This window comes from Streptomyces sp. NPDC127097, from assembly GCF_042724075.1.
Taxonomy (GTDB): Bacteria; Actinomycetota; Actinomycetes; order Streptomycetales; family Streptomycetaceae; genus Streptomyces.
The window spans coordinates 1-56,844 of the sequence record NZ_JBHXFI010000051.1; the positions used below are offsets into that span (position 1 = coordinate 1).

A 56,844-nucleotide genomic window follows, 5' to 3' on the forward strand; every position below is an offset into this window, starting at 1 on the left:
GTGCGCGGGCCGCGCGCGGGGGCGGGGCCTCGCTCCCCCGGCCCGCGACACTGTCCGCTCCGGGGCTGCGCCGGGGCTCAGCCCTGCTGGAAGAGCTCCGCCGGCAGGGGCTTGAGCAGCGCGTAGAGGTCGTCGGTGATCGGCCGGTCCCAGCTGGCGATGGTGACCAGCACACCGTCGCTGCGGTCGAACTGGGCGCAGGAGATCCGGCTCTCGGAGCACTTGATGCGCTTGACGATCAGCAGGTTGTCGTCGTGCATCACGGGGGTGTCCTCGCTCTCGACGACCGTCACCGGTTCGTCGTTGCCGAGCGCCGCGAGCAGCTGGGCCACCTCGAAGGGCACCTGGTCGTCCTCCAGCTCACGGGCCGGGGAGCCTTCCGGCAGATTGCCGATGATCATCGCGGGGCCGCGGCCGCCGAACAGGTCGTAGCGGAGGAAGACGCCCTGGCAGCTCCCGTCGGGCGCGGGCAGCAGCCCGGCTCCGAGATTGCCCGGCCAGTCCCCGGGGTCCATGGCGAGGACGTCGAAGTCAGGCCCGGCGGGCGTGGCTGCGCTGCGGCGGCGGAGGAAGGACATGCCGCCATCGTACGTGGCCCGGCCGGGCGCGCCGCGCGGACGTCGGGGTCGGCGACACCCCGTGCGCGGCGCCGCCGCCCGCTCCGTGGCCGGTGGTCTCAGGCCCGGTCGGCCAGCGCGCGCAGCCGGCGCAGCGCCTCGTCGGCCGCGGCATACGGCACGAAGAGGTGATCGTGGTGGAAGCCCGCGACGACATTGCAGCTGAGGCCGGCCTGGGCGAGGGCGGTGGCGACGGCGGCGGTCAGGCCGACGGCGTCCAGTGCGGAGTGCACCCGCAGGGTGATCCAGGCGGCGACATAGTCGTACGCCAGGCCGGCGCGGTCGGCCTCTTCCTGGTGGACGACGAGGGTGCGGCCCTCGGGTTCGGAGACGGTGACCACCGGGGTCAGCCCCTCGGGGACCGCGCCCGGGACGCTGACGAAGACGTAACGGCCCTCGTTCCGCTCGGGACGCATCCCGCTCAGCAGGGCCCGGAGATCGCGCTCACCTGTCATGCGCCCACCCTAGGTGACCTGTCCGCCCTCCCTGCACCGAGGCCCGTCCGGCACCGAGGCCGGGCAACGCCCCGGCAGGACATATGTCATCCCCAGGTCATGACGCACGGCTCTGCCGGGCCGGCTGCCGCTCTTCGTAGGCTCGACGTCATGTTCACCTCTCACAAAGCCGGACGAGACGACTCCTGGGAAGGCGTCGTCGTCCATAAGTCGCGGGGCATGCTCGATGGCTCGAACATGTACCACTTCGTTGAGGTCCGCCTGGCCGACGGCGCATCCGTGAAGGTCCGGATCAGCCGCCGGCTCTGGAAGTCGGTCGAGGTCGACGATCGGATCGTCAAGCGACCGGGCGCCGACCCTGCCAGGGAGTAACCCTCGGCCATGATGTTCCGTCAGAATGCCGCGCTCATCGGGGAGTTCGCTCTCCGTACGGCGCAGGCCATGCTCAGTTGCGGGTGACCGCGCCCGAGGAGGCGGCCTGGACAGCGGCTGGGCGTCCTCGGCGGGGAACTGCCGCGGATGGCCCTGTGCTGCCTGCGGGACGCGTCCGGCCGACGTCGGTCCACCCGGCAAAAAGGGGCCCTTCCCCGTATGAGGAAGGGCCCCTTGGCAGAGCGCCCGGCAGGTCTTGCACCTGCATTTCCCACCGGCTGGTGGACGTCTTTCCTTGGACCACAGACGCGTGGCTCCGGCCCGCGGACCGAAGCTGCGTCATGATCATACTGCATCGGCGCGCCGGCGGGAATCCGCCGGCCAGGCCCTACGGGGCGCCGTCCCGGCCTTCCCGGCGCCGCTCGTGGTGGCGGGCGACCCGGGCGCGGTTGCCGCAGGAGGGGGCGCACCACTCCTGGCGGGCGTGGCTCTTGACGAAGTAGCGCACACAGCGTGGGGCGGGGCAGGCCCGCAGCCGGTCGCGGTCCGGTCCGTCGAGGAAGGTGAGGGCGGCACGGGCCAGCGCGGCGACGATCCGGTCGGCGGCCGACGGGGAGCCGGCCGGCCGCAGCCGCAGCGCGGGCCGGGCGTCCGGCTCCCAGCTGAGCCGGGGCACCGTGGGGACCAGGGCCGCCGCGGTGTTCAGCCGGCGGATCGCCTCCACCTCCGGGAGGAGCCGGTGGGCGTCGGCGGAACTGGGCGGTCCCGGCCGGACGGCGCGGGCGAACAACGACCGCACCGCGGCCCGCAGCTCCCGTACGGCGGTGTGCAGCGGCTCGTCCACGGTGACCGGCTGCCCGTCGCAGTCCAGCAGCGCGGCCCGTTCGCGCACCCAGACCGCGAGCCCTTCCGGGTCGGCCAGGTCATCGGCGACACCGCCGTGCCCGTCGTGGCGGATGGTGACGGCGAGGTCGAGGGCGAGCTGTGTTGCGGCCATGTGGCTAATGGTAACGTCACCGGCAACCATTAGCTGGCTGAGGGGGGCGGTGTGGCCGACGTGCGTCAACTGCTGGGCGACTTACGGAGCTTGGCGGGTGCGCTGCCCGTATGCGGCCCACCGACGGCACCCGGCGGACGGGCGGGACTGTGCACCGCACGACTCCCCGGCGCCGGGCGGGCGCAGGCTCCCGAGCCGTACGCCAAGACAAAGGAGCTGCTGCTGTGGCCATGACGACGGAGCACACGATGCCGGCCGAGGCGATACGGGCCGCGATCGAGGCGGGTCAGGAGCGGCTGCGCGCCTTGCTGCCCGCCCTGACCGACGATGAGGTGCGGGAGCCCAGCGAGTTGCCCGACTGGTCCCGTGCGCATGTCCTCTCCCACATCGAAGGCGTCGGGCTGGCGCTGGCCCGGCAGGCCCGTTATGCGCTGCGCGGGGAGCTGATCGAGCCGTATGACGGTGGCCGCCCGGCGCGCGCCGCCGCGATCGAGGCCGGCGCGCTGCGGGACGCGGCGGCGCTGCGGGAGGCCGTACGGGCCGCGCTGGCCGAGGCGTCGGCGGCCTGGGCGGCGGTCGGCCCGGCCGACTGGTCGCGGCCGGTGCGGCATCGCGACGGCGATCTGCGCTCCGCGTTGCTGGCCTGGTGGCGGGAGTTGGAGATCCATACGGCGGACGCCCGGATCGGTTACGGCCCGCGGGACTGGCCACGGGAACTGTGCCTGCACCTGCTGGACCATATGGCGCCCCGCGTCCCCGGGGACCTGCATCTCGTGCTGACGGCCACGGACGGCACGCTGTCACGGCGGTACGGTCCCGGGGACGCGCCGACGGTGACCGTGAGCGGCCCGCTCGGTGATCTCGCGGCCTGGATGACCGGCCGCAGGCCGCACCACCCGCTCGACTGCCGCCGGTCGGGGGAAGCGGCCCCGCTGCCCGAACTGCTCGGCTGGCCGTAGCGGTCCGCCTCCCGGAAGGAGCCTCATGTCACTGCCCGAGTCCGGCAGCCCTCCCGTGCTGAACCTCTGGAAGGCGGGCCTGAGCGCCGTACCGCCCGAGGTCTGGCGGCGCGCGGACCGGGAGGTGCTGATCCTGGCCGACAACGCGCTGACCGAGATCCCGGCGGCGCTCGGCCGGCTGCGTGCGCTGCACACCCTCGACCTCGGTCACAACTCCCTGACCGCGGTCCCCGACGAGATCGGCGAGCTGGCCGGGCTGACCCGTTTCCTCTATCTGCACGACAACCGGCTCACCACGCTGCCGGACACCCTCGGCGGACTGGACCGGCTCGGCTATCTCAACGTCGGCGAGAATCCGCTCGGCCGGCTGCCGGCCGCGCTCGGCGGGATGGCCGGGCTGGTCGAACTCCGTGCGCAGCAGGCGGAGTTGACCGACCTCCCGGAGTCACTGGGGCGGCTCGGCCGGCTCCGGGAGCTGTGGCTGGGCGGCAATGCGCTGACGGCGCTGCCCGGGAGCCTCGCGGCGCTGCGCGAACTGCGGGTGCTGGAACTACGGGACAACGCGCTCCCCCACGTCCCCGAGGCGCTGCGTACTCTGCCGCTGCTGCGCCGGATCGATCTGCGCGGCAACCGGATCGCGGAGCTGCCGCCCTGGATCGCCCGGCTGCCGTCGCTGGAGAAGCTGGATCTGCGCTGGAACACCGTGGCGGACGGGGCGAAGCCGGTCCGGGCGCTCCGGGAGCGCGGGTGCGTGGTGCTCACCTGACCGCTGCCGCTGCTCGTGTGCCCGTGCCACCGGCGTGTCCCGTGCCACGGCGTGTCGTGCGCTCGGGCGACACGCCCTACGTGAGGTCGAATTCGCCCTCGCGCGCGTCGAGGACGAAGGCGCGCCACTCGGCGGGGGTGAAGATCACCGCCGGGATCTCGGGGCTGCGGCGGTTGCGCATCGCGATATAGCCCTCGACGAAGGCGATCTGGACGCCGCCCACGCCCTGGGGGCTCGACTGCCACTCGGCCTGCGTCAGGTCGAGATCGGGCCTGGGCCCGCCCACGAGCCGCTGCTCCGTGATGCTGTCGGTCACGTGTCCCGCACCTCCCGGTTCGTCGTCCGCGGTCAGCCTAACCACTGTGTCCCGGGACGGACAGGGGACGTGGCGAGGCGGTGGAGTGGTGATCCGCGGGTGGGCGCGCCGGCCGGGCGAGCCCGCCCCCGTGGGCTGTCAGCCGCCCGGCGTGTCGGCGCCCACCAGCCACATCGCGAAGAACTGGGAGCCACCGCCGTAGGCGTGTCCCAACGCCGTTCGGGCGCCGTCGACTTGGTGGTCGCCGGCCGTGCCCCGTACCTGGAGGGCGGCCTCCGCGAAGCGGATCATGCCGGAGGCGCCGATCGGGTTGGTGGACAGCACCCCGCCCGAGGGGTTGACGGGCAGCGCGCCGTCGAGTTCGGTGACGCCGGACTCGGTGAGTTTCCAGCCCTCACCCTCCTCGGCGAAGCCCAGGTTCTCCAGCCACATCGGCTCGTACCAGCTGAAGGGGACGTACATCTCCACCGCGTCGATCTGCCGGCGGGGGTCGGTGATGCCGGCCTGCCGGTAGACATCGGCGGCGCAGTCCTTGCCGGCCTGCGGCGAGACGAAGTCCTTGCCGGCGAAGAGGGTGGGTTCGCTGCGCATCGCCCCGCCGTGCACCCAGGCCGCCGGGTGCGGGGCGCGGGCGGCCCCGGTGCGGTCGGTGAGGATCATGGCGCAGGCCCCGTCGGAGGACGGACAGGTCTCGGAGTAGCGGATCGGGTCCCAGAGCATCGGGGATGCCTGGACCTTTTCGAGGGTGAGGTCCTTCTCGTGGAGATGGGCATAGGGGTTCTTGAGCGCGTTGCGGCGGTCCTTGTAGGCGACGAGGGAGCCGATGGTGTCGGGGGCGCCGGTGCGCCGCATGTACGCGCGGACGTGCGGGGCGAAGAAGCCGCCGGCACCGGCGAGCAGCGGCTGCTGGAAGGGGATCGGCAGGGACAGGCCCCACATGGCGTTGGACTCGGACTGCTTCTCGAAGGCGAGGGTGAGGACGGTGCGGTGGACCCGGGCGGCGACGAGGTTGGTGGCGACCAGGGCGGTGGAGCCGCCGACCGAGCCGGCGGTGTGCACCCGCAGCATCGGTTTGCCGACGGCGCCCAGGGCGTCGGCGAGGTACAGCTCGGGCATCATCACGCCCTCGAAGAAGTCGGGGGCCTTGCCGATCACCACGGCGTCGATGTCCGCCCAGGTCAACTGGGCGTCGTCCAGGGCGCGCCGGGCGGCCTCGCGGACGAGTCCGGCGAGGGAGACGTCCCGGCGGGCGGCGACGTGCCGGGTCTGGCCGATGCCGACGACGGCCACGGGCTCCTTGCTCGCCTCACTCATCGGGTCTCCCCTTCCAGGACGGCGACCAGGTTCTGCTGGAGGCACGGTCCAGAGGTCGCATGGGCGAGTGCGCGGTCGGACTCGCCCCGGTGGATGCGGGCGGCGGCCTCGCCCAGGCGGATCAGCCCGGCGGCCATGACCGGGTTGGCGGCGAGCGCGCCGCCGGACGGGTTGATCCGGACCGTGCTGTCCGGCGTGTCGAGCTTCAGGGCGCGGCGCAGCACGACTTCCTGGGAGGTGAAGGGGGCGTGCAACTCGGCGGTGTCGACCGGCCTTTCGAAAGCGCCGGCGCGCTCGGCGGCGAGCCGGGTGGACGGTGAGTCGGTGAGGTCGCGGACGCCCAGGGCGTGTGCCTCGATGCGGTGGTCGAGGCCGCGTATCCAGGCGGGGCGGTCGGTCAGCCGGCGGGCGGTGTCACCGGCGGCGAGGACGACGGCGGCCGCACCGTCGTTGATGGGCGGGCAGTCGCCGGTACGCAGTGGGGCGACGAGGTGCTCGCCGGCGGGCACGGCGCCGCGCGGCTGGGCGTGCGGAGGGGACTCGGCGGCCGTGCGGCTGCGGGCCGCGATACCGGCCAGCGCCCGCTCGTCGGTCAGTCCCGCGTCGATCAGGGCCTGGGCCTGGAGGGCGGCGAGGGCGACCGAGTCGGGCCACAGCGGGGCCACGTAGTAGGGGTCGAGCTGGCGGGTGAGGACCTCGCGGACGTCACCGGGCGAGGACTTGCCGTACGCGTAGACCAGCGCGGTCTCCGCCTCGCCGGTGAGGAGCTTCACCCAGGCTTCGTACAGTGCCCAGGCGCCGTCCATCTCGACATGGGATTCGGAGATCGGCGGCCAGGCGCCGACGCCGTCCAGGGCCATGGTGAAGGAGAAGGCGCGGCCGGCGAGGTAGTCGGAGGAGCCGGAGCAGGTGAAGTCGATGTCCCGGGCCGCCAGGCCGGTCCGTGCCAGGACGTCGTGCAGCACCGGCATCAGCATCTCGACCTCGGAGGTCTCCGCGCTGTCGCGGACATGATCGCTCTGCCCGAAGGCGACGATGGCGACCTCGCGCATCAGATCAGCTCCTTGTAGCTGTCGTAGTCGGCATCGGGTTCGCCGGTGGGGCGGTAGTGGTCGGGGAAGCGGCCGTCCTCGGTCCATACGGGTTCCACCCGCAGCCCCATGCGGACCCGGTCGTACGGGATGCCGCCGATCCGGGCGTGCAGGGCCAGGTCGGCGCCGTCCAGGGCGATATGGGCGTAGACGTAGGGGACCTCGATGTCGAGGTTCTTGGCCTTGATGTTGACGATGCAGAAGGTGGTGACGGTGCCGCGGGGGCCGACCTCGACCTGGGTGTCGGTGGCGACGCCGCAGGTGGGGCAGGCGCCGCGGGGCGGGACATAGACCTTGCGGCAGGAGGGGCAGCGTTCGCCGATGGTCTTGTGGTCGGCGAGGGCCCGGAGGTAGCGGGACTGGGCGCGGCCGGGGGCGTAGGTGTAGTCGAGCCGGGCGGGGGCGATGATGACGGTGACGGGGTCGGCGAACTCCCCGTCGTGCGGGGCGGGTTCGGCGTCGCCTGCGGGGCCGTCGTCCGGCTCGAAGCAGGCGATGTCGGTGATCGCGCCGGTGCGCTGCGCGGCCCAGCGGATCCGGACCCGCATTCCGGTGCGCACCGCGTCGGGGCCGGGTGCGTCCAGTGCGTGCAGCAGCGCGGTGTCGGCGCCGTCGAGCCGGACCAGGACCCAGGCGAAGGGGGTGGCGAGCGGCTGGCAGCGGCGGGGGGACGGGTTCCAGGCCCAGGTGGTGACGGTGCCGGCGCCGCCCACCTCGACCAGCTCGCGGATCTCCTCGGCGGTGACCGGGTCGTACTCGGTGGGCGGTACGACCACCCGGCCGTCGCTCGCCGTGACACCGAGGACGGTGCGCTCGCGCAGCCCGGTGAGAAAGGCGCTCTGGACGGGGCCGAGCGAGCGGGTGAAGGGGAACTCCACGACGAGGGGCGCCGTGAGGACCTCGGACATTCGGGACTCCTTGCCTTAGGCCCGCCGGTAGACGGGCGGGCGCTTCTCCGCGAAGGCCCGGGAGCCCTCTTTGGCGTCGGCGGTGTCGAAGACCGGCCGGCCGCGGGCGAGTTCGGCCGCCAGCCCGTCGGTCTCGGTCATCCCGGCGGTCTCGTAGACGGATGCCTTGACGGCCTCGACGGCCAGCGGGCCACAGGCGTTGATGAGTTCGGCGATCTCCAGGGCCTTGTCCCGGGCGGTCCCGTCGGGCACGACATGGCCGATCAGACCGATGCGCTCGGCCTCGGCCGCGGGGTAGGGCCGGCCGGTGAGCAGCATCTCCAGGGCGTGGGTGCGGGGGATCTGGCGGGCGAGACGGACGGTGGAGCCGCCGATGGGAAACAGTCCGCGCCGGACCTCGAAGAGCCCGAAGGTGGCGCCCTCACCGGCGACCCGGATGTCGGTGCCCTGGAGGATCTCCGTCCCGCCCGCGACGCAGTACCCCTCGACGGCGGCGATCACCGGCTTGCGGGGACGGTGGTGCCGCAGCATCGCCTTCCAGTGCAGGTCCGGGTCGGCGCGCAGCCGGTCACGGTACTGCTCGCCGGCCATCCCGTCGCCCGCGAGGGCCTTGAGGTCCATACCGGCGCAGAAGGTGCCGCCGGCGCCGGTGAGGACGATGGAGCGGATCTCGTCGTCCTCGTCTGCGGCGAGCCAGCCGTCGTACAGGCCCACCAGCATCGGCAGCGAGAGCGCGTTCTTCGCCTCCGGCCGGTTGAGGGTGAGCACCAGCGTCGCGCCGACGCGCTCCACCGACAGATGTTCCGTACCACCCATGTTCCGTCCTCCCGTCTCACGACGAGAACAGGTTGCAGTAGCCGCACAGCGACTTCAAGGCTTTTCTGACAGACAGTCAGATTTCTTGGCCGCGGCCCTTCCCAGCTCCTCGCGGCGGCGCTCTAATGACGGCCTACGGGGCGCCTCTTCGATCTCCGTGGAGCGAAGAGACACCCCCTAGCCGACGCCCGCCCGGTCTGGAGGAGACGTGGAGTACAACCTTGCCGACCTCTTCGAGTCGATCGTCGACACGGTCCCCGACCGCGAGGCGCTGGTGTACGTCGACCACCCCGGGACCGGCGCGGAGCGGCGGCTGACGTACGCGGAGCTGGACCGCGCGGCCAACCGTCTGGCCCACCACCTCGCCGACCACGGCATAGGCCCGGGCCGGCACGTCGGGCTGCACCTCTACAACGGCATCGAATATCTCCAGGCCGCCTACGCCTGCCTGAAGATCCGCGCCGTCCCGGTCAACGTCAACTACCGGTACGTGGAAGAGGAGTTGGCCTACCTCTACCGGGACGCCGACCTGGCGGCGCTGGTCTTCGACGCGGAGTTCACCGCGCGGGTGGCCGCCGCCCTCCCCCAGGCCCCCGGGTTACGGCATCTCGTCCGGGTCGGCACCCCGCCGCCCGGCGCCCCTGAACCACGGATCGCGCCCGTCGCCCTCACGGACGCCGAGGCCGCCGCCTCCCCCGCCCGCGGCTTCGGCCCGCGCTCCGCCGACGACCGGATCATCATCTACACCGGCGGGACCACCGGCCTGCCCAAGGGCGTGATGTGGCGCCACGAGGACATCTTCTTCTCCGGGATGGGCGGCGGGGCACCGACCGGTGAACCGGTCAAACGGCCGCAGGAGCTGGCCGAACGGGTCGCGGCCGGGGGCGACGGCCTGACCTTCTTCCCCACGCCCCCGCTGATGCACGGTACCTCCACCCTCACCGCGTTCATCGCCTTCCACTTCGGCCAGAAGGTCGTCATCCACCGCAAGTACGTGCCCGAGGAGGTGCTGCGGACCATCGAGCGGGAGCGGGTCACCAGCGTCTCCCTGGTCGGTGACGCCATGCTGCGCCCGCTGGTCGATGCGCTCAGCGGGCCGCTCCAGGGCACCGACTGCTCCTCGCTGTTCAGCGTCAGCAGCTCCGGGGCGATCCTCTCCGAGACGGTCCGCGCCCAGTTCAGCGCCCTGGTCCCGGGCGCCCTGCTGCTCAACAACTTCGGCTCCTCCGAATCCGGCTTCAACGGCACCGCCACCACCGACTCCGGCCCCGACAAGGGCTTCCGGCTTCAGGTCAACTCCCGTACGGCGGTGGTGGATCCGGCGACCAACGAGCCGGTCACGGTCGGCGAGGTGGGCCGGCTCGCCCAGCGCGGGCACGTACCGCTGGGCTACTACAACGACCCGAAGAAGACCGCCGAGACCTTCTTCGAGGCGCACGGGGAGCGCTGGGTGCTGCTCGGCGACATGGCCACCGTCGACGAGGCGGGCATCGTCACCGTCCTCGGCCGGGGCTCGCAGTGCATCAACTCGGGCGGGGAGAAGATCTATCCGGAGGAGGTCGAGCAGGCCCTGAAGGCCCACCCGGACGTCTATGACGCGCTGGTGGCGGGCGTGCCGGACGAGCGGTGGGGCAATCGGGTCGCGGCCGTGGTCCAACTGCGGCCGGGAGCCGCGCCGTTGGACCTCGCGGGCATCCAGCTGCACTGCCGGACACGGCTGGCGGGCTACAAGATTCCGCGCACCGTCGTCTTCACCGACCACATCCGGCGCTCCCCCAGCGGCAAGGCGGACTACCGCTGGGCGAAGGCGGTGGCGGCGGGCGAACGGACCGTCTGAGCCGAGCGGTCCGTCCGAGCCGAGCGGTCCGTCCGCCCGCCACCGGGCGCGCGGGCTGCCGCGGGGCTCAGGCCCCGGCGCAGACCGACCGCAGCGAACGGGCCAGCGCCACGGTGTGCAGCCCGTCCAGCTGCCGCTCCGCGCGGACCCGTGCGGCGGCGATGGACAGCAGCGGGGTGCAGGAGGGCGCCGAGCGGGCGTGCGGGGAGGCGGCGATGGCCCGCACCAGCTCGCCGTTGACGCGGTTGATCTCCTTGCGCACCTCTTGGAGGTCGGGCCGCTCGGTCGGCGCCTTCGCCGGGTTCGCGTCCCACTGGCGGTACAGCCCGCGCTGTACGACCTTGTTGGCCTCGATCTGGTCCCGGAAGATCCGCGTCGTCGCCGCGGGATCGGCGCCCAGCTGCCGGGCCTGCTCCGCCACGCTCTTCAGCACCTCCTGCTCACGGGCCGGGTCATCGATCGGACTGCCGGTACCCCATTTCGCCGCGGCCACCAGATCGGCGGTGGCCAGCCGCTCCGCCGAGAACGTGGCGAGCGGCCGGAGCCGGCTGTACGGGGAGTGCGCGGCGGCAGCGGGCGCGGCGGCCCGGGCCTGCGGGGCGGCCGCCGGGGCCTTCGGGACGGCCGGGGCCGCGGCGGCCGCTCCGGCTCCGGCGAACAGGACGGTCACGGCGGCGCCGGCTGCCAGGGCGCTCCGTATCGAGGGGGTCAGCTGCACGGTGGGGGCCTTTCTCACGACTCCGGGACTTCGGGACTCCGGGTCTCCGGGACTTTGGGGCTCCGGGACTCCGGGACTCCGGGGGGGGAAGTCCCGGTCAGCGTACGGCCGCGCCCCCGGCAAGACCGGGCAATCGTCGTGTGGAGGGGCATTTCCGTGCAGCGGCCGGTACGTGTCGGCGCGGGCCCGCCGGCCGCCTGGCAGGGCCTCGCGTCAGGCGCATCAGGCGCATCAGGCGCGTCCGGACGGCCGGCGGGCGTCCGGCCGGCCGGGTGCGGCAAAGCACCCGAGCATCAGCGTGTGCGGCGACTCGCAGAAACCGGGCTACGGCAAGACCACCGACGGTTCCGCCTACACCTATGCCACCGTCACCGTCCGCGCCGGGAAGAGCTGCCACGTCTCCGTCGGGAACGGATGAGGAGTACCAGGACCGGATGGAGCAACGGCACTCTGCTCCGGCACCGGAGAGAGTGCCGTTGGTCCTCGTCCTGGGCAGGGGGCGGACGCCGCGCGCGCCATGCCCCCGCTCCGGCCTGCCAAGGCGGCCTGCTACGACTGCGACGCGAGGAACGCGCTGACCGCGGCGAGGAATTCCCCGGGGCGCTCCTCGTGGACGAGCGGGCCGGCGCCCTCCACCGTCACCAGGCGGGCATCGGGGAGCCGCTCGACCAGTTCGTCGAGGTGTCCCTGCGGGATGTCACTGGCCGCACCGCCGCCGATGACCAGGGTCGGTGCGGTGACCTTCGCCGGCGCGTCCCACCACCCGGGGTCGGGGGCGTTGCGCTCCGCCGCCACCGCGCGGGCGGCCTGCCAGTCGAACGGCTGCGGGCCGGCCGGCTGCTCCGGCACCTCCTGTGGCGGGTCGGCGGGCAGCGGCGGGGGCACCTCTTCCAGGATCAGCCGGTCCACCAGATCCGGGCGCTCCGCGGCCACCAGCAGGGCGGCCAGCGCACCGAGCGAGTGCCCGATGAGGGCCACCCGCTCCAGACCGAGCGCCTGGAGGAAGCCGATGACATCGTCCCGCCACCGTGCGGCGCCGTACTCGCCCGGCCAGTCGCTGTGGCCGTGGCCGCGCTGGTCAAGGGCGAAGACACGGTGGGTGCCGGCGAGCCGGCCGACCACTCCGCGCCAGTCCTCGCCGTCCTCACCGAGGCAATGCAGCAGCACGGCCGGGGGCGCATCCTCCTCTCCCCACACCCGGTATGCCAGCTGGACCTCACCGACCTGCACTTTCTGGACGTCACTCATGCGCGGGACGCTACCCGTGAGCCGGCCGCGGCACGCCCCTTGACGTGTTCGCCGCGCGCTGATTACTTGGATCAGCATGCGGCTACCGAATGATCGGTAGGGAAATCGAGGCGGTGAACTCCATGCCGGAAGCGGCTACGGGCAGTGAGACGTTCGACGAGGTGGAACGGCTCTCCGGGGAGGCGTTGCGCGCGCTGCAACTGACCCGGCTGCGCGCCTCGTTGCAGCATGCCTATGACCACGTCCCGTTCTACCGGGAGTCCTTCGACCGGGCCGGGGTGCATCCGCGGGACTGCCAGTCGCTCGGCGATCTCGCCCGTTTCCCGTTCACCGTCAAGGACGATCTGCGCGCCCAGTACCCCTTCGGGATGTTCGCCGTCCCCAGGGCGGAGGTGCGCCGTATCCATGCCTCCAGCGGCACCACGGGCCGCCCGACGGTCGTCGGCTACACCGAGCGCGATCTGTCGCACTGGGCGGATGTGGTCGCCCGCTCGCTGCACGCGGCCGGCGCCCGGCCCGGTCACACCGTCCATATCGCCTACGGCTACGGGCTGTTCACCGGCGGACTGGGCGCGCACTACGGCGCGGAGCGGCTCGGCTGCACGGTCGTCCCGGCGTCCGGCGGGATGACCGCCCGCCAGGTGCGGATCATCCAGGACTTCCGCCCCGAGATCATCATGGTCACGCCGTCGTACATGCTCACCCTTCTGGACGAGTTCGAACGGCAGGGCGTCGATCCCCGTACGACCTCACTCAGGGTGGGCGTCTTCGGCGCCGAGCCCTGGACCCAGGCGATGCGCCGCGAGATCGAGGAACGGTTCGCGATCGACGCCGTGGACATATACGGCCTGTCGGAGGTCATGGGGCCGGGCGTCGCCCAGGAGTGCGTGGAGACCAAGGACGGGCTGCACATCTGGGAGGACCACTTCTACCCGGAGGTGGTCGATCCGATCACCGGCGAGGTGCTGCCGGACGGGGCGCACGGCGAGCTGGTGTTCACCTCGCTCACCAAGGAGGCGATGCCGGTCATCCGCTACCGCACCCGGGATCTGACCCGGCTGCTGCCCGGCACCGCCCGCCCCGCCTTCCGCCGGATGGAGAAGGTCACCGGACGCAGCGACGACATGATCATTCTGCGGGGGGTCAATCTCTTCCCCGCACAGATCGAGGAGATCGTGCTGCGCACCCCCGGCATCGCCCCGCACTTCCAGCTCCGGCTGACCCGGGAGGGCCGGATGGACCGGCTGACCGTGCGGGCCGAGGCCCGGCCGGAGGCGAGCTCTGACGAGCGGACGGCAGCCGTCGGGCTGATCGCGCACAGCGTCAAGGAGGGCATCGGGGTCTCGGTCGCGGTCGAGATCGTCGACCCGGAGACCCTGGAACGCTCGGTCGGCAAGATCAAGCGCATCGTGGACGCCCGGCCGCGGGACACCGCCTGACGGCTCACGGCTCACGATTGGCGGCTGGCGGCTGGCGGCTGGCGGCAGCGTTCGCGGCGGCCCGCTCAGGTCATCGTCGGGTCCCCCTTGATCAGCGCGAACGGGGCGCCGGCCGGGTCCTTGACCATGGCCAGCCGGCCGACGCCGGGAGCATCGGTGGGCGGGATGAGGACCGTGGCACCCTGGCCGGTGGCCGCGGCGAAGGTGGCGTCACAGTCGGTCACTCCGAAATACGGGTGCCACTCCGGGGTCGAACCGGCCTTCAGATTCTCCTCGGGCAGCTGCATGATGCCGCCCTGCCCGGTGTCGTCGCCCTGGCCGCCGCCCGGGGCGGACACGACGGAGTAGATGAGGTCGCCGCCCATCGGCATGTCCTGGTGGTCCCAGGAGAAGACGGAGCGGTAGAAGTCCTTCGCCGCGGCGGCGTCGGTGGTGTACAGCTCCGTCCAGCAGAGCGTGTTCGGCTCCATCACCCGCTCCAGGCCCTGCACATCGCCCGGCTGCCATACGGCGAAGTCGGCGCCCGCCGGGTCGGTGAAGGCGGCCAGCCGGCCGGCGGTGAAGACATCCATCGGCGGGACGCGCACCGCGCCGCCGGCCTGCTCCACCGCCTTGACGGTGGCGTCCGCGTCGGGGGTCTGGAAATACACGGTCCAGGCGGAGCCGGCGCCCTCCTCCATCAGCGGGCCGATGGCAGCGACCGTCTTGCCGTCGAGCTGGAAGAAGCCGTACCCGCCGGCATCCGGGCCGGCCGACTGGAAGCTCCAGCCGAACACGGCGGAGTAGAAGGAGACGGCGGCGTCGATGTCGGGGGCTCCCAGGTCGAGCCAGTTCGGGGTGCCCGGGACGAAGTTGGTGGTCAGCATGGCAGGACCTCCGTTGCACGGATGGTGACGTGCACGGCGGTGTGCGCGTCGTTTCTCAGCATGGCAGGGGGCACTGACAGCCGCCCTTCACGCACACCGCGCCCGGCCGGCTCAGGGCGCGCCGAACCGGGTCCGCAGCTCCCGCTTGAGGACCTTGCCGCTGGCGTTGCGCGGCAGCGCGTCCACGAACACCACCCGTTTGGGTGCCTTGAACGGTGCCAGCCGGGCGCGGGCCGTCTCGATCAGCTCCTGCTCCCCCACCGCGGCGCCGCCGTCCGCGCGCCGTACGACCACCGCGGTCACCGCCTCGATCCAGCGCTCGTCCGGCAGTCCGATCACCGCGACCTCGGCCACCTGCGGATGTTCGTAGAGCACATCCTCCACCTGGCGCGAGGCGACCAGGACGCCACCGGAGTTGATGACGTCCTTGACCCGGTCGACCACCGTGAAATAGCCCTCCGCGTCGCGGACTGCGAGGTCCCCGGAGTGGAACCAGCCGCCCCGGAACGCCTCGGCGGTCTCCTCCGGCTTGTCCCAGTAGCCGGTGCACAGCTGGGGCGACCGGTAGACGATCTCGCCCCGGGTGCCGTCGGGCGCCTCCCGGCCCGTCTCGTCCACCACCCGCGCCTCGACGAACAGCACCGGGCGCCCGCAGGACTCCATCCGGCCCTCGTGCTCCTCCGGGCCGAGCACAGTGGCCAGCGGCCCGATCTCGCTCTGCCCGAAGCAGTTGTAGAAGGCGAGGCCGGGCAGCCGGGCGCGGAGCCGCTCCAGGACCGGCACCGGCATGATCGAGGCTCCGTAGTAAGCCTTGCGCAGCCCGCTCAGCTCCCGGACGGGGAAGTCGGGATGGTTCGCCAGCGCGATCCACACGGTCGGCGGCGCGAACAGGCTGTCCGCCAGGCCCGCTTCCACCAGGTCGAAGATCCGCCCCGGGTCGGGGCCGTCCAGGATGGTGTTCTCCGCGCCGACCGCCAGATACGGCAGCAGGAACACATGCAGCTGCGCGGAGTGGTAGAGCGGCAGCGAGTGCACCGGCCGGTCCGTCTCCTTCAGATCGAGGGCGACGACGGCGCTGGTGTACTCGTGCACCAGGGCGCGGTGCGTCATCATCGCGCCCTTGGGCAGCGCGGTGGTTCCCGAGGTGTAGAGGAGCTGGACGAGGGCGTCGTCGGGCACTTCGGCCACCAAGTCCGCGGCAGCGGCGCCCGTCGGCCCCGGCTCGGCGCCCGTCGACCCCGGCCGGGCGCCCGTCGACCCCGGCTCGGCGCCCCTCGGCCCCAACTCGGTTCCCGCGGGCGTCTCCCGGGCCGCGAGCCGCTCCAGCAGCCCGCCGGGCGCTCCGTGCAGGGGCAGGGTGCGGACGGAATCCGGCAGCCGGGGTGCGAGCGCGGCGTCGGTGAGCACCAGCACGCTGCCCGACTGCTCCAGGAGGTAGCGCAGATCCTCGCCGGTCAGGCTGTGGTTGACCGGTACGTGCACCAGTCCGGCGCGGGCGCAGGCCAGGAACCCGATCAGATACGCATCGGAGTTGTGCCCGTAGGAGGCGACCCGGTCGCCGGGCTCCAGGCCGTCCGCCAGCAGCATCCGGGCCGCGGCGGTCACCGCGTCGTCCAGTTCGCGATAGGTCCAGGACCGGTCCGCGTACCGCACCGCGGTCCGTCCGGGCACCCGGCGGGCGCTGCGTCGCAGGACTCCGTCGACCGTATTGCTCCGCGCTTGCGTCATGGCGCGATCCTGGGCCGCGGCCCCCTCCCGGTCAAGGCACCCGGCGGGCGGCGACCGCGGCCGGCCCGGAGGGGGGACCGGCCGCCGTTCGGCCGCGCGCCTCGCGGGGTGCCGGGTTACAGGGCGCGCTCCCGGCCCTCCCAGTACGGGTCACGCAGCCGGCGCTTGTAGAGCTTGCCGTTGGGGTCGCGGGGCATGACGGCGATGAAGTCGAGGGACTTGGGCCGCTTGTAGCCGGCCAGGTGCCGTGCGCAGTGGTCCAGGATCTCCGCGGCCAGTTCAGGCGACGGCGGATGGCCCTCGGCGGGTTCCACGACGGCCTTGACCTCCTCGCCCCAGTCGTCGTGCGGGATGCCGAAGGCGGCCGCGTCGGCGACCGCGGGGTGGCTGAGCAGGGCGGATTCGATCTCGGCGGGGTAGATGTTCACCCCGCCCGAGATGATCATGTCGATCTTGCGGTCCCGGAGGAAGAGATACCCGTCCTCGTCGAGATAGCCGAGGTCGCCGACGGTGAAGAAGTCCCCGATCCGGTTCTTCCGGGTCTTGCCCTCGTCCTTGTGGTAGTGGAAGCCGCCGGTGTTCATCTTCAGGTAGACGGTGCCGAGTTCGCCCGCGGGCAGCCGGTTGCCGTCGTCGTCGAAGACGGCCAGTTCGCTGATCGGCCAGGCCCTGCCGACCGTCCCGGGCTTCTTCAGCCAGTCCTCGGCGGTCGCGAAGGCGCCGCCGCCCTCGCTCGCCGCGTAGTACTCCTCGACGCAGTCGCCCCACCACTCGATCATCGCGCGTTTGACGTGGTCGGGGCAGGGCGCGGCGCCGTGGAGGGCGTGCCGCATCGAGCTCACGTCGTAGGCCGCACGGGTCTCCGGTGGCAGCGCGAGCAGCCGGTGGAACTGGGTGGGCACCATATGGGTGTGGGTGCAGCGGTGGGTGTCGATCAGGGCCAGCATGCGCTGCGGAGACCACTTGTCCATCACGACGAGCCGATGGCCGATGTGCAGTGCGGCACCGGCGAATTGCAGTACGGCCGTGTGGTAGAGCGGTGAGCAGACCAGATGGACGTTGTCGTCGAACGGCTTGATGCCGAAGATGCCCAGGAAGCCGCCGAGGTAGGAGTCCTCGGGCGGGGTGCCGGGCAGCGGACGACGGATACCGCGTGGGCGTCCGGTGGTGCCCGAGGTGTAGTTCATGACCCAGCCCAGGGTGCGGCCGGCGGGCGCGGACTCCGGCTGTCCGTCGAGGAGTTGGCGGTACGGCCGGAAGCCGTCGACCGCCCCCACGGCGTAGCGCTGGGCGGCGGGCAGCTCCGCCTCGTCCGCGGCGTGCCGGGCCGGCTGTGCGAACCGTTCGTGCGCGATCAGCACCTTCGTCCCGGAGTCGGCCACGATCCAGGCGATCTCCGGGCCGACCAAGTGGTGGTTGACGGGGACGAGATAGAACCCGGCCTGGGACGCGGCGAGGTAGGCGGTGAGGAACTCGACGCCGTTGGGGAGGACCACGGCGAAGGCGTCGCCGCGCTCCAGGCCCGCCGCGCGCAGCCCGTGGACCAGCTGGTTGCTCGCGGTGTGCAGCCGGCCCGCGGTCCACTCCTCGCCGTCCGGGGCGATCAGGACCGTACGGTCCGGGTCGGCGGCGGCCTGCGCCCAGAAGCCGTTGGGCGGTGGGGAGTCCTTGCTCATTCCGCTGTCCTCCTCGGGTTCACGCGCGTCCGGCGATGCGGTTGATCCGGTCGATGGCCCGCTCGAAGCCGCGGGTCAGCTCGTCGAAGACGGCCTGTACGCTGCGCTCGCTGTTCATCCGGCCGACGATCTGGCCGACCGGGGTGCCCAGCAGCGGCTCGACCTCGTGCCGCTGGATACGGGAGTTGGCCTCGGCGACCAGCAGGCCCTGGAGCGGCATGGGGAGCGGGCCGGGGCCGCTGGGGTCGTCCCAGGCGTCGGTCCATGCGGTGCGCAGCTGGCGGGCGGGTTTGCCGGTCAGGGCGCGGGAGCGGACGGTGTCCCCGGGGCCCGCGGCGAGCAGTTTCGCGGTCAGCCGCCGGGAGTGCAGCTGGGCCTCCTCGGTGGTCAGCCAGAGCGAGCCCAGCCAGACGCCCTGCGCGCCGAGGGCGAGCCCGGCGGCGATCTGCTCCCCGGTGCCGATGCCGCCCGCGGCGAGCACCGGCAGCGGGTCGACGGCGGCCACGACCTCCGGGGTGAGCACCATGGTGGCGATCTCGCCGGTGTGCCCGCCCGCCTCGTACCCCTGGGCGACGACGATGTCGATACCGGCGTCCTTGTGGTGCCGGGCGTGCCGGGGGCTGCCGGCCAGCGCGGCGACCAGGACGCCGTGCTCATGGGCGCGCCGGACGACATCGGCCGGCGGCGATCCGAGGGCGTTGGCCAGCAGCTTGATCGGATAGCCGAAGGCCACATCGAGCTGGGTGCGGGCGACCTGCTCCATCCACCCGGTGATCCGCCAGCCGGACGCCTCGCCCGCCGCGAGCCGCGGTACCTGGTGCTTCTCCAGCAGTTCGGCGACGAAGCGGCGGTGCTCCTCCGGGATCATCGCTTCGACCTCGGCCTCGCTGACGCCGGCCGCCTTCTTGGCGGGCATCACCACATCGAGCCCGTACGGCAGCCCGTCGGTGTGCTGCTGCATCCAGTCGAGGTCCCGCGCCAGTTCGTCCGGTGCGGTGTAGCGGACCGCCCCGAGCACCCCGAACCCGCCGGCCCGGGTGATCGCCGCGGCGACCGCGGGGAAGGGCGTGAACCCGAAGACGGCGTGCTCGGCTCCCAGCGTGTTGCTCAGCTCCGTCTGCATGCGCGAAGGATGCCGCAGCGGACCGTACGAGGGAAGAGATTTTCTGATGCTGCGTCAGAAACTTGTGATGCGGGGCGACTCGCCTTTCTCCTGGCCGCGTATCACCCCTCCTCCAGCACCGCCATCGCCGCGTTGTGACCCGGGATGCCGCTCACTCCCCCGCCGCGTGGCGCGCCCGCGCCGCACAGGAGGACGGTGGGGCGGCTGGTCGCCACGCCCCAGCGGGCCGCGGCGGTGTCCCCGGCGGGGGCGTCCGCCGGCTCCGCGTACGGGAAGGCCAGGTCGCGGTGGAAGATGTTGCCGCCGGGCAGGCCCAGTTCGCGGTCCAGGTCGAGGGGGGATCTGGCCTCGATGCAGGGGCGGCCGTCGGCGTCGTGGGCCAGACAGCCGGCGAGGGGCTCGGCGAGGTGGGTGTCGAGTTCGGCGAGGGTGGCCGCCAGGAGGCGGTCGCGGGTGGCAGCGTGGTCGGCGGTATCGGCGGTGAACAGGCGCGCGGGGGCGTGCAGACCGAACAGGGTGAGCGTCTGGTAGCCCTGGCGGACCAGGTCGGCGCCGAGGATGGAGGGGTCGGTGAGGGAGTGGCAGTAGATCTCGGAGGGCGGGACGGCGGGCAGACCGCCGGACGCGGCCTGCTGGTAGGCGTCCTCCAGCTGGCGGTACCCCTCGGCGATATGGAAGGTGCCGGAGAATGCCTCGCGCGGGTCCACGCGGGTGTCCCGTAGCCGGGGCAGCCGGGTGAGCAGCATATTGACCTTGAGCTGGGCGCCCTCGGCGGGTGGCGGCGGCGCCTCGCCCAGGAGGCGGGCCAGCTCCCGTGGGGCGGCGTTGACGAGGACCCGGCGGGCGCCGACGGTGCCCTGCTCGCAGGTCACCTCCGCGGTCCGGCCGTCCGTCGCGATACCGGTCACCTCGCAATCGGTGACGATCTCCGCCCCGGCCCCGCGGGCGGCGTCGGCCAGCGCGTCGGTGAGGGCACCCATCCCGCCGATGGGCACGTCCCAGTCGCCGGTGCCGCCGCCGATGACGTGGTAGAGGAAGCAGCGGTTCTGGCGCAGCGACGGGTCGTGGGCGGTGGCGAAGGTGCCGATCAGCGCATCGGTGAGCACCACCCCGCGGACCAGGTCATCGGTGAAGGTCTCCTCGACCAGCTCGCCCAGGGGGCGTTCGAACAGCGCATGCCAGAGGGCGTCGTCGTCGATACGGGCGCGCAGCGCGGCGCGGGAGGGAAGCGGTTCGGTCAGGGTGGGGAAGACCCGTTCGGCCAGTCGCCGGGTGCGGCCGTAGAACTCCTGCCAGGCGGTGAACTCGCGGTGGGAGCCGGTGAGTTCGGCGAACGCGGTACGGGTCCGGGCGTCCCCGCCGCCGACCAGGAGCCCGGTGGGGCGGCCGTCGCGCACGGTGGGGGTGTAGGAGGAGACGGTGCGCTTACGGACCGCGAACCGCAGCCCGAGGTCCTGCACGATCTTCGCCGGCAGCAGGCTGACGAGGTAGGAGTAGCGGGACAGCCGGGCGTCGGTCCCGGCGAACGCCCGGGTCGACACGGCCGCACCACCCGTGTGGTCCAGCCGCTCCAGCACCAGCACGCTGCGCCCGGCGCGTGCGAGATAGGCGGCGGCCACCAGTCCGTTGTGCCCGCCACCGACGATGACCGCGTCATACGAAGTCCGTTCCGGCATGCCCCTTGGTAGCACGCGGTGATCGCGGTCGCCAGGTGCAGGCGGCTGAAACCTGCACCCGGGCCGGTGCGGCTTCTTGACCGGGCGGGGGGCTGCTCCTAGCGTCCCGGCCGTGCTCCGCCCCGGCACCGCTCCCGCCGTCCGCTCCGCGGGCCGTACCGCCCATCCGTGAGGTGACCCGTGTCCCGTCCGCCGGTACCCCGCATCGGCCGTTCCTTAGCGGGACTGACCGCCGTCGCCGCCTGCTCGGCCGGGCTGCTGGCGGCCCCCGCGCCGGCCTCCGCCGACCCCGGCCCGGCCCGCGCCGCCGGCGCCCCGCGCTCCTCGGGGACGTACCCGAATCTGGCCCCGCGCCCCCCGATGGGCTGGAACAACTGGTCGTACTACATGTGCGACCTCGACGAGAAGGTCGTCCTTGACAACGCGCGGGCGCTGGTCCGTACGGGACTGGCCCGGAAGGGCTACCGCACCGTCACCCTCGACGACTGCTGGATGAGCAGACAGCGCGACGCCAGGGGCCGGCTGGTGGCGGACCCGGCGAAGTTCCCGAACGGTATGGCCCACCTCGGGAAGCAGCTGCACGAGATGGGGCTGAAGTTCGGGATCTATACCGATGTCGGCACGCTGACCTGCGAGAAGTTCCCGGGCAGCCGGGGGCACTTCCCGCAGGACGCGGAGCAGTTCGCCCGCTGGAAGGTGGACTACGTCAAGGCGGACGGCTGCAATGTGCCGGTCACGCCGGGGCAGAGCAAGGAGGCGACCTTCCGGGATCTGTACGGGCAGCTGAGCCGCGCGCTCCGCGAAACCGGCCGCCCGATGACGTTCTCCGTGTCGGCACCGGCCTATTTCCAGTTCGACGGGGACAGCGTCTGGCACCGGGTCATCCGCTGGTCGTCCGAGGTCGGCAATCTGTGGCGGGGCGGCCGGGACATCGCCCTGCAGAAGAGCACCCCGGCCGCGAAGTGGGCCTCCATCGTCGGCAACTTCCGCTACAACTCCCGTCTGGCGGCCTTCCAGCGGCCCGGACGCTGGAACGATCCGGACTTTCTGCTGGCCGGGGCGTCGGGCCTGACCCGCCAGGAGATGCAGAGCCAGATGTCGCTGTGGGCGATGATGGCCGCACCGCTGATCTCCAGTACGGATCTGGCCGGTCTGCCCGCGGCGGCGCGGAAGGTGCTCGGGAACGAGCGGGTCATCGCCGTCGACCAGGACGCGCTCGGCGTCCAGGGGCGCGTGGTCGCACAGGGCGACGACTCCGCGGTGCTGTCCAAGCCGCTGAAGAACGGCGACCGGGCGATCGCCCTGTTCAACTCCGGCAGCACCCCGCGCACGCTGTCCGTCACGGCCCGCGCGGCCGGGCTGCCGGAGTCCGGCTCCTACCGGCTGCACGACCTGGTCACCGGCCGCCGTACGCACAGCGGGAACGACCTCGTGGCACGCGAGGTGCCGCCGCACGGCACCGTGCTCTACCGGGTCACCCCGAACTGACCCGGGGACCGGCGGACCAGGTGCCGTCCCGCCTCCGGCCGGGGCGTACGGCGCGCTCCTGGTGCAGCGCCGCGACCCGGCGCTGGAGCGCGGCCGCCTCGTCCCGGCGGCCCAGCTGCTCCAGACACTGCGCCAGGTCGCCCTGGCTGGCCAGCGCGTCGAGATGGGCGGCTCCCAGGACCCGTTCGCGGGCGTCGGCGACCTGGCGGTAGACGTCCAGCGCCTCGCTCCAGCGGCCGAGCCAGCCGAGCGCCACCGCGGTCTCCCGGCGGCTGACCAAGGTGTCGGGGTGCTCGGGACCGAGCACCCGCGCGCGGGCCGCGGCCACCTCACGGGCCTCCACCAGCGCCTCCTGCCAGCGGTTCTGCCGGCCGAGGCTGACGCCAAGACCGTGCCGGGCGCGCAGTGTCTCCGGGTCGTCGGCGCCCTGGGCGCGGGTACGGTCCACGACCAGCTCGCGATAGAGCGCCAGGGCCTCCGCGCTGCGGCCGAGCCGGCCGAGGCCGATGCCCACCTCGTAACGGGCGGCGAGGGTGTCGTCGTGGTCGGGTCCGAGCGTGGCGGTGCGGGCGGCCGCGACCTCCTGGTAGGTGTGCAGCGCGTCGGCGTATTGGCCCAACTTGCCGAGGACATGGGCGAGTTCGGCGTACGTGGCAAGGGTGTCGGGGTGCTGGGCGCCGAGCACCCGGGCGCGGGCCGCGGCCACCTCCTGGGCCATGGCCCGGCAGTCCTCCAGCCGCCCCAGCCGGCCGAGGTTGCGGGCGACGTGGTGCCGGCAGCTGAGCGCGTCGGGATGGTCCGGGCCCAGCGCGCGTTCGCGGCCCGCCAGCACCTCGGCGTAGATCTGGTGCGCCTCGAAGTGCCGGCCGAGACGGCCCAGCGCATGGCCGGCTTCCAGGCGGCTGGTGAGGGTGTCGGGGTGGTCGGCGCCGAGCAGCCGCTCGCGGGCCGCGGCGAGCGCGCGGTGCGCCTCACCGGCCTCCTCCCAGCGGCCCAGCCGGCCGAGGTTCAGCGCGGCGGTGTGCCGTCCGGCGAGCTCGGCGAGGGCGGCGCGGCGGTCGTCCGGCGGTGCCGGGCTGGCGATACCGGCGGCCGGGGGCGCACCGCCGTCCTGCGGGTCGGTGCCGCCGGTCCAGGTGCCGGTGAGGACCGTGGCGGTGCCATCGACGGGATACCGCTGCGGCCGCCGGGTGGCGTCCGCCGGGGAGCCGAGCGTGATCCCCAGGGTCCAGGAGGGCAGCGGCCGGGCGGGGACCGTCACGTCCTCGAAACCGGCGGCCACGGTGGCCCGGCCGGGGTGCGGATGACGGGCGTCGGCGAGGCGTTTGCCCAGCTCGTCGGCGTCCCGGGGCCGGTCGTCGGGGTCCTTGGCGAGGAGTTCGAGCATGATGCGCTCGTATGCCTCGGGCAGGTCGCGGCGGAGCATACGGGGCGGCTTCGGCGCCAGATCGCGGTGCCCGACCAGCACCGCCCAGGCGTCCCCCAGGTCGAACGGCGGCACACCGGTGGCGATCTCGTAGAGCACACAGCCCAGCGAGTAGAGATCACTGCGGTGGTCGACGCCGTGCGCACCGATCTGTTCGGGCGACATGTAGTGCGGGCTGCCCATGGCGATACCGGTGCCGGTGAGGCGGGCGGTGAAGCCGATGTCATGGCCGAGCCGGGCGATCCCGAAGTCGCAGATCTTGACCGTGCCGTCGGCGGTCCGGACGATGTTCGCCGGTTTCAGATCGCGGTGCACGATGGCCTGTTCATGGGTGTAGGCCAGCGCGGCGGTGACCTGTTCGGCGATCTCGATGACGTCCGGCACGGGCAGCGGCTGGCGGCGGTTGTCGTCCAGCAGCTGGCTGAGGTTACGGCCGCTGAGCAGCTCCATCACGATGAAGAGGGTGCCGTCGTCCTCGCCGAAGTCATGGACGACGGTGACTCCGCGGTGCTGGAGCGCGGCCGCGACCCGGGCCTCACGGCGGAAACGTTCGTGCAGGACCTGGAGGAACGAGGGTTCGTGCCGCGGCCCCAGCGGCTTGAGGCATTTGACCGCGACCTGCCGGCCGAGCGACTCGTCGCGGGCCCGCCACACCTCCCCCATCCCGCCGCGCCCGATGGTGTCGAGCAGCCGGTACCGCCGTTGAATCAGTCTGTTCTCCGCCACCATGAATCGCCGCCCCCGTCCCCGTTTCCCCCGGTCAGCCGCGCAGCTCCCCCTGCGCGCCCTCCTGCCCGTCCAGTATGGCGGCGGATCGGCGGAGCTTGTAGGGCGCTGGGCGGGCGTCGGGGCCGAGTCGCGCGACGGCGCGCAGGATGTGCCGGGGCGGGAGCTGCCAGCGGACCGTGGGCGGAATGGCGCGAAGGAGGCGGCCGGTGGCGCGCAGCCGGCGGCTGACGGCGGCCGGGCGCACGGGACGCCCGTAGAGCTGGTGTGCGTACGCCGGGAGTGCGCCGTAGGCGAGCCGTGCCACCTGCCGCCAGAGCAGCGCGCGGGCCGGGACGAGCACGGCCGGGGCCGGTGGCCGGCGCAGGAAGGCTTCCACCTCGCGGGCCTCGGGGGTCAGCGCCAACTCGGGCCGTACGCGGGCGAAGTAGGCGGCGAGCGCGGCCCGGCTGCCGGGCACCCCGGCCGGGTCGAGGCCGACGAGCCGGGCGCTCTCGCGCTGCTCGTGGAGGTAGGCGTCGGCCTGAGCGTCGCCGACGGGGTAGCCGGAGCGGCGCAGGACGTGCAGGTAGGAGTCCACCTCGGCGCAGTGCACCCACAGCAGCAGCTCCGGTTCGTCGACGCCGTAGCGCTCGCCGGTGTCCGGATCGGTGGCGGACAGCCGGCGGTGGATCCCGCGGACCGCGGCGCCGGCCTGCTCGGCGGCCCCGGTGGTGCCGTAGGTGAGGGTGCCGACGAAGTCCGCGGTCCGCATCAGCCGCCCCCAGGCGTCCCGTCTCCCCTGCCCGCTCATCCGGAACGCGGCGGAGTTCTGGAACACCCCGCGCACCGCCCGGGGGTGCAGCGCCTGGAGGTACAGCGCCCGGATGCCCGCGATCCACATCATCGGATCCGCATGCAGCTGCCAGGTCACGGAACGGGGCCCGAAGAGCCCCGGGTCGTTTGTGTGCACCACACCTCCTGCTGCCGGTTCAGCGCCGTACCCGCGGCATTCCCAGGCCGATCCACGAGATGATTTCGCGCTGGATCTCATTGTTGCCGCCGCCGAAGGTGAAGATGACGGCGGAGCGGTAGCCGCGTTCGAGTTCGCCGTGCAGTACGGCGCCGGCCGAGCCCTCCTTGAGCGGGCCCGCGGCGGCGACGACCTCCATCAGCCAGGCGTAGGCGTCCCGTCGGGCCTCGGAGCCGTAGACCTTGACCGCGGAGGCGTCCTGCGGGGTGAGGGTTCCGTGCTGGAGGGCGTCGACCATCTGCCAGTTCAGCAGCTTCATGGCGTCCAGTCTGGTGTGGGTACGGGCCAGCCGGCCGCGCACCCAGCCCAGGTCGATGACCCGGCGGCCGTCGGTGAGCTTGGTGTCGGCGGCCCAGCGCTGGACGTTGTGCAGGGCGCGGATGGCCATGGTGCCGTGGGCGGCGAGGGTGACCCGTTCGTGGTTGAGCTGGTTGGTGATGATCCGCCAGCCCTTGTTCTCCTCGCCGACGCGGCGGGAGGCCGGGACGGTGATGTTCTCGTAGTAGCTGGCGGTGGTGTCGTGCGAGGCGAGGGTGTTGATCAGGGTGCAGGAGTAACCGGGGTCACTGGTGGGGACGAGGAGCATGGTGATGCCCTTGTGGGGCGGGGCGGACGGATCGGTGCGCACCGCGAGCCACACCCACTCCGCGGTGTCCCCGTTGGTCGTCCAGATCTTCTGCCCGTTGACGACGTAGTGGCCGGTCTTCTCGTCGCCCTCCCGTACGGCGCGGGTCTTGAGGGCGGCCAGGTCGGTGCCGGCGTCCGGTTCGCTGTAGCCGATCGCGAAGTCGATCTCGCCGGAGAGGATCCGGGGCAGGAAGGAGGACTTCTGCTCGTCGGTGCCGAACTGCATGATCGTGGGGCCGACGGTGTTCAGCGCCATCAGCGGCAGCGGCACCCCCGCCTGGGCGGCCTCGTCGAAGAAGATGAACTGTTCCATCGGGGACAGGCCGCGGCCGCCGAACTCCTCGGGCCAGCCGACGCCTAGCCAGCCGTCGGCGCCCAGCCGGCGCACCGTCTCGCGGTAGAAGCGCTTCTGGGCGGCGGGGTCGGCGAGATCACCTCTGGTGCCCCCGGGGTCCCGGCCGCAGGTGTTGTCCGGCACCAGCGCGGCGAAGTACGTACGCAGTTCGGCGCGCAACTGTTGCTGCTCGGGGGTGTATTCGAGGTGCACGGCCCCTCCAGTTCGTCCGGTCCGGTCGTCCGGTCCGAGGGGCCCGCGAAGCTGACGGGCCGTCGGCTGCCGGATCGGGGGCACAGTAGAACTTGTTCCAGTAATAGGGAAGGGCGCGGAGCGGGCGGGCGGCGGGCCGTGGCGCCGCCGGCGTACGCACACGAAGGCCCGGTCCGGTGCCGCTGCGGCACCGGACCGGGCCTCCCCGGGGCTCCATCAGCCCACGACGTGCTTCGCCGTGTGCTTCGGCTGCACCCGGGTGCGGTGGACGTCCTTGCAGTACTTGACGCGGCCGCTGTTGGTCACGTACTTCGCCGAGACCCAGGTGGACCGCTCCTCGCGGGTCAGGTACCAGACGGAGTTGCCGCCCACGTTCTGGGTGCGCACCTTGCACACCAGGCCGACGTGCGTGCGGTGGCGGAGGTAGCCCCGTACCGACGAGTCCGTGCTGGGGTACTGACGCTCACTCAGGCCGGCCTTGGCGGTGACCACGCCGTAGGGCTTCGGGGGGCCGGGCGTCGCCTGCGCCGGGGCCGCGGCGAGCAGCGTCGCGCCGAGGGCGACGGCGGTGGCCAGTGCGCCCGTGCCGGCGGCGAGCCGTTTGCCTCGGGCCACGAGGATGTCGGTCGTGGACATAGGGGTCTCCTGTTCTTGACGCGCGATGCCACCCACTGGTGGGAGGTGGACATTACGCGCAAACCACCTGGGGAATGTGGTGCAACGACGAACAGGCCGCCGATCGTGTGACAGGGCAGGTGCGCCCGGCTCACGGGCCGTCGCCGCCCGGCGCAACGCACCGGGGACGACCGGGCGTCAGCCCTCGGTGCCGACGTGGTGAATGCCGAACGAGGCGCCCTGCGGATCCCGGATCACCGCGACCTTCGGCCCGTGCGGGACCTCCGTCGGGGGCACCAGCAGCATCCCGCCGGACTCGGCGGCGCGGGCGGCCGTCGCGTCGACGTCGGCCACCGCGAAGTACGGGAGCCAGTGGGCCCTGATGTCCTCGGGGTAGAACTCGTCCAGCGCGCTCAGGCCCCCGAAGTCGGCGCCGTCGACGCCCCACTGCGGATAGTCCTCGTGGGTGCCCACGGTCCAGCCGAAGACCGTCGTGTAGAACCCCTTGGCGGCCTCGGCGTCCCGGGTGGCCAGCTCGGCCCAGCCGAGGGAGCCCGGCGCGTTGAACACCGCGGCGCCGGCGAACGAACGGGCCTGCCACACCGAGAAGACGGCGCCCTCCGGGTCGGCCAGTACGGCGAAGCGGCCCAGGTCGAAGACGTCCATCGGCCCGGTCAGCAGCCGGCCGCCCGCCTCGGTGACCGCCGCGGACAGCGCATCGGCGTCCCGGACCGCGAACGACACCGTCCAGGCGGTCGGCTGGCCGGGGGCGTAGAGCGGGGTCAGTGCGGCGACGGGGTCCTCCCCCAGATACAGCGTGGTGTAGCCGCCCGCCTCCTGGCGCGGATCGGTCTCGGCGCACCAGCCGAAGACCTCGCGGTAGTACACCTTGGCGGCAGCCACGTCCGAGGTGCCCAGCTCCACCCAGCAGGGCGCGCCGGGCGTGGGCTCAGTCATCTTCACGGTGTGTTCCGTCCCTCCGCGCCGGGCGATGGCCGGGCAGTGCCGCACTCGTGCCCGTTCGCCGCGGATCCGGTCTCCGTACGCTGCCGATCGTCCGATGGGCACGGCGGGGCCGCAACCGGAGGGCGGCCGCGGCCGGCGGCCGGGGGCGCGGCGGCGGTCCGGCTGCCGTCACGGGGCGCGGTCGGCGCGCAGAAAGCGCAGCGCGCTGTCCGGGGCGTCGGGGGCGAATGCCTGGGCCAGGGCGCGGGCGGCGTGGCCGGCGGCCTGCGCGGCGCGGGGCAGCATGGCGGATTCGTAGGCGCGTACCGCCGCGTCCGGGTCGCCGTCCCCGGCCAGCGCGCGGGCGAGTTCACAGCCGTCGAGCATGGCGAGGCCGGCGCCCCCGCCCGCGAACGGCGTCATCAGATGCGCGGCGTCGCCGAGCAGGGTCAGGCCGGGGGTATGGGTCCAGGCGTGCGGCACCGGCAGTGCGAACAGCGGCCGGTTGACGAACCCGCCGTCGCCCTCCCGCAGCAGCGCCAGCAGCCGGTCGTCCCACCCGGCGAACCCGTCGAGCAGTACGGCGCGCACGGCCTCGGTGTCCGCCATCCGCACCCCGGCCGCCGACGCCCAGTCCTGGGAGCCGCGGAATCCGGCGTACACCAGGAGGTGGCCCCGGCCGTGCCGCCGGGCGAGCAGTCCCTTGCCGGCGGACAGCGCCAGCAGGCCGCCGTCGCCGACGAGCCGGGCGAGGTCCGGGTGGCGGCCGTCGGCGTCCTCGATCCCGGTCTCGACGAAGGTGACACCGGAGTAGTGGGGAGTGTCGTCGGAGAGCATCGGCCGCACCCGGGACCAGGCTCCGTCGGCGCCGATGACCAGGTCGAAGGTCTCGGTGTGGCCGTCGTCGAACTCGGCCCGGTGGCGGCCGTCGCCGAGCGGGTGCAGGGTGCGCAGATAGCTGCCCCAGTGCACGGTCCCGGCGGGGAGGGAAGCCAGCAGCAGACGGCGCAGTGCGGCCCGGTCGACCTCGGCGCGGTCGGGCCCGCCGGGGGCGGGGGCGTCCTGGAGGATTACGGTCGCGGTGTGGTCGAGCAGCCGCGTCTCCCGTCCGGCGGGGCGGGCGACGGCGGTGAACTCCTCGTAGAGACCGGCCGCCCGCAGCGCGGCCCGACCGGTCGTCATCCGCAGCTCCAGGGCCCCGCCTTGCGGATCGGCGGCGGCCGGCGCCTCATGGGCGAAGACGGTGACCGGTACGCCGCTCCGCTGGAGCACCCGGGCGCAGGTCAGACCGCCGGGTCCGGCACCGATGACCGCGATGCGCGGAGTGGTGGGGTGCATGGCGCTCCTCGGCCGGGCGGAACCACAAGATCCCCCCACCAGAGAAACACGGTGCCTCCGCACCTGCAATGGAGGCGCTTCCGGGGTGCAACCCGGAGGTCCCCCGGGCTCTTGACGCGCCCTCATCCAGGAGGGCCGGCGGAGTGGACTGAGCGAGGGAGGGGTAGAACACCCCAGGTCGGAGCCCTGAGTGGCGCAGCGGGAGGCCGGGTGCCCGACAAAAGGGATAGTTGATCATTTACCGAACGCGTGCTTGCAATATTAGGTATGCCTAACCTAATGTAACGACGCGTGTCGACGACCAAACCTCCTGCCACCGCACCCCCCGTGCCCGATGCGCGTCCCGCCGCGAACGCCCTGCGGCGCGTCCCGCTGTTCGTGGCCGGGCTCGGCGCGCTGGCGGTCTGTGCCGCCCTGAGTCTCGCCCTCGGCGCCCGCTCCGTACCGCTGTCCACCGTATGGGACGCGCTGACCGGCGCCGCCCACGGGCCGGACGCCCTGGTGGTGACGGGGCTTCGGGTACCGCGGACCGTGGTGGCGCTCGCGGTCGGCGCCGCGCTCGGGGTCGCCGGAGCGGTCGTCCAGGGCATCACCCGCAACCCGCTCGCCTCCCCGACGACGCTCGGCATCAACGCGGGCGCGGGCTTCGCGGTGGTCACCGCGATCTACGCACTCCATCTGACCCGCCCCGTGCAGTACCTCTGGTTCGCGTTCGCGGGCGCCGCGGCCGCCGCGCTGTTCGCCCAGGCGCTGGCCCGGCGCGCCGGTGACCTTGACCCGGTACGCCTCGCGCTGGGCGGCACCGTGCTGCAACTCGTCCTGCTGTCCTGGACGTCGACGGTCATGCTGGCCAGCAAGCGGTCGCTGGACGAGGCCCGGTTCTGGCTGGCCGGTTCGCTGGCCGAGCGCCCGCTGGAGGTGCTCTACCCGGTGCTGCCGACCCTGGTGATCGGCCTGGTCATCGCGCTCGCCCTGACCCCTGCCCTCAACGCCCTGGCGCTGGGCGACGATTCGGCGCAGGCGCTGGGCGTGCCGGTGTCGCGGATCCGCACCGTCGGCGGCCTGGCCGTCGTGCTGCTCGCCGCGTCCGCGGTGGCGGTGGCCGGTCCGCTGGCCTTCATCGGGCTGGCCGCACCGCATCTGGTCCGCCAGGTGCTGCGCACCTCCGACCACCGGGTGCTGGTGCCCGGCTGTCTGATCGCCGGCCCGCTGCTGCTGCTCACCGCCGACATCCTCGGACGGCTCGTCATCCGGCCGTCCGAGCTTCAGGTCGGCATCATCAGCGCGTTCCTCGGCGCGCCGCTGCTGGCGCTGCTGGCCCGGAAGGTGGCCCGATGAACGACGTCGTACGGAGCGCCAAGCCGCTCGGCTCCCCGTCACCGGCCCCGGCCACCGGACACCGGCCCGGACGCGGCCGGACCCCGCTGCTCGCGGTCGCCGCTCTGCTGGTGCTCTGCGCGCTGGTGACGGTGTCCGTGGCCAACGGGGAGATGCCGCTGCCGCCCGTCGAGGCGGTCAAGGGGCTGTTCGGTGCCGCAGACGCCGGCACGGTGCTGATCGTGCAGGAATTCCGGGCCCCGCGGATGGTCGCGGCGATCGTCGCGGGGGCGGGCCTGGCCGTCGGAGGTGCGCTGCTCCAGCGGCTGTTCCGCAATCCGCTCGCCTCCCCCGATGTGATGGGGGTGACCGGCGGGGCCTCGTTCGGCGCGGTGGCGATGCTGGCCGCCGGGGCCTCGCAGGCGATGATGCCGCTGGCCGCGCTCGGCGGCGGGCTGCTGGCCGCGGTGCTGCTGGGCGTGTTCGGCTGGCGCTCCGGTACCAGCGTGACGCGCCTGGTGCTGGTCGGGCTCGCCGTACAGGCCGGCCTGTCCGCGGCGGTGAGCTTCATGGTCGTCAGCTTCCCCACCGAGCTGGCCGGTTCGGCCCTCCAATGGACCACGGGCTCGGTGTACGGGCGGACCTGGACCGAGGTGTGGTCCGCGGGCGGGGCGGTGGCCGTGGGACTCGTCCTCGCCTTCCTCCTGCACCGCCGGCTGGCCGTCCTGGACCTGGGCGACGACTCGGCCGGCACGCTCGGGCTGAACACCCACACCGCCCGGCTTCAGATCCTGGTCATCGCCATCGTGCTGGCCTCGCTGGCCGCCGCGCTGAGCGGACCGGTCGCCTTCGTGGCGCTGGCCGTGCCGCACATGGTGCGGTTCCTCGCCGGGCCGCCGACCGCCGGGACGCTGGCGCTGTCCGCCCTCGCCGGGGCCGTACTGCTGCTCGCCTCCGATCTGGTGGCGCAGTATCTGCTGCCCGTCAGCGGTCTGCCGGTCGGAGTGGTCACCGCCACTCTGGGCGCGCCCTGGCTGCTGGTTCTGATGATCCGTCAGAGCAGTTCCGTGAACAGGAGTGTCCGATGACCGCCAACCAGCTCTCCACCCACGGACTTGACCTGCGCTACGGCGACCGGCTGATCGTCGGCGGCCTCGACCTGGTGCTGCCCGGCGGCGCCGTCACCGCCGTCGTCGGCCCCAACGCCTGTGGGAAGTCGACCCTGTTGCGCGGGCTGACCCGGCTGCTGGCGCCGGCCGCCGGCACCGTCGCGCTGGACGGCGCCGACATCCACCGGATGCCGGCCCGTGCGCTGGCCCTGCGGATGGGGCTGCTGCCGCAGCAGCCGGTCACCCCGGACGCGATCACCGTCGAGGCGCTGGTCCGGCTCGGCCGCTACCCGCACCAGCGGCTGCTGAGCCCCTGGTCGACGGCGGACCAGAACGCGGTGGAGGAGGCGCTGCGGCGCACCGGCACCGAGGAGCTGCGCCACCAGCCCGTCGACCAGCTGTCCGGCGGTCAGCGGCAGCGCGCCTGGATCGCGCTCGCACTGGCCCAGGACACCGATCTGCTGCTGCTCGACGAGCCCACCACCTTCCTGGACCTGCGGCACCAGCTCGATGTCCTCGACCTGGTCGCCGCGCTGCACTCCGAGGCGGGCCGCACCGTGGTGATGGTGCTGCACGACCTCGGACAGGCCGCCCGCTACGCGGATCATCTCGTGGTCCTCAAGGACGGGCAGCTGGCGGCGGCCGGCGCCCCGGCGGACGTGCTCGACGCGGAGCTGGTCAAGTCCGTGTTCGACGTGGACTGCCGGGTGATCCCCGACCCCGAGACCGGCACCCCGCTGGTCGTCCCGAAGGGCAGCGCGAAACGGCACACCGCCGTCTCCGCCTGACCCGAACCCGCTCTCCCCCACGAGCACTTCCCTTTCCGCTCCCCCTGAAGGAAGTCGAACCCTCATGTTCCTGAGCTCTGCTGTTACCGGCCGCCGGCTGCCGGCCGCCCTGCTCGCCGCCACCGTGGGCGCCGCGACCCTGACCGCGTGCGGCGGCGGCGCGGCCGAGGACGGCGACGACGCGGCGAAGGGCGGCGCCGGCTTCCCGCGCACCGTCAAGAGCGTCCAGGGCGGCGACGTGAAGATCCCGGCCAAGCCCAAGCGCGTGGTCGTCCTGGACACCGGTGAGCTGGACGACGTCACCACGCTCGGCGTCAAGCCGGTCGGCGCGGTCTCCCCGCACATGAAGACCGAGGGCGGCTTCCCCAAGTACCTCAAGGACGAGATCGGCGGCGTCAAGGACGTCGGCCCGCTGCTGGAGCCGAACCTCGAGAAGATCGCGATGCTGAAGCCCGATCTGATCCTGTCCTCCAAGGTCCGGCACGAGAAGATCTACGACAAGCTCAAGGCCATCGCGCCGACCGTCTTCACCGAGACCACCGGCGGCCCCTGGAAGGCCAATCTGAAGGTCCACGCCAAGGCCCTGGGCCTGGAGAAGGAGGCCGACGAGAAGCTGAAGGAGTACGAGAGCCGGGCCAAGGCGCTGGGCGAGGCCATCAAGAAGAAGAACCACGGCAAGATGCCGTCGGCCTCCGTGGTCCGCTTCGTCGCCGGCCCGACCCGCCTCTACCAGAAGTCCTCCTACAGCGGCGTGGTCCTCAACGACATCGGCCTGGCCCGGCCGAAGTCGCAGAGCTCCACCGACCCCATCAAGACGATGCTCGACGTCAGCCCGGAGCAGATCGACAAGGCCGACGCCGACCTGGTGTTCGTGACCGTCGCGGACGACCCGGACAAGACCCAGCAGAAGGACGTCACGTCCAACCCGGTCTGGAAGGACCTGAAGGCCGTCAAGGACGACAAGGTCTTCAACGTGCCGGACGAGACCTGGATGTCCGGCATCGGCATCCAGGCCGCCGAGCACATGCTCGCCGACGTGGCGAAGGCCGCCGGCGTGCCGCTGCCGAAGGGCTGATCCGCCCGGCCACCCGGGGGTGGGCCGCCGTTCCCCGGCCCGCCCCCGCCCCGATCCCCCGCACCACCTCGACCCCGAAGGGGCCCCGCTCATGCGGATGTACCTGCTCGCCCTCAACCCCACCGACTCGGTCACCGATGGATTCCTGCCCGCCGCCGCCCGCCTCGGCCTCGATCTCACGGTCCTGACCGACCGGCCCGAAGCGCACCGGCGGGTGGTCTCCCCGCAGACCGAGGTCCTGGAGTGCGACGTCCACGACTTCCGCGCCGTCATCACCCGCATGGCGAACCACCACCCCGCCGACGCGGTCTTCACCAACAGCGACCATCTTCAGACCCAGGCGGCGCTGGCCGCCGACTACTTCGGGCTGCCCGGCAAGGACTGGCGGGCCGCGCTGCGCGCCAAGAACAAGGCCGAGATGCGCCGCCACCTCGCCGCGGCCGGCGTCGACACCGTACGGTCCGTGGAACTCGCCGCCGGCGAGGATCCCGCCACGCTCACCGCCGCCGGCCTGCCCTACCCCTGCGTCATCAAGCCCCGCGAGGGCGTGGCCAGCGAGGATGTGGTGCTCGCCGAGGGGCCGGACGAGCTGGTGACGCTCGCCAAGGAGATCCAGGCGCGGCGCCCGCAGGCGGCGCTGGTCGCCGAGGAGTTCCTGGAGGGTGAGCTCTACACCCTGGAGACCCTGGGCGACGGCCGCGTACGGCACGTCCTGGGCGGTTTTCACACCACGGTCTCCGCCCCGCCGGCCTTCATCGAGGAGCGGCTCGACTTCGTCGCCGCCCACCCCGAGCCCGTGGTGGCGCAGGTGCTGGCCCAACTGGACGCGCTGGGCGTGGGGTTCGGCGCCTGCCACACGGAGTTCGTGGTCCACGAGGGCCGCGCGCGGCTCATCGAGGTGAACTACCGCGTCATCGGGGACCAGTGCGACCTGATGCTCGCGCAGGTCCTGGACATCCCCCTGTTCGAGCACATTCTGCGGGCCCACCTGGGCGAGCCGCTGCCCGCCGACCTCGGCGCGCGGCGCGACGGGGCGGGCCGGGTGGACTACGCCTGCGCCGACCGGGCCGGGACGCTGACCGCGGCGCCCGCCGCCGTGGACCGGACGGTGGACGGCGTACGGCTCAGCTACCGGCCGCTGCGCGAGGCCGGCACCGAGCACCCGCACTACCGCACCAACCGCGACTACCTCGGCGTCCTGCGGGCCACCGGCACCGACCGGAGCGCCGTGGACCGGGTGTCGGAGGCGTTCCTCGCGGCCGAGCGCTGGGAGATATCGTCGTGACCGCCGCGCTCGACACCGCCACCGGCCGGGCCGCGGCGGACGCGGAGGAGTCCGGTCTGTTGCTGCGGGTCCTGGGCGCGCTGCTGCGCGAGGACGTGGTGGGACTGCGCACCCGTGGCACCCTGCTGGAGCGGCCGGACGGCCCCTGGCTGCGGCTGCCCGCCGACGGGACCGCCGGGGCGCTGCTGCTGCCCCTGGGCGAGGACGGCTACCAGAGCACGTACACGGCGCGGCTGCCGCTCCTCGTGCGGGAGTCCGACGGCGCCCGGCTGACCACGGTCGACGAGATCCTCACGGCGCTGCACGCGCTGGCCGATCCGGCCGACCACGAGGGCTTCGACGCCTTCGCCGAGGAGTGCCGCCAGACCCTGGAGACGATGCGGCTGCACACCCGGACCCGGGACGAGACCGAGGACGAGCTGACGGTTCGTCATGGCGTTGACCCGGCCGGCTGGCTGGGGCTGAACGGTGGCCTGGCCCACGACACGCTCGCCGCCCGGCTCGACCACCCCGTCTACCCGACCGCCCGCGGCCGGTCCGGCCTGACCGAGGCCCAACTGCGCGCCTACGCACCCGAGTTCCGCCCGGACTTCGCGCTGCGCTGGCTCGCCCTGCCGCGCGCCGCGGTCACCGTTCCGGGCGGCGAGGCCACGCTGCCCGCCTGCTGGCCGACGCCCGCCGAGCTGGGCCTCGCCCACCTCGACGAGAGCCATCTCGCGCTCCCCGTCCACCCGTTGACGCTCGGCGACCCGCTGGACGGTGCGCTGCGCGAGACGGGCCTGGCGGGCGCGGCGGTACTGGCCGAGCGCGCCGTGGTCGATGTCGTCCCCACCCTGTCGATGCGCACCGTGGCAGTGGACGCCGATCCACGGCTCCATCTGAAGCTGCCGCTGGCCACCGCCACGCTGGGCCTGCGGAACCGGCGCACCATCAAGCCCCGTACGCTCATCGACGGCGCGGCGGGGCAGCGGCTGCTGGAGACCGTGCTCGCCCATGAGCCGCGCTTCCGGGGGTCGGTCCTCCAGGCCGACGAGACCGTCTACGCGCACGCCGATCATGAGCTGCTGACCGTGCTGTGCCGCCGCTACCCCGCAGGGCTGGACGGCAGCGCCGTGGTGCCGATGGCCGCGCTGCTGAGCCGGGCGCCCGGCGGGCGGCTGGTGATCGACCACCTCGCGGACCGCTTCTACGGCGGCGATCCGCTCGCCCTGCTCGACGCCTGCCTCACCCTGCTCTTCGACTGGCAGACCACGCTCTTCGGCTACGGCATCGCGCTGGAGTCCCACCAGCAGAACATCTCGCTGGTGTGGGACCGCACGGCGGACGGCACCCGGCTGCGGCTGCTGTTCAAGGACAACGACGGGCCGCGGATCAACGCCACCCGGCTGCGGGACACGCTGGGCGCCGACGCCCCGGACCCCTCGGACTTCGCCGACCCACGGATCTTCGCCGACAGCGACCGGCCGGTGCTGGACCTGTTCGCCACCATCACCGTCCACCTGTGCGCCGGTTCGTACGCCTTCGGGCTCGCCCGGCACGGACGGGCGCCGCTCGGGCGGCTGCTGGATCTGGTCCGCGACCGGCTCGCCGAGGCCGTCGAACGGCTGGGCACCGCCCCGGGCGAGCCGGGCGCCGCGCTGCGCGCCTCCGTCCTGGACGCCCCGCACCTCCCCATCAAGGCGATGGTGAGCGCCGGGACGCTGCTCTCCAAGGAGCGTTCGGGCGCGGCCGACATCAACAAGCACTACACCACCGGCCCCAACTACCTGCTTCCGACGGGGACTTCCCGATGAGGACCACCACTTCTCGCCAGGCCGAACCGGCCGTCGTCGAAACCAAGGACCGTCCGGGCCTCGCCCGCCGCCAGGTGCACGCCGTGGCCGGCTGCTACTTCGTGGCGTCGTTCGCCGCCCTCGGCCTGCCGCCGTACCTCACCGAGATCCTGCCCGAGTTCGGCGCCGGCGCCGCCCGCTGGGCCGGGCTGCTCTACATCATCCCCACCATCTTCGGCGCCCTCGGCGCACCGCTGTGGGGGCGGCTCGCGGACCGCTTCGGACGCAAACGGCTGCTGCTGCGCGCACAGTTGGGGCTGGCGGCGGCCTTCCTGCTGGCCGGCTGGGCCGACTCGATGAGCACCTTCGTCGCGGCGCTGGTCCTCCAGGGCATCCTCGGCGGCACCTTCGCCGCGTCGAACGGCTATCTGGGGGCGGCGCTCGAAGGCAATGCGCTGTCCCGGGCGCTCACCCTGATGCAGGGCAGCGCCCGTGCGGCCCTGGTCTTCGCCCCGATCGTGGTCGGCTCGCTGACGCCGTGGCTGTCGCCGCACCGGCAGTACGCCCTGCTGGCCGTGCTGCCGCTGACCGCGGCCGTGATGCTGGCGGCGCTCCCGGAGCCGCCGCGGGTCCGGACCGGCGCACCGCAGGCCGCCACCGCGGAGGTCGACGCGGACGGCACCTCGGCGGTGGAGACGGCCGCGGCCGAGGCCGCCGCGACCGAGCACTCCGGGCCCGGGTCGCAGTCCTCGCTGCGCGCCCTCTACGCCCTGGAGTTCGCCTTCGTCTTCTCCACCGTCATCTCCTTCCCCTATCTGATCTCCCTCATCAAGGAGCGGATCCCGGGCACCGACCCCATGGTGTCCGGCGTGCTGTTCGCCCTCCCCCACATGTGCTATCTGGTCGCGGCGATGGCGGTGCACGCCGTCTTCCGCACCCGCCCCCGGCTCGGTATCGGGCTCGGCTTCGGCTGTATCGCGCTCGGTCTGGCCGGACACGGCCTGGCGGACTCGCTCACCGGCTTCGTCGCGGTCCGTCTGGTGCTCGGTGCCGGGCTCACCCTCGGTCTGGTCTGTCTGTCCGTGCTGGCCGCGAACTGTGCCAAGGGCCGGGCCCCGGGCGGGCTGTTCGGCTCGATCGAATTCTTCTCCAAGGCCGGCGCGGTCGCCGCCGGTGTGGCCGCCGCGGTCGGCAACGACTGGTTCGGCCCGGCCGCGCCCGTCCTGACCGGCACCGCGATCGCCCTGGTCACCGTCCTCGCGACCGCCGCCCCTGTTCTGCTCTCCCGCCTCCCCCGCACCCGCAGGAGCCCGCGATGCCTCCGCTGACCAATTCCCCCGGCCCCGCCGTGGCCCCCGCCGCGCCCGCCGGCCTGCCCACCGCCGACCAGGCCGTGGCGCACACCCTGCTCAACTGCCTGCTGCGCGAGGTGTCCGGACCCGAGCACCAGACCGCGGTCGACAACGGGCAGCTGCTGATCCGGCTGCCGCGCCGCGGTGTGCTGCTGCGGGTCGCGCTGCGCCGTACCTCGCTGCTCGGCGCGCACCGGTTCACCGGCCCGGTGTCCGAACAGACCGCCGACGGCTGGGCCGAGGTGGGCTGGCGCCGGCTGGCCGAGTACGTGCACGCCGAGCTGTCGTTGCGGACCGGCGTGGACAACGAGGAGTTCCTGGCCCAGATCGCCTCCAGCCACCAGGCCGTCTCCGCGGCGCTGGCGGCCCGTACGGAGCACCCCGTCGCAGGGGAGCAGGACGCGGAGGACTGGCAGACCGCCTATGTCACCTCCGAGCAGTCGCTGATCCTCGGTCACCGCTTCCACCCGACGCCCAAGGCCCGCACCGGCGATCCGGCCGCCTGGCAGTCGTACGCGCCCGAGACCGGGGCCGCCTTCCCGCTGCTGCTGCTCGCCGTGCGCGCGGAACTGATCGCCGAGGAAGCGGCCGGCGAGGGCGCCACCGCCCCGCTGGACGCGCTGCACACCGCGGTCCCGGACGGCTACCGGCTGCTGCCCGTCCACCCCTGGCAGTACGAGCTGCTGCGCGAGCACGCCGGGCTGCGAGAAGCGCTGGAGCGCGACGACATCCGTGTCCTGGGCACCGGCGGGGCGCCGTTCGCCGCCACCGCGTCCGTGCGCACGCTCTACGACGGGGAGGCGTTCCTCAAGTTCAGCCTGAACGTCCGGATCACCAACTGCCTCCGGAAGAACGCCAGTTACGAGCTGTCCGGGGCGGTGGCCCTGACCCGGCTGCTGGCGCCGGCGCTCGCCGACCTCGCCACCCGGTTCCCCGGCAGCGCGGTACTGCGCGAGCCCGGCTACCGCAGCCTGGCGCTGCCCGGCGCCGACGGCCGCCCGGACACCGAACTGCTCGAAGGGTTCGGCGTCATCGTCCGCGAGGGTCTCTCCCAGCGGCTGCTGCCCGGCACCACCCCGCTGCTGGCGGCCGCCGTCGCCGATGAGTACCCCACCAGCCCGGCCCATGTCTCCCGGCTCCTGGACGGCGCCGGACCGCGGGCCGCACTGGACTGGTGGGCCGCCTACCTCGATCTGCTGCTCCCGCCGGTGCTCGCCGCCTACTTCGACCACGGCCTGGTGCTGGAACCGCACCTCCAGAACGTGCTGGTCTGCGTCGACGGCGACGGGATGCCCGCCCAGGTCCTCTTCCGTGACCTGGAGGGCACCAAGCTGGTCCCCGAGCACCACGCCGAGCTGCTGGCGTCGCTGCCCGAGCGGGTCGCGGCCCCGATGACCTACGACGCCCAGCGCGGCTGGGACCGGGTGGTGTACTGCCTGCTGGTCAACCATGTCGCCGAGATGCTCGCGGCGCTCGCCGATCTGCACCCGGGCACCGAGGCGGAACTGTGGGGGCAGGTGCGCCGCACCCTTCAGACCCACGCGGACCGGTACGGCTGCCCGCCGCGGCTTGCCGCCCTGCTGGCCGGTGTCCCGCTGCCCGCCAAGGCCAATCTGCTCACCCGCTGGGAGCGCAAGGCCGACCGCGAGGCCGGCTATGTCCTGCTGCCCTCGCCGCTGGCCGAGGCCGTTCTGTCCGGTGCCGTGCGCGCCGACGACACCACCCCCTGGAGCACCCGATGAGCACCCCCGGCCTCGCCCCCACCGCCGCGGTCCGCGACCGCGTCCAGGGCCTCGCACCCGAGGAACTGCCCGCCTATGTCTACGACTTGACGGCGCTGCGCGCGCATCTGGCCGGGGTCCGGGCCGCGCTGCCCGAGCGCGTGGAGCTCTACTACGCGGCCAAGGCCAACCCGGAGCCGGAGATCCTGGGCGCGCTGCGCCCGTACGTCGACGGCTACGAGGTCTCCTCGGGCGGCGAACTCGCGCACACCGGCAAGGCCGTGCCCGGCGCCCCGCTCGCCTTCGGCGGACCGGGCAAGACCCCCGCGGAGGTCGCCCAGGCGCTGGAGTGCGGGGTACAGCGCTTCCATGTGGAGAGCGTGTACGAGATCCATATGCTCGCGAACCTGGCCGCCCGGCTCGCCCCGGAGCGCCGGATCGCGGTGCTGGCACGCTTCAATCTGCCGGTCCACGACGGTTCCCTGGACGGCAGTTCGCTCGCCATGGGCGGCCGCCCGACCCCCTTCGGACTGGACCCGGACCAGGCCGGTGAGGTCGTCGCGCTGCTCACCGACGGCACCTACCCGCACCTCGAACTCCGCGGCGTCCACGCCCACTTGGCCAGCGGCCTGGAGGCGCCGGAGCAGCTGGGCGTGGCGGAGGCGATCGTGACCTGGGCCGCCGCGCTGGCCGCGGAGCACCGGATTCCGCTCTCCGAGGTGACCATCGGCGGCGGGATGGCGGTCGACTACGCCGCGCCGGAGCGCCGTTTCGACTGGACCGCGTACGGCGCGGGCCTGGCCCGGCTCGCCGCCGCCCACCCCGGTCTCACCCTGCGGATCGAGCCGGGGCGGGCGCTGACCGCGTACTGCGGCTGGTACGCCACCGAGGTGCTGGATGTGAAGCACAGCCACGGCGAGGAGTTCGCCGTGGTGCGCGGCGGCACCCACCATCTGCGGACCCCCGCGACCAAGGGCCATGACCAGCCCTGCACGGTGCTGCCGTCCGACGCGCCCTGGCCGCACCCCTGGCCGCGGTCGGTGGCCCGGGGGAACCAGGTCACCGTCACCGGGCAGCTGTGCACCCCGAAGGACGTGCTGGCCCGCGCGGTGCCGGCGCCGGGGCTGCGGGCCGGTGACCGGGTGGTGTTCGGGGTGGCCGGGGCGTACGCCTGGAACATCTCGCACCATGACTTCCTGATGCATCCGCGCCCCGGCTTCCACTTCCTCGGCGGTGCGGCAGAGGAGGACTGAGGCAGCCCCGGCCCGGCGGTCTCTCGCGGTCGTACGGGGTGCCCCGGCAGGTCCGCCGACCCCGCGGGGCGGGAGTGACGGCCACACCATCGGCGGTGCCTGCCCGGGCCCCGGGCGGGAACGGATGACGGGGTAACCGATCGTCCGAAGGAGCTGAGCAGGACATGGGCCGGAACACGGCATTCTTGATCGCGGGGGCGGGACTGGCCGGCGCCAAGGCCGCGGAGACGCTGCGCAAGGAGGGCTTCGACGGCCCGCTCGTGCTGCTGGGCGACGAGCGCGAGCGGCCGTATGAGCGGCCGCCGCTGTCCAAGGGCTATCTGCTGGGCAGCGCCGAGCGGGAGTCGGCGTTCGTCCATCCGCCCGAGTGGTACGCGGAGCACCAGGTCGAGCTGCGCCTGGGCCAGGCCGTCACCGCCCTCGACCCGGCCGGTCATGAGGTGACCCTCGCGGACGGCAGCCGGCTCGGCTACGCCAAGCTGCTGCTGGCCACCGGCTCCACCCCGCGCCTGCTGCGGGTGCCCGGTGCGGACCTCGACGGGGTCCACTACCTGCGGCGGCTGGCGGACAGCGACCGCCTCAAGGAGGTCTTCGGTGCCGCGTCCCGGGTCGTGGTGATCGGCGCGGGCTGGATCGGCCTGGAGACCGCGGCCGCCGCGCGCGCCGCCGGGGTCGAGGTGACCGTGCTGGAGGCCGCGGCGCTGCCGCTGCTGCGGGTCCTGGGGCCCGAGGCGGCCCGGATCTTCGCCACCCTGCACACCGATCACGGGGTCGAGCTGCGCTGCGGCACCCAGGTCTCGGAGATCACCGGCACGGGCGGTGCGGTGGACGGCGTACGGCTGGCGGACGGCAGCCTGATCGGGGCCGATGCGGTCATCGTCGGCGTCGGGATCACCCCGAACAGCGAGCCGGCCGCCGCGGCGGGGCTCAAGGTCGACAACGGTGTCGTGGTGGACGAGCGGCTGTGCTCCTCCCACCCGGACATCTTCGCGGCCGGTGATGTCGCCAACGCCTACCACCCGGTCCTGGGCCGGCAGCTGCGCGTCGAGCACTGGGCCAACGCGCTGCACCAGCCGCAGACCGCCGCCAAAGCGATGCTGGGCCAGGACGTCCGCTACGACAGGCTGCCGTACTTCTTCACCGACCAGTACGACCTGGGCATGGAGTACACCGGATTCGCCGAGCCGGACGGCTATGACCAGGTCGTCTTCCGCGGGGACACCGATGCCCGGGAGTTCATCGCCTTCTGGCTCTCCGGGGGACGGGTGCTGGCCGGGATGAATGTGAACGTCTGGGACGTCACCGGGCCGATCAAGGCGCTGGTACTGAGCGGGAAGGCGGTCGATCCCGAGCGGCTGGCCGATCCGGCCGTGCCGCTGGACTCCCTGGTGCCCTGAGAACCGGGCCCCGCCCGGTTCTCACGGAGCGCCTCCGGTGACTGTGTGGCCGCCGTAACGACTGGTGATCGCTTGATGTGACACCCGGTTAACGGGCCGTTCGTAGGGTCGGAACAAGCTTCCGACCACGAAGGGAACCGTCCGTGACCGCATCGGAACCGCTGGCAGAGCGCCTCACGCAGGTGCGGACGGCGTGCTCGTACTGCGGGGTCGGGTGCGGGATCGTGCTGGATGTCGCGACGGACCCGGAGGGGCGGCGGACGGTCCGCAGGGCGGCCGGGGACAAGGCCCACCCGGCGAACGGTGGACGGCTGTGCACCAAGGGCGCGACCAGCGCCGAGCTGCTCGCCGCGCCGGGGCGGCTGTCGGCCGCCCTGGTGCGCGCGGACCGCGGTGACGAGCCGGCGGCCGAGGCGATGACGGCGGCGATCCAGCAGACCGCCGGGCGGCTGCGCGAGATCGTCGACGAGCACGGACCGGACGCGCTGGCGCTGTACGTGTCCGGCCAGATGACGCTGGAGGCCCAGTACCTGGCGAACAAGCTCGCCAAGGGCTTCGTGCGCACCCGGCACATCGAGTCCAACTCCCGGCTGTGCATGGCGAGCGCGGGCAGCGGCTACAAGCTGTCGCTGGGCGCGGACGGCCCGCCCGGCTCCTACCAGGACTTCGAGCATGCCGAGGTCTTCTTCGTCATCGGCTCCAACATGGCCGACTGCCACCCGATCCTCTTCCTGCGGATGATGGAGCGGGTGAAGGCGGGCGCCAAGCTGATCGTGGTCGATCCCCGCCGTACCGCCACCGCGGCCAAGGCCGATCTGTTCCTCCAGATCGCGCCGGGTACGGATCTGGCGCTGCTGAACGGTCTGCTGCATCTGCTGGCCGAGAACGGCCGGGTGGACACCGAGTTCATCGCCGAGCACACCGAGGGCTGGGAGGCCATGCCGGCCTTCCTCCAGGACTATCCGCCGGAGCGGGTCGCGGAGCTCACCGGCATTCCGGAGGCGGATCTGCGCCGGGCCGCCGAGTGGATCGGCGCGGCGGACGACTGGATGAGCTGCTGGACCATGGGCCTGAACCAGAGCACCCATGGCACCTGGAACACCAATGCCCTGGTCAACCTGCATCTGGCGACCGGTGCGATCTGCCGGCCCGGCAGCGGCCCGTTCTCGCTCACCGGCCAGCCCAATGCGATGGGCGGCCGCGAGATGGGCTACATGGGCCCGGGGCTGCCGGGACAGCGGTCGACGCTGGTGGCCGAGGACCGTGCCTTCGCCGAGGAACTGTGGGGCCTGGAGCCGGGGACGGTGCGGGCGGACGGGCCCGGTCAGGGCACCGTCGAGATGTTCCGGCGGATGGCGGACGGCGACATCAAGGCGTGCTGGATCATCTGCACCAACCCCGTCGCCTCGGTCGCCAACCGCCGGACGGTCATCGAGGGGCTGGAGGCCGCGGAGTTCGTGGTCGCCCAGGACGTCTTCGCGGAGACCGAGACCAACGCCTACGCCGATGTCGTCCTGCCCGCGGCCATGTGGGCCGAGTCCGAGGGCGTGATGGTCAACTCGGAGCGCAATCTGACGCTGGTGCGACCGGCCGCGGACCCGCCGGGCGAAGCCTGGCCGGACTGGCGGATCATCGCGGAGATCGCCTGTGCGATGGGCTACGAGGACGCCTTCACCTACCACAGCGCGGAGGAGATATTCGAGGAGATCAAACGCGCCTGGAACCCGCGGACCGGCTATGACCTGCGCGGAGTGACCTATGAGCGGCTGCGGGACACCCCGGTGCAGTGGCCCAGCGCGGCCGTCGACGGGCCCGACCGCAATCCGGTGCGCTACCTCAACGACGGCGTCAGCCAGACCCTGGACGAGCGGCCCGACGGCACCCGCCCCCGGCTGTCCTTCCCCACCGCGACCGGCCGGGCCGTGTTCTTCGCCCGGCCGCACCTCCCGGCGGCCGAGATGCCCGACGACGACTTCCCGTACGTGCTGAACACCGGGCGGCTGCCCCACCAGTGGCACACCCTGACCAAGACCGGCAAGGTCGGCAAGCTGAACAAGCTCAACCCGGGCCCGTTCGTGGAGCTGCATCCGCAGGACGCCGCGGCGCTGGGCCTCGCGGACGGGGACACGGTGGAGGTCGCCTCGCGGCGCGGCCGGGCGGTGCTGCCCGCCGTGGTGACCGACCGGGTACGGCCCGGCGACTGCTTCGCGCCGTTCCACTGGAACGACCTGTTCGGCGAGTACCTCAGCGTCAACGCGGTGACCCATGACGCGGTCGATCCGATCTCCTTCCAGCCCGAGTTCAAGGTCTGCGCGGTGTCGCTGGCCAGGGTCGCGGCCGCGCCGGGGCAGCCGCAGGGCGGGACGGACGCCGGTCGGGCCGGCGGCGGGTCCGGGGCCGGGGCGGACCAGGGCCACGACGCGGCGAGAGCGGTGCTGGCGGAGGTGTTCCGGCTCGGCGAGCCGGCCCCGCCGGTGCTGGCCGAGCACGAACGGCGCTATCTCTCCGGCTTTCTCGCCGGGCTGGGCTCCGGGCCCGCCACCGCCGTCGGCACTCCCGTGCTGCCGTCCCACGCCCCGTTCAGCCCGGAGAGCGCGCTGTGGGTCAACGGCGTCCTGGCCGGGATGTTCTCCCGCACGCCGGACACCCGGCCGGCGACGGCGACGGACCCGGCGGAGGCTCCCGCCGAAGCGGCCGATGCCCGGGCCACCCGTACGGTCGTCGTCCTGTGGGCGTCCCAAACGGGCAACGCGGAGGAGGTCGCGGCCGACACGGCCCGCCGGCTGACCGGCAGCGGACGGGCGGCGACGCTGCTGAGCATGGACGACAGCGCGCCGGCCACCCTGCCGCGCGGCGCCGATCTGCTCATCGTCACCAGCACCTTCGGCGACGGCGACGCCCCCGACAACGGGTCCGGCTTCTGGGAGACCCTGAACGCGCCGGACACGCCCCGGCTGGACGGGATGCGCTACTCCGTCCTCGCCCTGGGTGATTCCTCCTATGACGACTTCTGCGGCCACGGCCGGCGGCTCGACGAACGCCTCGCCGAGCTGGGCGCGAAGCGGCTGGTGCCCCGTACGGACTGCGAACCGGACTATGAGCAGCCGGCGGGGCAGTGGCTCGACCAGGTCCTCATGGCCCTGGAGGCCGGCGCGGAGCCGGACGGCGGGGCGGAGGCGGACGGCGGGGCCGAGGCGGACGGCGGCGGAGCGGCGGACGGCGCTGCCGGGGCGGGCGCCGCGGCCGGCCCGCCGGGGACGGTCCCGGCTCCCGCCGCCCCGGCCCGGGCGCCGGGCGGCCGGCCCTCCAAGGCCGCGCCCGCCACCGCCCGTCTCGTCGGCAACGAACTGCTGAGCCGGGCCGGGGCCACCAAGGAGGTGCGGCAGTTCACCTTCGACACCCGGGACGGCGACGGCACCCCGCTGGACTACGAGGTGGGGGACGCGCTCGGCGTGCTGCCGCGGAACTGCCCGGACCTCGTCGCCGAGTGGCTGGCCGTCACCGGTCTCGATCCCGCAGCCCCCGTCGAGCTCCCGGGCCCGGGCACGGTGCCGCTGGGCGAGGCCCTGCACCGCCATCTGGACATCGCCAGGATCACCCCCGCACTCCTCCGGCTGGTCGCCGAACGCACCGGTGACCGGGTCCTCAAGAAGCTGCTGCGGCCCGACAACAAGGGCGAGCTGGCCCAGTGGACCTGGAGCCGGCAGGCCGTCGATGTGCTCGCGGAGTTCCCGGTCCGGGCCGGTGCGGCGGAGTGGGCCGCCCTGCTCCCCCGTCTCCAGCCCCGGCTGTACTCCATCTCGTCGAGCCCGCTGACCGATCCCGGGCTGCTCCGGCTGACGGTCTCCGTGGTCCGCTACGAGAACCGGGCGGGCCACCCGCGCAAGGGCGTGGCCTCCACCTTTCTGGCCGATGCCGAGCCCGGCAGCCCGGTACCGGTGTTCGTCCAGCGCACCGCCCACTTCCGTCCGCCGGCCGATCCGGCCACCCCGATGGTGATGGTGGGCCCCGGCACCGGCGTCGCGCCCTTCCTCGGCTTCCTGGACGAGCGGCGGGCCCGTGGCCACCGCGCCCCCAACTGGCTCTTCTTCGGGGAGCAGCGCCGGGCCACGGACTTCTACTACGAGGACGCGCTCGACCGGCTGCGCCGCGACGGCCTGCTCACCCGGCTGGACACCGCCTTCTCCCGCGATCAGCGGGCCAAGGTCTACGTCCAGGACCGGATGCGCGAACACGGCGCCCAGCTGTGGTCCTGGCTCCGGGACGGCGCGCACTTCTATGTGTGCGGTGACGCGTCCCGGATGGCCAAGGACGTCGACCGCGCGCTGCGGGACATCGCCGTCGCGCACGGCGGCCTGGCGGAGGAGGCGGCCGCCGGTTACGTCAAACAGCTCGCCGCCGACAAGCGCTACGTCCGCGACGTGTACTGACGCACCGCGACGCGGGCCAGGGCCCGCCCCCTCCATAACGCTCCCTTCCGCCCCTGCCGTTCGCGCGCCCTTCGGTTGATTTCTTGAACGGGCCGACCTCGGGCATTGGACGGACGATGGAGAGGAAGGAGAGCGCTATGACCCTGATGACCGCTGACGCCATGACCACCGAACCGGAGCCCAAGGGGCCGGGGCCGGTGCCGAGCGAGCCCGAACCGGTGCCCCGGGACCCGGTCCCCGCCGAGCCGGAACCGGACGAGCCGGGCCCGTCCCCGACGGAGCCGCCCGGCACGAAACCGGATGTCCATCCGGCGCCCGAGCCACCCGACTGACACCGGCCCGCCCCGATTGCCACCCGGCGTCACCCCGGCGAGACCGGCCCGCTGCCGGTTCGCCACGCCCCCGACCGGAAGGCGCGCTCGCGCGGGCGCACGAGCGGTTCCGCCGGGCGCTCGGCGGCCGGCGGGTGAACGCCGAGCCGCCGGGGCCGGCCGGATACCGCACCCGCTGTGACCCGCCCGACGCAACGCCACGTTGATGAGGAGCTGAGCATGCACGACGCGGAAACCCCGGCAGGGACGACGGGGGCCCCGGCGGCGCCGGGGCCCCTCGACAGCGCCGAGCTGCGACGGCTCGACGCCCACTGGCGGGCCGCCAACTATCTGTCCGTCGGGCAGATCTATCTGATGGCCAATCCGCTGCTGGAGGCGCCGCTGCGCCCCGAGCACATCAAGCCGCGGCTGCTGGGCCACTGGGGCACCTCACCCGGCCTGAACCTGGTGCACACCCACCTCAACCGCGTCATCAAGGCCCGTGACCTGGACGCCCTGTGCGTATGGGGGCCGGGGCACGGCGGCCCCGCCGTGGTGGCCAACTCCTGGCTGGACGGCACCTACTCCGAGACCTATCCCGATGTCAGCCGGGACGCCGCGGGCATGGCCCGGCTGTTCCGGCAGTTCTCGTTCCCCGGCGGCATTCCCAGCCATGTCGCGCCGGAGACCCCGGGCTCGATCCATGAGGGCGGCGAGCTGGGCTACTCCCTCACCCATGCCTACGGCGCGGCGTTCGACAATCCGGAGCTGCTGGTCGCCTGTGTCGTCGGCGACGGCGAGGCGGAGACCGGGCCGCTCGCCGCGTCCTGGCACGCCACGAAGTTCCTGGACCCGGTGCACGACGGCGCGGTGCTGCCCCTGCTGCACCTCAACGGCTACAAGATCGCCAATCCGGCGGTGCTGGCCCGGATCCCGCAGGACGAGCTGGACGCGCTGCTGCGCGGCTACGGCCACGACCCGATCCATGTCACCGGCGACGATCCGGCGACGGTCCATCAGGAGCTGGCCGCCGCCATGGACCGCGCCCTGGACCGGATCGCCGCCATCCAGCAGCGGGCCCGCGGCGAGGGGGTCACCGAGCGCCCCCGCTGGCCCATGATCGTGCTGCGGACCCCCAAGGGCTGGACCGGCCCGCACGAGGTCGACGGGCAGCCCGTGGAGGGCACCTGGCGCTCCCATCAGGTTCCGCTGCCCGGCGTACGGGACGACCCCGGGCATCTGCGGCAGCTGGAGGAGTGGCTGCGCTCGTACCGGCCGGAGGAGCTGTTCGACGAGGGGGGCCGGCCGCGCCCCGAGGTGCTGGCGGGTGTGCCCGAGGGGTCGCGCCGGCTCGGTGCCTCACCGCACGCCAACGGCGGTCTGCTGGTGCGCGACCTGCCGCTGCCGCCGCTGGAGCGGTACGCGGTGGAGGTCGACAAGCGCGGCACCGTGCTGCACGAGCCGACCCGGGTACTGGGCGGGCTGCTGGAGGCGGTCATGGACGCCACCGCGGAGCGCCGCGACTTCCGTGTCGTGGGCCCCGACGAGACCGCGTCCAACCGTCTGGAGGCGCTCTACGACGCCACCGGCAAGGCGTGGCAGGCCCGGACACTGGACACCGACGAGCATCTCGCCCATGACGGCCGGGTCATGGAGGTGCTCTCCGAGCATCTGTGCCAGGGATGGCTGGAGGGCTATCTCCTCACCGGCCGGCACGGGCTCTTCTCCAGCTACGAGGCGTTCGCGCACATCGTCGACTCCATGGTCAACCAGCACATCAAATGGCTGCGGACCGCGCGCCGGCTGCCCTGGCGACGGCCCCTCGCCTCGCTGAACTACCTGCTCACCTCACACGTCTGGCGGCAGGACCACAACGGTTTCTCGCACCAGGACCCCGGCTTCGTCGACCACATCCTCAACAAGAGCCCGGAGGTGGTCCGGGTCTATCTGCCGCCGGACGCCAACACCCTGCTCTCGGTGGCCGATCATGCGCTGCGCAGCCGTGACTACGTCAATGTGATCGTGGCCGGCAAACAGCCGTCCTTCGACTGGCTCACCCTCGACGAGGCCCGCACCCACTGCGCACGCGGCGCCGGTGCCTGGCAGTGGGCGGGCACCGAGGACGGCAGCCGGGATCCCGATGTGGTGCTGGCCTGCGCCGGGGACGTCCCCACCCAGGAGACGCTGGCCGCCGCCGGACTGCTGCGCCGGCATCTGCCGGAGCTGGCGGTGCGGGTGGTCAATGTCGTCGACATGGCGCGGCTGCTGCCGTCGGGAGAGCATCCGCACGGTATGCCGGACCCCGAGTACGACGCGCTGTTCACCCGCGACAAGCCGGTCATCTTCGCCTACCACGGCTACCCGTGGCTGATCCACCGGCTCTGCTACCGCCGCGCCGGACACGAGAATCTCCATGTCCGCGGCTACAAGGAGGAGGGCACCACGACCACGCCCTTCGACATGGTCGTCCGCAACGATCTCGACCGGTACCGGCTGGTGATGGACGTGGTGGACCGGGTGCCCGGTCTCGGGGTGCGCGCCGTCGCGCTGCGGCAGGAGATGGCGGACGCCCGTACCCGCCACCACGCCTGGATCCGGGAGCACGGCACCGATCTGCCGGAGGTCGCCGACTGGACCTGGGCGGACTGACGGGGCCCGGCGGCGGCCCGCCTCCGACGGAGTAACGCGCGGCGCGGTGACGGGGCGGCCCGGCCGCCGCATGTGAGCCTGAGGCGCGGGTACCCGGGGCCTCAGGAGGTGCGCGGATGGCGCGGTGGCTGACGACGGGCGCCGAACTCATCGGCTGGTGGGCGGTGTTGACCGGCCTGTGGATCGTGCTGATCGGTACCGTCGACACGCTGGAGTGGGCGGTCGGCGCCGGTGCCGCGCTGCTCGCCGCCGGTGCGGCCTGCGCTGCGCGGCGTGCGGTCGACCGCCGATGAGCGGTTGGACCGCCGCGGCCGTGGCGCTGCTGGTGTGCGGTGTCGCCCCGGCCGCCGGTGGCGCCGCCACCGGCCCGGTCCGGCGGCGGGTGCCCGCACAGAACCTGGCGACCACGCTGCTCAGCCTGGTGATCCTGCTGCTGGCCCAGGGCTACGGCCGTCCGGCGTACACCGATCCGGCGCTGGTGCTCGCGGTGCTCGGGCCGGCCGGCACCCTGCTGTATGTGCGGCTGCTCGCCGACCAGTTGGCGGCCCATCCGCCACGGCCTCGCTCGCTGCTCGCGGTGACGGCGCTGAGCTATACGGCCGTGCCCGCGGTGGTGCTGCCGCTGTGTGTGGCCGCCGGGCCCGGCAGGGCCATGGTGAAACTGCTGGTCATCGGGGTGCTGTTGGTGCTGGGTAGCCGGGTGGCGGCGCGGGCGGTGACCGCCGCCGTCACCGCGGGACACGGCCGGACCGGACCGGCGGAGGGAATGTCCGATGGCTGACGATCTGCCGCTGCTGCTCGGCCTGCTCCTGGTGGCCGCCGCCGGAACCGCCACCGTCCTGGTGCGCGATCCGGTGCGGCAGTCCTTTCTGCTGTCCCTGCTCGGCCTGGCACTGGCCCTGGTGTTCCTGCTGCTTCAGGCCCCCGATGTCGCGCTCTCCCAGCTGGCGGTGGGCTCCGTGCTGACCCCGCTGATGGTGCTGCTGTCCGTACGCAAGGTGCGGCGCAGGGCGCGCAGCGAACGCCGGGAGGAGCACGAATGAGCAGCAGGCTGCGGCTGTGGGTGCTGGCCGTCGGCGGACTGGGGGTGGCCGTCCTGTTCGTCCTGGCCTGTTTCGACCTGCCGGCCTTCGGCGGGCTCTGGCACCCGTACGGCGACCGGGCCGTGCGGGCCGCGCTCGCCCGGCACACCGCCAACACCATCTCCTCCGTCAACTTCGACCAGCGCGCCTTCGACACCCTCGGCGAGGAGTCCATCCTGTTCGGCTCGGTGGTGGGCACCGTCGTCCTGCTGCGGCAGACCCGGGACGAGGGCCGGCTGCCCCCGGAGCCGGCCACGGTCGCGCCACCGGTCCGCCACTATGCGCTGATCGCGCTGCCCGTCACCCTGCTCATCGGCCTGTATGTCATCGCGCACGGCCAGCTCAGCCCCGGCGGCGGCTTCCAGGGCGGGGTCGTGGCCGCCACCGCGCTGCATCTGCTCTATATCGCCGTGGACTACCGGGCGCTGGAGCGGATCCGGCCGGTCGGTCTGTACGAGGTGGCGGATGCCGCCGGGGAGGCCGCCTATCTGCTGCTGGGCACGGCCGCACTGGTGACGGGGGCGGCGTTTTTGACCAACTTCCTTCCCTACGGCACCTTCAACACGCTCTCCTCCGGCGGCACCGTCCCGCTGCTCAACGCCGCCATCGGCGTGGAGGTGGCCTGCGGGGTGGTCGTCCTGCTGGCCCGTTTCCTGGACCAGGCCGTGGAGATCGAGAGCGGGGACGGGGACCGGGACGACGCAGCGGAGGCCGGGACATGAGTGTGCTGCCGTATCTGATCGCGGGATGGCTGTTCCTGATCGGCTGTTACGGGCTGGCCACCAGCCGCAACCTCATCCACGCGGTGGGCTGTCTCACCGTCTGCCAGTGCTCGACCTATGTCCTGCTGCTCGCCATCGGCTACCGGGACGGCGCCACCGCCCCGGTCTTCTCCGACATCGCACCGGGCTCCCGCCCCGTCGTCGACCCCGTCGTCCAGGCCCTCACCCTCACCGACATCGTCATCGGGGCGACCGTCACCGCGCTGCTGCTCTCCCTGGTCATCCAGGTCGCCAAACGGCACCGGACGGTGGACCCGGACGAGCTCTCGGAGCTGCGGGGGTGAGCGTCGACCGGATCCTTCCGCTGATCGTGGCGGTCCCGCTGTTCGGGGCGGCGCTGCTGGTCGGCGCGGGCCGGCGGCTGCCGCGGTCCGCAGCCGAGGTGCTGGGGTGTGTGTGCGCCGCGGGCACGGCGGCGCTCGCGCTGGCCGCGTCGGCCGGGACCCCCTCGTCCACCGCCCGCCCCCTCGAATGGCTGGGCGGCTGGCGGCCGCACGGCGGGGCGGGGGTGGGCATCGTGCTGGTCGGCGACCGTATCGGCCTCGGTCTGGCCACCCTGGTCTCCCTGCTGGTGGTGGCCGCCCTCGCCTACGCCTGGCGGTACTTCGACGAGCCCCCGCAGCGCCACGCGGGCTCCTTCCCCGCCCTGGTGCTGCTCTTCCAGGCGGGCATGTGCGGCTTCGCGCTGGCCGGGGACCTGTTCAACGCCTTTGTCTTCTTCGAGCTGATGGGTGTCGTCGCGTACGCCCTGACCGGCTACCGCGTCGAGGAGGCCCGCGCCGTCCAGGGGGCTTTGGTGTTCGGCGTCATCAACTCCCTCGGCGCCTACACCACCTTGCTGGGCATCGGTCTGCTCTACGCCCGCACCGGTGAACTCGGCCTCGCCCAGATCGGCGGCGCCCTCGACGCGCACCCCGGCGGCCCGGACGCGCTGGTGATCGCCGCCTTCGTCCTCGTCGCCACCGGACTGCTCGTCAAGGCCGCCGCGGTGCCGTTCCACTTCTGGCTCGCCGATGCGCATGCGGTGGCGCCCACACCGGTGTGCATGCTGCTGTCCGGGGTCATGGTCGAGCTGGGCGTGTACGGCACCGCCCGGGTCTACTGGACGGTCTTCGCGGGCCCCGGCGGCATCCCGGCGCCCGACGCGCAGCGGGCGCTGCTGGCCCTGGGGGTGCTGACCGCGGTGCTCGGCGCGGTGATGTGCGGGCTCCAGCGTCATCTCAAGCGGCTGCTGGCCTATTCCACGGTCGCGCACACCGGCCTGTTCCTCATCGGCCTCGCGGTGCTCACCCCGGAGGGGCTCGGCGGTGTCGCGCTGTACGTGCTGGCGCATGCCGGGGTGAAGGCGGCGCTGTTCGCCTGTGTGGGGATTCTGCTGGACCGGTTCGGCAGCGTCGACGAGCCCGAGCTGCACGGCAAGGGGCGGGAACTCCCGTGGGTGGGCGTGCTGTTCGGGACCGGCGGGCTGGCGCTGGCCGGGCTGCCGCCGTTCGGCACCGCGCTGGGCAAGGCCGTGACCGAGGAGGCGGCGGGCGGCTGGGCGACCGCGCTTTTCGTGGTGGTCTCGGCGGCCACCGGAGGCGCGGTACTGCGGGCCGGGGCGCGGGTGTTCCTGGGCCTGGGACCGGTCACGGGGAGCGGGGCCGGCACGGCACGGCAGGCCGGGGCCGCCGACGACGAGGCCGCCGAGGAAACCACCGGGAAAGCGGAGGAGCCGGAGACCAGCGGACGGCTCACCCGGGTCCCGGCCAGCATGCTCGCGGTGCCCACCGCGCTGCTCGCCGGGGCGCTGGCGGTCGGACTGGTCCCGGGCCTGCGCACCGGCACCGGGCACGCCGCCGACGCCTTCACCGACCAGGCCGGCTACCTCGCGGCGGTGCAGCACGGCCGGGCGACGGAGCCCGCGTCCACTCCCCCGCCGCACTGGTCCACGGCCGGGGTGCTGTGGGGTCTGCTGGCCACCGCGCTGGCCGTGGGACTCGCCCTGCTCGCCGTGCGCCGTCCGCCGGTCACCGAACCCGCCCGGTGGACCACACCGCTGCGCCGGCTGCACTCCGGCCATGTCGGCGACTATGTCGCGTGGTTCCTGGCGGGTGTCACCCTGCTGGGGGTGCTGGTCGTGTGACGGGCGGGGCCGCGGTCCCGGCGCTGCACACGGCCGCCGTCCGGGCCGGGCCGGCGGCCGCGTTGCGGGCCGGACCAGTTGCCGGGTTCCGGGCCGTGGCCCCACCCGGTTCAGGCCCCCGCGGCCTCCCGTACCTCCTCGGCGACGGACCGGTCCAGCGCCGCGCGCACCAGCCCCGAGGCGAACGCCGCGGTCTCGTCCGTACCGACCAGCCGGGCCAGCTTCTTGCTGTCGCCGGGCAGGCCCAGCCGCTCCGCCCCCTGGAGGGCCTTGGCGTCGAGATACGGGGCGAGTTCGGGCCAGACGCCCTGGACCTCCCGCAGAAAGATGTCGCAGCCCGCGGGCCCCAGGCCGGGCACCTCCCGCAGGGCGCGGCGCAGCGCCCCGAGGTCACCGCCGGCGCCGTCCCGCATCCGCCGCAGATCGCCGCCGTAGTGGTCCAGCAGCAGGGTGGCACCGTCCCCGAGCTGGGTGGCGGTGCGCTCGTCGTAGCGCCGGTAGCCGCCTTCGCCCAGGGCGTCGACCCGTTGCTGCCAGGTCGCGTCGGCCATCCGCCGGGGAGTGCGCAGTCCCGCGTCGAACAGTGCCCGGGCGGCCGCCACCGCCACCGAGGCGCGGATCCGCGCACTGAGCAGCCCGGCCAGCACCAGCACCTGGTACAGCGGCTGCGGGGTGTTCGCGAGCCGGATCCCGCTCTCCGCGGCGAAGGTCTCGCCGTGCCGCTCCACCAGGGTGCGGGCCAGGGCCCGCTGCCCGCCGCGGGGGCTCATCGCGCGCGCCCGTAGCGGCAGTCCACGTCCTTGCGGGAAGTCTCGGCCACGTCCTGTCCTCCGTCGTTCCGGTGGGGGTCCGCAGTCACCCTCCCCGGTCCGCACGGCGGGAAACAGCCACTGCTCCGTGGGGCGCAACGGCACCGCACCGTATGCGCGGCCAGGTCGGGGCGGCTAAGGGCTGTCCCGTAATCCCTGGCGGATCAGCGCACGGCGTCAGATGCGGTGCATCGCAAGGCGGAGGGATATCCGGATACTGGGTGTATCCGGAGGTTCCGACAACGCGGCGTGGGGGCACCTCCCAGCGTTAGCTGGGGGAGTGCCGTAGCTGTCGTCGTGCGCCCGCCAGGGGTTACGGGATAGCCCTTAGGCTCGCGGCGGCGGTCCGACCGACGACGGGGAGGTCACGCTTGTCCCGGCACGCTGACGCCGCACCGCACTCCACCGGCCGGACGGACGGGCGGGACGGCAAGGACGGCAAGGACGCGGAGGACGCCAGGACGGCGGTCACGGTGCTCGTGGCGCTCGGCGCCAATCTGGTGATCGCCCTGGCCAAGCTGGCCGGCGGGCTGTTCGCGGGCTCGCCCGCGCTGCTGTCCGAGGCGGCGCACTCGGTCGCCGACAGCCTCAACGAGCTGTTCCTGCTCGCCTCGCTCAAGCGCAGCACCCGCGCGCCCGACAGCCGGCACCCCTTCGGCTACGGCAAGGAGCGGTACTTCTGGTCCCTGCTCGCCGCGGTCGGCATCTTCGTCATGGGCGGCTGTTTCTCCTTCTTCCAGGGCATCGAGGCCCTGCGCTCACACCACTCGGAAACCTTCGCGGGCTATGTCGCGGGCCTCATCGTGCTGGCCGTCGCGTTGCTCGCCGAGGGCTCCTCGCTGATCCGCGCCCTGCTCCAGGTCCGTGGCCAGGCACGGCAGGCCGGACACAGCATGCGGGAGGCGATCCGGACGGGCGACGACCCCGCGCTGCGGACGGTGCTGGCCGAGGACTCCACCGCCTGTTTCGGTGTCCTGGTCGCCATGGCCGGCCTGGGACTTCACATGATCACCGGCGATGTGCAGTGGGAGGCATGGGCGGCCATGCTCATCGGCGCGCTGCTGGTGTTCGTCGCCTATCAACTGGCCAAGGAGTCCCGTGGCCAGATCATCGGCGAGGCCGCCGATCCGGAGCTGCGCCGGGCCCTCCGGACGTTCCTGGAGGAGCAGCCGGAGATCGACACCGTGACCACCCTGCTGACCATGCGGCTGGGCACCCGCTCCACGCTGGTCGCGGCCCGGGTCGATCTCATCGGCGGGCTGGACAGCGAGGAGGTCGAGGAGGTCCTGGTGCGGGTGAAGAAGGCCGTCCGTGAGCAGTGGCCGATCGCCGATCAGGTCTTCCTGGACGTCACCGAGGCCACGCCGCGGGACCGGGAGCGCGCGCGGCGGGAGCGGCGGCAGCTCGACGAGACGGTGACCACGGGCGGCGACGCGCCCGAGGCGATGCGGCCGGAGGGCGAGGGGTGAGACGGCGGGGCGCCGGAGGGGTGCTCCCGGCGGCCGCCCTGGCGCTCACCGCAGCGCGTCGAGCCGCCGGCGCGCCGTACGCAGTGACCGCCCGCGGGCCGGCGCCCCGGACCACGGCCGCGCCGCCAGCTGCTCCAGCACGCCCGCGACATCCTTCACCGTCCAGCTCCGCGCGGTGAGTTGGGGATCGTCGAGCTGCTGACGGCTGATCGGCGCGGCGACCGGACCGCCCGGTTTCGCCCGCAGCGACCAGGGCGCGACGGCCGTCTGGGCGTAGGCGTTGCGCTGCACATCGAGGTAGAGCCGGTCGCCGCGGGACTTCTTGCGTACGGCGGTGGTGAGGCGGTCCGGGTGACGCGCCGCCAGCACCTCGGCGGTGTCCTGGGCGAAGCCGCGGACCGTGTCGAAGTCGCTCTTGCCGTCCAGCGGCGCGATGACGTGCAGGCCCTTCGACCCCGTGGTCATCAGGGCG

At 73.2% G+C, this 56,844-nt stretch carries 50 protein-coding genes (1 of these 50 only partly in view); 27 read left to right on the forward strand and 23 right to left on the reverse strand.

Going from position 1 to position 56,844, the window contains the following annotated elements; genetic code table 11:
• Positions 1-77 precede the first annotated feature (77 nt).
• A complete protein-coding gene (locus ACFWJW_RS29460) occupies positions 78-578 on the reverse strand; it encodes a hypothetical protein (RefSeq protein WP_042160224.1) in 501 nt (166 codons plus the stop codon).
• Positions 579-676: 98 nt separating this feature from the next.
• Positions 677-1,072 carry an ACT domain-containing protein gene (locus ACFWJW_RS29465; RefSeq protein WP_387247102.1) on the reverse strand — a complete coding sequence of 132 codons (396 nt, stop codon included), beginning with the start codon at positions 1,070-1,072 and terminating at the stop codon, positions 677-679.
• 150 nt (positions 1,073-1,222) lie between these two features.
• On the opposite strand from ACFWJW_RS29465, the gene ACFWJW_RS29470 reads away from it, so the two are divergent.
• Complete coding sequence (locus ACFWJW_RS29470) at positions 1,223-1,444, forward strand: hypothetical protein (protein WP_387247104.1); 222 nt, start codon at positions 1,223-1,225, stop codon at positions 1,442-1,444.
• Between the two features lie 388 nt (positions 1,445-1,832).
• On the opposite strand, the gene ACFWJW_RS29475 is transcribed toward ACFWJW_RS29470, so the two are convergent.
• Entirely contained in the window at positions 1,833-2,441 is a 609-nt protein-coding gene (locus ACFWJW_RS29475; protein WP_387247106.1) for a CGNR zinc finger domain-containing protein, read from the reverse strand.
• Positions 2,442-2,492: 51 nt separating this feature from the next.
• On the opposite strand from ACFWJW_RS29475, the gene ACFWJW_RS29480 reads away from it, so the two are divergent.
• Genes ACFWJW_RS29480 through ACFWJW_RS29490 form a run of 3 tightly spaced genes read left to right on the forward strand, consistent with a single transcriptional unit; the run spans position 2,493 to position 4,166 of the window.
• Entirely contained in the window at positions 2,493-2,675 is a 183-nt protein-coding gene (locus tag ACFWJW_RS29480) for a hypothetical protein (protein ID WP_387247108.1), read from the forward strand.
• The gene (locus ACFWJW_RS29485) at positions 2,672-3,400 is read left to right on the forward strand and encodes a maleylpyruvate isomerase family mycothiol-dependent enzyme (RefSeq protein WP_387247110.1); all 729 of its coding nucleotides are present in this window, start codon (positions 2,672-2,674) and stop codon (positions 3,398-3,400) included. The genes ACFWJW_RS29480 and ACFWJW_RS29485 overlap by 4 nt, the downstream gene beginning before the upstream one ends.
• 25 nt (positions 3,401-3,425) lie before the next feature.
• Complete coding sequence (locus ACFWJW_RS29490) at positions 3,426-4,166, forward strand: leucine-rich repeat domain-containing protein (protein ID WP_387247112.1); 741 nt, start codon at positions 3,426-3,428, stop codon at positions 4,164-4,166.
• A 76-nt stretch (positions 4,167-4,242) separates the two neighbouring features.
• Here the strand turns inward: ACFWJW_RS29490 and ACFWJW_RS29495 are convergent, their stop codons facing one another.
• From ACFWJW_RS29495 to ACFWJW_RS29515, 5 genes are all read right to left on the reverse strand, one after another.
• Complete coding sequence (locus ACFWJW_RS29495; RefSeq protein WP_085923954.1) at positions 4,243-4,482, reverse strand: DUF397 domain-containing protein; 240 nt, start codon at positions 4,480-4,482, stop codon at positions 4,243-4,245.
• A 138-nt stretch (positions 4,483-4,620) separates the two neighbouring features.
• Complete coding sequence (locus ACFWJW_RS29500) at positions 4,621-5,796, reverse strand: thiolase domain-containing protein (protein ID WP_387247114.1); 1,176 nt, start codon at positions 5,794-5,796, stop codon at positions 4,621-4,623.
• Positions 5,793-6,848: a thiolase domain-containing protein gene (locus ACFWJW_RS29505; protein WP_387247116.1), complete on the reverse strand. Its 1,056-nt coding sequence runs from the start codon at positions 6,846-6,848 to the stop codon at positions 5,793-5,795. The genes ACFWJW_RS29500 and ACFWJW_RS29505 overlap by 4 nt, the downstream gene beginning before the upstream one ends.
• Positions 6,848-7,795 carry a Zn-ribbon domain-containing OB-fold protein gene (locus ACFWJW_RS29510; protein ID WP_387247118.1) on the reverse strand — a complete coding sequence of 316 codons (948 nt, stop codon included), beginning with the start codon at positions 7,793-7,795 and terminating at the stop codon, positions 6,848-6,850. Before ACFWJW_RS29510 ends, ACFWJW_RS29505 begins: the two co-directional genes overlap by 1 nt.
• Before the next feature lie 15 nt (positions 7,796-7,810).
• The gene (locus ACFWJW_RS29515) at positions 7,811-8,611 is read right to left on the reverse strand and encodes a crotonase/enoyl-CoA hydratase family protein (RefSeq protein ID WP_387247120.1); all 801 of its coding nucleotides are present in this window, start codon (positions 8,609-8,611) and stop codon (positions 7,811-7,813) included.
• Between the two features lie 208 nt (positions 8,612-8,819).
• Here ACFWJW_RS29515 and ACFWJW_RS29520 point away from each other — a divergent pair, with 208 nt between their 5' ends.
• Positions 8,820-10,448 (forward strand): acyl-CoA synthetase, encoded by a 1,629-nt coding sequence (locus ACFWJW_RS29520; protein ID WP_387247122.1) that lies wholly within the window; start codon positions 8,820-8,822, stop codon positions 10,446-10,448.
• 67 nt (positions 10,449-10,515) lie between these two features.
• On the opposite strand, the gene ACFWJW_RS29525 is transcribed toward ACFWJW_RS29520, so the two are convergent.
• Positions 10,516-11,166 carry a chorismate mutase gene (locus tag ACFWJW_RS29525; protein ID WP_387247192.1) on the reverse strand — a complete coding sequence of 217 codons (651 nt, stop codon included), beginning with the start codon at positions 11,164-11,166 and terminating at the stop codon, positions 10,516-10,518.
• A gap of 549 nt (positions 11,167-11,715) precedes the next feature.
• A complete protein-coding gene (locus ACFWJW_RS29530; protein ID WP_387247124.1) occupies positions 11,716-12,414 on the reverse strand; it encodes an alpha/beta fold hydrolase in 699 nt (232 codons plus the stop codon).
• Positions 12,415-12,536: 122 nt separating this feature from the next.
• On the opposite strand from ACFWJW_RS29530, the gene paaK reads away from it, so the two are divergent.
• The gene (gene paaK / locus ACFWJW_RS29535) at positions 12,537-13,853 is read left to right on the forward strand and encodes a phenylacetate--CoA ligase PaaK (protein ID WP_387247194.1); all 1,317 of its coding nucleotides are present in this window, start codon (positions 12,537-12,539) and stop codon (positions 13,851-13,853) included.
• A gap of 65 nt (positions 13,854-13,918) precedes the next feature.
• Here the strand turns inward: paaK and ACFWJW_RS29540 are convergent, their stop codons facing one another.
• The 5 genes from ACFWJW_RS29540 to ACFWJW_RS29560 form a co-directional block, all read right to left on the reverse strand.
• A complete protein-coding gene (locus ACFWJW_RS29540) occupies positions 13,919-14,719 on the reverse strand; it encodes a VOC family protein (RefSeq protein WP_387247126.1) in 801 nt (266 codons plus the stop codon).
• A gap of 111 nt (positions 14,720-14,830) precedes the next feature.
• Complete coding sequence (locus ACFWJW_RS29545; RefSeq protein ID WP_387247128.1) at positions 14,831-16,447, reverse strand: acyl-CoA synthetase; 1,617 nt, start codon at positions 16,445-16,447, stop codon at positions 14,831-14,833.
• 116 nt (positions 16,448-16,563) lie between these two features.
• On the reverse strand, positions 16,564-18,123 hold the full coding sequence (locus ACFWJW_RS29550) for an acyl-CoA synthetase (RefSeq protein WP_387247130.1): 1,560 nt from the start codon (positions 18,121-18,123) through the stop codon (positions 16,564-16,566).
• Between the two features lie 19 nt (positions 18,124-18,142).
• A complete protein-coding gene (locus tag ACFWJW_RS29555) occupies positions 18,143-19,246 on the reverse strand; it encodes an NAD(P)H-dependent flavin oxidoreductase (protein WP_387247132.1) in 1,104 nt (367 codons plus the stop codon).
• Between the two features lie 101 nt (positions 19,247-19,347).
• Positions 19,348-20,922, reverse strand: a complete 1,575-nt coding sequence (locus ACFWJW_RS29560; protein ID WP_387247134.1) for a phytoene desaturase family protein — start codon at positions 20,920-20,922, stop codon at positions 19,348-19,350.
• 180 nt (positions 20,923-21,102) lie between these two features.
• Here ACFWJW_RS29560 and ACFWJW_RS29565 point away from each other — a divergent pair, with 180 nt between their 5' ends.
• Complete coding sequence (locus ACFWJW_RS29565) at positions 21,103-22,410, forward strand: glycoside hydrolase family 27 protein (RefSeq protein ID WP_387247136.1); 1,308 nt, start codon at positions 21,103-21,105, stop codon at positions 22,408-22,410.
• Here ACFWJW_RS29565 and ACFWJW_RS29570 read toward each other — a convergent pair.
• The 6 genes from ACFWJW_RS29570 to ACFWJW_RS29595 all read right to left on the reverse strand — a co-directional run bounded on the left by ACFWJW_RS29570 (position 22,397) and on the right by ACFWJW_RS29595 (position 29,646).
• Entirely contained in the window at positions 22,397-24,562 is a 2,166-nt protein-coding gene (locus ACFWJW_RS29570; protein ID WP_387247196.1) for a tetratricopeptide repeat protein, read from the reverse strand. The genes ACFWJW_RS29565 and ACFWJW_RS29570 overlap by 14 nt on opposite strands.
• A 34-nt stretch (positions 24,563-24,596) precedes the next feature.
• Positions 24,597-25,514, reverse strand: a complete 918-nt coding sequence (locus ACFWJW_RS29575) for an oxygenase MpaB family protein (RefSeq protein WP_387247138.1) — start codon at positions 25,512-25,514, stop codon at positions 24,597-24,599.
• A 19-nt stretch (positions 25,515-25,533) separates the two neighbouring features.
• Positions 25,534-26,748, reverse strand: coding sequence for an acyl-CoA dehydrogenase family protein (locus ACFWJW_RS29580; protein ID WP_387247140.1), 1,215 nt, complete (start codon positions 26,746-26,748; stop codon positions 25,534-25,536).
• A 216-nt stretch (positions 26,749-26,964) separates the two neighbouring features.
• On the reverse strand, positions 26,965-27,384 hold the full coding sequence (locus ACFWJW_RS29585; RefSeq protein WP_387247142.1) for an SH3 domain-containing protein: 420 nt from the start codon (positions 27,382-27,384) through the stop codon (positions 26,965-26,967).
• 177 nt (positions 27,385-27,561) lie between these two features.
• Positions 27,562-28,326, reverse strand: a complete 765-nt coding sequence (locus ACFWJW_RS29590; protein ID WP_387247144.1) for a VOC family protein — start codon at positions 28,324-28,326, stop codon at positions 27,562-27,564.
• Between the two features lie 171 nt (positions 28,327-28,497).
• Positions 28,498-29,646 (reverse strand): FAD-dependent oxidoreductase, encoded by a 1,149-nt coding sequence (locus ACFWJW_RS29595; protein WP_387247146.1) that lies wholly within the window; start codon positions 29,644-29,646, stop codon positions 28,498-28,500.
• Between the two features lie 327 nt (positions 29,647-29,973).
• On the opposite strand from ACFWJW_RS29595, the gene ACFWJW_RS29600 reads away from it, so the two are divergent.
• From ACFWJW_RS29600 to ACFWJW_RS29690, 19 genes are all read left to right on the forward strand, one after another.
• Positions 29,974-30,984, forward strand: coding sequence for a FecCD family ABC transporter permease (locus ACFWJW_RS29600; RefSeq protein WP_387247148.1), 1,011 nt, complete (start codon positions 29,974-29,976; stop codon positions 30,982-30,984).
• Positions 30,981-32,051, forward strand: a complete 1,071-nt coding sequence (locus ACFWJW_RS29605; protein WP_387247150.1) for a FecCD family ABC transporter permease — start codon at positions 30,981-30,983, stop codon at positions 32,049-32,051. The genes ACFWJW_RS29600 and ACFWJW_RS29605 overlap by 4 nt, the downstream gene beginning before the upstream one ends.
• A complete protein-coding gene (locus ACFWJW_RS29610) occupies positions 32,048-32,860 on the forward strand; it encodes an ABC transporter ATP-binding protein (protein WP_387247152.1) in 813 nt (270 codons plus the stop codon). The genes ACFWJW_RS29605 and ACFWJW_RS29610 overlap by 4 nt, the downstream gene beginning before the upstream one ends.
• Before the next feature lie 64 nt (positions 32,861-32,924).
• Positions 32,925-33,935, forward strand: coding sequence for an ABC transporter substrate-binding protein (locus ACFWJW_RS29615; RefSeq protein WP_387247154.1), 1,011 nt, complete (start codon positions 32,925-32,927; stop codon positions 33,933-33,935).
• Between the two features lie 91 nt (positions 33,936-34,026).
• Positions 34,027-35,220, forward strand: a complete 1,194-nt coding sequence (locus ACFWJW_RS29620; protein ID WP_387247156.1) for an acetyl-CoA carboxylase biotin carboxylase subunit family protein — start codon at positions 34,027-34,029, stop codon at positions 35,218-35,220.
• Entirely contained in the window at positions 35,217-37,013 is a 1,797-nt protein-coding gene (locus ACFWJW_RS29625) for an IucA/IucC family protein (protein ID WP_387247158.1), read from the forward strand. The genes ACFWJW_RS29620 and ACFWJW_RS29625 overlap by 4 nt, the downstream gene beginning before the upstream one ends.
• The gene (locus tag ACFWJW_RS29630; RefSeq protein ID WP_387247160.1) at positions 37,010-38,320 is read left to right on the forward strand and encodes an MFS transporter; all 1,311 of its coding nucleotides are present in this window, start codon (positions 37,010-37,012) and stop codon (positions 38,318-38,320) included. The genes ACFWJW_RS29625 and ACFWJW_RS29630 overlap by 4 nt, the downstream gene beginning before the upstream one ends.
• Positions 38,308-40,086 (forward strand): IucA/IucC family protein, encoded by a 1,779-nt coding sequence (locus tag ACFWJW_RS29635; protein ID WP_387247162.1) that lies wholly within the window; start codon positions 38,308-38,310, stop codon positions 40,084-40,086. The genes ACFWJW_RS29630 and ACFWJW_RS29635 overlap by 13 nt, the downstream gene beginning before the upstream one ends.
• A complete protein-coding gene (locus ACFWJW_RS29640) occupies positions 40,083-41,318 on the forward strand; it encodes a type III PLP-dependent enzyme (protein ID WP_387247164.1) in 1,236 nt (411 codons plus the stop codon). The genes ACFWJW_RS29635 and ACFWJW_RS29640 overlap by 4 nt, the downstream gene beginning before the upstream one ends.
• Positions 41,319-41,482: 164 nt before the next feature.
• Positions 41,483-42,715: an NAD(P)/FAD-dependent oxidoreductase gene (locus tag ACFWJW_RS29645; RefSeq protein ID WP_387247166.1), complete on the forward strand. Its 1,233-nt coding sequence runs from the start codon at positions 41,483-41,485 to the stop codon at positions 42,713-42,715.
• A 143-nt stretch (positions 42,716-42,858) separates the two neighbouring features.
• Positions 42,859-47,145: a molybdopterin-dependent oxidoreductase gene (locus ACFWJW_RS29650; RefSeq protein WP_387247168.1), complete on the forward strand. Its 4,287-nt coding sequence runs from the start codon at positions 42,859-42,861 to the stop codon at positions 47,143-47,145.
• Between the two features lie 137 nt (positions 47,146-47,282).
• Entirely contained in the window at positions 47,283-47,477 is a 195-nt protein-coding gene (locus tag ACFWJW_RS29655) for a hypothetical protein (protein ID WP_387247170.1), read from the forward strand.
• A gap of 219 nt (positions 47,478-47,696) precedes the next feature.
• Entirely contained in the window at positions 47,697-50,105 is a 2,409-nt protein-coding gene (locus ACFWJW_RS29660; protein WP_387247172.1) for a phosphoketolase, read from the forward strand.
• A gap of 116 nt (positions 50,106-50,221) precedes the next feature.
• Positions 50,222-50,398, forward strand: coding sequence for a hypothetical protein (locus ACFWJW_RS29665; RefSeq protein ID WP_387247174.1), 177 nt, complete (start codon positions 50,222-50,224; stop codon positions 50,396-50,398).
• Entirely contained in the window at positions 50,395-50,886 is a 492-nt protein-coding gene (locus ACFWJW_RS29670) for a monovalent cation/H+ antiporter complex subunit F (protein ID WP_387247176.1), read from the forward strand. Before ACFWJW_RS29665 ends, ACFWJW_RS29670 begins: the two co-directional genes overlap by 4 nt.
• Positions 50,879-51,148, forward strand: coding sequence for a hydrogenase subunit MbhD domain-containing protein (locus ACFWJW_RS29675; protein WP_387247178.1), 270 nt, complete (start codon positions 50,879-50,881; stop codon positions 51,146-51,148). Before ACFWJW_RS29670 ends, ACFWJW_RS29675 begins: the two co-directional genes overlap by 8 nt.
• A complete protein-coding gene (locus ACFWJW_RS29680) occupies positions 51,145-51,909 on the forward strand; it encodes an MnhB domain-containing protein (protein ID WP_387247180.1) in 765 nt (254 codons plus the stop codon). Before ACFWJW_RS29675 ends, ACFWJW_RS29680 begins: the two co-directional genes overlap by 4 nt.
• Positions 51,906-52,253, forward strand: a complete 348-nt coding sequence (locus tag ACFWJW_RS29685) for a sodium:proton antiporter (protein ID WP_387247182.1) — start codon at positions 51,906-51,908, stop codon at positions 52,251-52,253. Before ACFWJW_RS29680 ends, ACFWJW_RS29685 begins: the two co-directional genes overlap by 4 nt.
• Positions 52,250-54,094, forward strand: coding sequence for a complex I subunit 5 family protein (locus ACFWJW_RS29690; RefSeq protein ID WP_387247184.1), 1,845 nt, complete (start codon positions 52,250-52,252; stop codon positions 54,092-54,094). Before ACFWJW_RS29685 ends, ACFWJW_RS29690 begins: the two co-directional genes overlap by 4 nt.
• 110 nt (positions 54,095-54,204) lie before the next feature.
• Here ACFWJW_RS29690 and ACFWJW_RS29695 read toward each other — a convergent pair whose 3' ends face one another.
• Positions 54,205-54,864: an endonuclease gene (locus ACFWJW_RS29695; RefSeq protein WP_387247186.1), complete on the reverse strand. Its 660-nt coding sequence runs from the start codon at positions 54,862-54,864 to the stop codon at positions 54,205-54,207.
• A gap of 410 nt (positions 54,865-55,274) precedes the next feature.
• On the opposite strand from ACFWJW_RS29695, the gene ACFWJW_RS29700 reads away from it, so the two are divergent.
• Positions 55,275-56,372, forward strand: a complete 1,098-nt coding sequence (locus tag ACFWJW_RS29700; protein ID WP_387247188.1) for a cation diffusion facilitator family transporter — start codon at positions 55,275-55,277, stop codon at positions 56,370-56,372.
• A gap of 45 nt (positions 56,373-56,417) precedes the next feature.
• Here ACFWJW_RS29700 and ligD read toward each other — a convergent pair whose 3' ends face one another.
• Positions 56,418-56,844 carry the final stretch of a non-homologous end-joining DNA ligase gene (gene ligD, locus ACFWJW_RS29705; RefSeq protein WP_387247190.1) on the reverse strand. It continues 506 nt past the right edge of the window, so only the last 427 of its 933 coding nucleotides appear in the window; its start codon lies beyond the right edge, outside the window; it ends in the stop codon at positions 56,418-56,420.

Bases quoted from the DNA above. Each gene is read 5' to 3' on its own strand.
- ACFWJW_RS29460 (WP_042160224.1), bottom strand. From the start codon at position 578: ATGTCCTTCCTCCGCCGCCGCAGCGCAGCCACGCCCGCCGGGCCTGAC.
- ACFWJW_RS29465 (WP_387247102.1), bottom strand. From the start codon at position 1,072: ATGACAGGTGAGCGCGATCTCCGGGCCCTGCTGAGCGGGATGCGTCCC.
- ACFWJW_RS29470 (WP_387247104.1), top strand. From the start codon at position 1,223: ATGTTCACCTCTCACAAAGCCGGACGAGACGACTCCTGGGAAGGCGTC.
- ACFWJW_RS29475 (WP_387247106.1), bottom strand. From the start codon at position 2,441: ATGGCCGCAACACAGCTCGCCCTCGACCTCGCCGTCACCATCCGCCAC.
- ACFWJW_RS29485 (WP_387247110.1), top strand. From the start codon at position 2,672: ATGACGACGGAGCACACGATGCCGGCCGAGGCGATACGGGCCGCGATC.
- ACFWJW_RS29490 (WP_387247112.1), top strand. From the start codon at position 3,426: ATGTCACTGCCCGAGTCCGGCAGCCCTCCCGTGCTGAACCTCTGGAAG.
- ACFWJW_RS29500 (WP_387247114.1), bottom strand. From the start codon at position 5,796: ATGAGTGAGGCGAGCAAGGAGCCCGTGGCCGTCGTCGGCATCGGCCAG.
- ACFWJW_RS29505 (WP_387247116.1), bottom strand. From the start codon at position 6,848: ATGCGCGAGGTCGCCATCGTCGCCTTCGGGCAGAGCGATCATGTCCGC.
- ACFWJW_RS29510 (WP_387247118.1), bottom strand. From the start codon at position 7,795: ATGTCCGAGGTCCTCACGGCGCCCCTCGTCGTGGAGTTCCCCTTCACC.
- ACFWJW_RS29515 (WP_387247120.1), bottom strand. From the start codon at position 8,611: ATGGGTGGTACGGAACATCTGTCGGTGGAGCGCGTCGGCGCGACGCTG.
- ACFWJW_RS29530 (WP_387247124.1), bottom strand. From the start codon at position 12,414: ATGAGTGACGTCCAGAAAGTGCAGGTCGGTGAGGTCCAGCTGGCATAC.
- paaK (WP_387247194.1), top strand. From the start codon at position 12,537: ATGCCGGAAGCGGCTACGGGCAGTGAGACGTTCGACGAGGTGGAACGG.
- ACFWJW_RS29540 (WP_387247126.1), bottom strand. From the start codon at position 14,719: ATGCTGACCACCAACTTCGTCCCGGGCACCCCGAACTGGCTCGACCTG.
- ACFWJW_RS29545 (WP_387247128.1), bottom strand. From the start codon at position 16,447: ATGACGCAAGCGCGGAGCAATACGGTCGACGGAGTCCTGCGACGCAGC.
- ACFWJW_RS29550 (WP_387247130.1), bottom strand. From the start codon at position 18,123: ATGAGCAAGGACTCCCCACCGCCCAACGGCTTCTGGGCGCAGGCCGCC.
- ACFWJW_RS29555 (WP_387247132.1), bottom strand. From the start codon at position 19,246: ATGCAGACGGAGCTGAGCAACACGCTGGGAGCCGAGCACGCCGTCTTC.
- ACFWJW_RS29560 (WP_387247134.1), bottom strand. From the start codon at position 20,922: ATGCCGGAACGGACTTCGTATGACGCGGTCATCGTCGGTGGCGGGCAC.
- ACFWJW_RS29585 (WP_387247142.1), bottom strand. From the start codon at position 27,384: ATGTCCACGACCGACATCCTCGTGGCCCGAGGCAAACGGCTCGCCGCC.
- ACFWJW_RS29595 (WP_387247146.1), bottom strand. From the start codon at position 29,646: ATGCACCCCACCACTCCGCGCATCGCGGTCATCGGTGCCGGACCCGGC.
- ACFWJW_RS29605 (WP_387247150.1), top strand. From the start codon at position 30,981: ATGAACGACGTCGTACGGAGCGCCAAGCCGCTCGGCTCCCCGTCACCG.
- ACFWJW_RS29610 (WP_387247152.1), top strand. From the start codon at position 32,048: ATGACCGCCAACCAGCTCTCCACCCACGGACTTGACCTGCGCTACGGC.
- ACFWJW_RS29615 (WP_387247154.1), top strand. From the start codon at position 32,925: ATGTTCCTGAGCTCTGCTGTTACCGGCCGCCGGCTGCCGGCCGCCCTG.
- ACFWJW_RS29620 (WP_387247156.1), top strand. From the start codon at position 34,027: ATGCGGATGTACCTGCTCGCCCTCAACCCCACCGACTCGGTCACCGAT.
- ACFWJW_RS29630 (WP_387247160.1), top strand. From the start codon at position 37,010: ATGAGGACCACCACTTCTCGCCAGGCCGAACCGGCCGTCGTCGAAACC.
- ACFWJW_RS29635 (WP_387247162.1), top strand. From the start codon at position 38,308: ATGCCTCCGCTGACCAATTCCCCCGGCCCCGCCGTGGCCCCCGCCGCG.
- ACFWJW_RS29640 (WP_387247164.1), top strand. From the start codon at position 40,083: ATGAGCACCCCCGGCCTCGCCCCCACCGCCGCGGTCCGCGACCGCGTC.
- ACFWJW_RS29645 (WP_387247166.1), top strand. From the start codon at position 41,483: ATGGGCCGGAACACGGCATTCTTGATCGCGGGGGCGGGACTGGCCGGC.
- ACFWJW_RS29655 (WP_387247170.1), top strand. From the start codon at position 47,283: ATGACCCTGATGACCGCTGACGCCATGACCACCGAACCGGAGCCCAAG.
- ACFWJW_RS29660 (WP_387247172.1), top strand. From the start codon at position 47,697: ATGCACGACGCGGAAACCCCGGCAGGGACGACGGGGGCCCCGGCGGCG.
- ACFWJW_RS29665 (WP_387247174.1), top strand. From the start codon at position 50,222: ATGGCGCGGTGGCTGACGACGGGCGCCGAACTCATCGGCTGGTGGGCG.
- ACFWJW_RS29670 (WP_387247176.1), top strand. From the start codon at position 50,395: ATGAGCGGTTGGACCGCCGCGGCCGTGGCGCTGCTGGTGTGCGGTGTC.
- ACFWJW_RS29675 (WP_387247178.1), top strand. From the start codon at position 50,879: ATGGCTGACGATCTGCCGCTGCTGCTCGGCCTGCTCCTGGTGGCCGCC.
- ACFWJW_RS29680 (WP_387247180.1), top strand. From the start codon at position 51,145: ATGAGCAGCAGGCTGCGGCTGTGGGTGCTGGCCGTCGGCGGACTGGGG.
- ACFWJW_RS29685 (WP_387247182.1), top strand. From the start codon at position 51,906: ATGAGTGTGCTGCCGTATCTGATCGCGGGATGGCTGTTCCTGATCGGC.
- ACFWJW_RS29695 (WP_387247186.1), bottom strand. From the start codon at position 54,864: ATGAGCCCCCGCGGCGGGCAGCGGGCCCTGGCCCGCACCCTGGTGGAG.